The sequence below is a fragment of the Ruminococcus sp. FC2018 genome (assembly GCF_000621805.1).
In the GTDB taxonomy this organism is placed as follows: domain Bacteria; phylum Bacillota; class Clostridia; order Oscillospirales; family Ruminococcaceae; genus Hominimerdicola.
In genome coordinates, this window is the sequence record NZ_JHXH01000004.1 from 1 (window position 1) to 56694 (window position 56694).

Here is a 56694-nt window from a genome sequence, read left to right on the forward strand (position 1 = left end):
AGAAAATGCTCAAAGATAAAGGCATAAGACAGAGTATGTCACGAAAAGGCAACTGTCTTGATAATGCCTGTGCAGAAAACTTCTTCGGATTACTCAAGACAGAATTGCTGTATTTACAAGAATTCACATCAATAGAACACTTCATATCCGAGCTTCACGCTTACATAGAGTGGTACAACACAAAGCGCATCAAGCTTAAGCTTGATGGTATGTCACCTGTTGAATACAGGCTCAATGCCGCATAACAAAAGCGACCAAGATCTCTCTTAGTCGCTTTGCATATTTTTTCTTTAAAAAGTTTGTCTAACTTTTTGGGGTCAGTTCAATGCCCCGGCGGTCTTTTTTGCTGTTTATCTGCTTTCACGGTCTAACTTTTCCATAGTGTCGGCAAGTATCTCGTTTCTTATCTCGGTAAGCTTCGGAGAAAACTCCACTGCATCAAATGCGTATGTCTTGTTAAGTTCAAATTCGTTTTCCGACCAGGTCTCAAGGGGGGATTCATTGTGCTGTATCAGAGCCTCAAGCTTATCAAGTGCTTTGTACAGCTTTGATTCTGCTGTCTGCTGCATCTGCATCTCGTCAAAAAGCGACGAGAGATCGTCCGATACCTCACCCGGCAGCGAGGCTGTCCACACAGCCAGAATATCATCCTCTTTTGCCCTGTCTCTTTCAGTTTTCTCAAAAGTGGGAATATCTCCTGTAAAGCACTCCCCCAGGTCATGAACGATACACATTGAGATCACCCTGTCCATATCCAGCTGTGCAAACTCATGTCTCAGCAGAAGTGCCATAAGAGACACACGCCAGCTATGTTCGGCAACGCTCTCTGTGCGTCCGCTGCTTGTAGTGCAGTGCCTTTTTGTATCCTTCAGCCTCTCAGCCACATGGAGTATATCCAGAAATTCTCTTGCTTCCACCGTTTTATCCCCTTTCCGGACAAAATCTCATATATGAGAGTATACATCACAAACATTGCATTGTCAATCATTGAGCAGATACAAAAAAGCCCTGTACGAGCTTTCCAAAGAATGCGCCTGACAGATCTTGAACCTGCACGTTGTTGACAATAGAACCTAATGGCAGCTCAACGAAATTAGTTATTTTCCTCGCAGATACGGCCGTTTTCGTGGTCTTAATATAACTCACAAGAGCTGAAATGTCAAGTGATTTTATTTTTTAGTATTCTTGAAAATCAACTTGTGCAATTTTTGCAACTTGATCTTTCAGACCCTTTGCAGGAGCTTGTCAAGGCGGTCGCTGATTTCAGATCCCTGCCCGATATGACTATGCCGGAAAAAACAAACGTGTAAATGTTCATCACTGCTATGTACAAGGACTTGAGCGTATTTTTAGATATTTCGTTGACTTTTTTCGCTTTTTGTGTTAAAATAATTATGAGAAACTATATATTCTGACAGCATTGTACATCTATTGTCGATTTGACAATAATGCAGCTTGTTATTTATTGGAATATTATGTAAGGGGGATCCCACATGCAGGAACTGTTGGAACGAAAGAAAGGTCTTCGCAGAAGCATATTGATCGTTGATGATGACTATATCGCAAGAGAGATACTCGGAAAGATGCTGAAAGATCAGTACGAAGTCAGCTATGCCGAAAACGGTGTGGTAGCTCTGGACATCATAAAGCGGGACAAGCTGAAGCTCTCACTTGTGATACTTGATCTGCACATGCCGGAACTTGATGGTTACAGTCTGCTGAAACTGCTTCGCAGCGACAATGAACTTAGGCGTATCCCTGTTATCGTGCTGACCTCTGAAAAGGGTGCAGAGGTTGAGAGTCTGAAGATCGGGGCAGCGGATTTTATCACAAAGCCCTTTGATATGCCGCAGGTCATTTGTGCAAGAGTCGGTCGCTCTATTGAGCTTGCCGAGGACAGCGTTATTATCCATGAGACAGAGCGTGACGAACTAACGGGACTATTCCATAAGGAATTTTTCTTTCAATACGGCAAAAGGCTTGACGAACTGAATAACAATATGCCGATGGATGCAGTGGTAATCGATATAAATCGTTTTCATGTGGTGAATGAGCTGTATGGAAGAAGCTACGGCAATCTTGTATTGAAAAAAATCGGCGAAAGCCTTCATGAGCTTGTCAGCGAAACAGGCGGACTTGCCTGCCGCCGTGACAACGATCAGTTTTGTGTCTATCTTCCCCATAGTGACGAGCTTAAACTCAAGCTGCCGCAGTATATCGCTGTGATAGACAAGCGCATAAACGACAGTAATATCAGTCTGCGGTTTGGCGTATATTCCGACGATGGCAGTGAACAGTGTATGGAACATCGCTTTGATTATGCCAGACTTGCCTGCCAGAAGCTCAGAAACAGCTATGTATCATGCTTTGACTTCTATAACGATGAGCAGCACAGCAAAGAGCTGTACGCCGAAAGGCTCATCAATGATATGGACAAGGCACTGTCCGAAAAGCAGTTCAAGGTCTATTATCAGCCGAAATATTCAATAAGGGGTGACAGACCGCAGCTTTTCAGCGCTGAAGCACTTATCAGATGGTTTCACCCTGAATTTGGTATGATAAGCCCCGGACAGTTCATCTCGCTATTTGAGGAAAACGGTCTGATACAAAAGCTTGACCAATTCGTGTGGAATGAAGCAGCGGTGCAGATAAAGCTGTGGAAAGACATATATGGGATACACATTCCCGTGTCGGTCAATGTGTCGAGAGTCGATATGTTCAATGCACATCTTGCGGATATCTTAGAGAACATTGCAAAACAAAACGGCTTGGATAATACCATGTTGCTGTTGGAGATCACAGAAACTGCCTATACCGATGACTCCGACCAGATCATCGAAGCAGTGAAAAAACTTCGCAAGTGCGGTTTCAGGATAGAAATGGACGATTTCGGCAGCGGATATTCCTCACTGAATATGCTGACCTCTCTGCCGATAGACGCTTTGAAGCTGGATATGAAGTTTATCAGAGGAATATGCGAAAGTGAAAAAAACGAACGTCTTGTCGGTATCATGATCGACATAGCAAGACTTCTTGAAGTCCCTGTTATTGCAGAGGGCGTAGAAACAAAGGAACAAATGGAACTGCTGAAAAAGCTGGGATGTGACATTATACAGGGCTACTATTTCTCAAAGCCGCTTCCGCCCGAGGAGTTCGGAGCTTTGGTAGAAAAAGAACTGAAGGAGACAAATTATGCTTACAATTGATAAACTGAGAGAATATGGTGCTGATGTGGACGAGGGTCTTGCAAGGTGCATGAATATGGAAGATTTTTATATTGGACTTGTAAAAAAGGCACTTGCTGACAACAGGCTTCCTCTGCTTGAACAGCAGATCGGCGAAGGCGATCTCGATGCGGCGTTTGAGACAGTTCATGCGCTGAAAGGTATGTATGCAAATCTGTCGCTTTCACCGCTGACAAAACCGCTCAGCGAAATAACGGAACTGCTTCGCAGCAGAACGGTAACCGATTATTCGTCTCTTTTAGTTGAAGCAAAAGAGCAGTTTGAAACATTGTGCAGTTTATAAATTTATCTCACAAGAGAAAGATTGATATGAAAAAGATAAAGAATAAAACAGGATTGTATGCAGCCGTTATAGGCAGCCTTATGATAGCAGCTATACTCATACTTGGCACATACTGGTCGGGACAGAAAGCACAGTAGGATACCGAAAAGGCAGTAAGTTCTGTAAGTAAGCTTTATCTTGACGAACTTGCCGGCAGGCGTGAACAGGTGGTTGCTTCTGCATTGAAACGAAATATCGGGAATATGCAGACTGCGGTCAGCCTGCTGACAAAGGACGATCTCAGCGATACAGCACATTTGCAGGCGTATCAGCGGCGTATGAGACAGCTCTATACCCTTGAAAAATTCGCCTTTGTGGACACAAACGGGCTTATCTATACCGCAGACGGCACTATGAATGATATAGAGAAGTACAGCTTTGACTACGATCATATCAACAAGCCTGAAATATCTGTAAGGGACAATGGAAGCGGCGGCAAGAGCGTTATTATCGCTGTACCGGTGGACAGGCTGCCCCTTGACGGGAAAACGCTGACTGTGTGCCCGCCTCAATTATCGCACGGGACTCACGCTGCCTGTAATAGCTTTGGATCCTATCCTTTGCAGATTCAATGGTTATGTTTCCCTCAATGTGCTCTTTTGCAGTCTCAAGCAGATAATCGGAGGTCTTCAGCCCGTCTACATCCTGCAAGCCGATAGCAGTTTTCCAGGCATAGCTTTTCATCGCCTTTTCAGGCTCACCCTGCCTGATATATTCATCAAGATCATACTGCCATTTCTTATTATCAGACATAGCCCAGCCTCCTTTTCAAGTAGTATTTGATAAATATATTATACCATATTTTACGGAGGAATGCAACTGTATTACCATGACTACAGTAGTGATCCAAAATTCCTACGCTGATATTGCTCCAAGCTATTTTTTAAATTCTTTCGTATCTGCATTTTTTGTCGGGTACTACACGGATTTAAAATTTCAATAAAAAACCAAGTGTTCCTTTGAGCATACAGCGCTCCTTCTACTTTAAATATATCACCTTATAATTCTATTTACCCACTCAATCAAGTCGTCTGATTCATATACCACAAGCTCCTGCCAGATGCCATTATAGTAAATGCCATCGCCTTTTGCGGAGTTTTTCTTTTTGCCATAGATATGCTCAGGTTTAAGAAACTCATATTCGTTCCATAGTCCCCTGCTTTTGCCTTCCATTGTCAAAACACGGTCTTTTCTGAAATCAAGCACCCCGTACCCTTTTCTTGACGAATCAAAGCCTTTTCTTGAGAGTATTACTTTCATTTGCAGCACCCACAATTTGATTTAAAAGGATCGTTCGGTCCATTATCCTGCCGGCAACATAATTTGAGACCAATGATAATGTGATAAAGAGGATTACGAATACTGCGAACTTTACGATTATTTTCTTGTTTGTGCTTTTCATAGTGATTGCTCCTTTGCGTTTTATTTTGTGTTTGTTTTTCGGATATTTTGAAAGATTCTTTTCACTCTCCATAAAAAAGCAAGTCCCCGCACCTTTCGGGTGCGAGGGCTGTCCTCTGAGTAATCACAAACACTATATTCAATTGATGTTAGCTGTGCTTCATATTCGGCGTTAGTTACGCTTTCTGTAATGCGCAGGCAAAGCCTTCCTTCATGTATCCCCACTCATGAGAGTTCTTCGATTTTGTGCCGAGTGTTCCGACCTCTACGAATCCATCGCCAATCTCTTTCCAAGGATCATATCCTGCGTCCATAAACTGTATCTTAGTTTCGGTTGCGCCAAGCTCGTCAATGTTGATCCCCTTGTACCAGGCTCTTTCGTATTCCTGTCCCCAGAATGTTGAGCTGCTCTTGCCCCATGCTTTTTCTGTGATCAGGTTTGCGTTTTCAGGGATATAGCTTTGTCAAAGCCGTTTGCATTGAGCAGCTTACGGACCGTCATTCCCTTGTCTGCTGCATACTTTGCAAGTCTCTTTACTGTCTCGCCGGTGAACATCTTATACTCGCAAAGCCTGATGCCTGTTATAAATTCTGTAACTGTTGATTACAACGGCAGGACAGATCTGTTCGACACATTTATAGAATCGCTGCTAACTGATTTTCTAAACGAAAGCGGCGCAGAGAATTACGATGCCGCAGCAGAAACAGAGCTTGCCATATCGGCATAGGCTTATGCGTTTCTTAAAAATGAAAGAATGAAAAAACTTGAAAACATGGTTATATTACAGGCTGTCTCGTGATGAGGACAGTGAAATGAACAGCCTGCAAAATCAAAGGCAGATACTTGTTGACTACGCACAGCAGAAAGGTCTGGAAATAGTGGGTGAGAGCTTTGATGACAACGTATCGGGAATGTCATTCAACCGAAAAGGTCTTGAGGAGCTTGAAGCTGCTGTTGACAAAGGGATAGTCGAGCTGGTGCTCGTCAAGGATCTGAGCAGACTTGGCAGGCACAGAACGCAGACTGCCCTGTTCATCGATCACCTGCGGCAGAACAATGTCAAGGTGTATTCCGTCACCGAGGGCATAGATACCAGCGATGAGGACGACGATCTGCTGATAGGATTCAAGCAGATATACAATGACTTCTACGCCAAGGACATCGGCAGAAAAATAAGAACGGGCATCAACCAGAAACAAAAGCAAGGGCTGATAGTCAATCTCCCGATGGGTTACTACAAGGACAAGCTCACGGGCGAGGTCAGAGTCGATGAGATCGCCGCCGACATCGTCAGAGAGATATACCACTCCTATCTCGAAGGTCGAGGACTGTCATCTATCGCAAGAGAGCTGAACAGACGGGGCGTCAAATCTCCCGAGTTCTACTCCCATAGAAAGATAGGCGCACAGCGGACACAGATGTGCAAGAAGTTCCTGTGGGCACAGACGACTATTAAAAGGCTTTTGACCAACGAGATATACACAGGCACCCTTGTCAATCACAAGACGGTCACCAGCAAGATATACAAGACCAAGAAAGTTGTTCCCGAGGAGGAACGATTCCGCCACGAAGATTTTGTCCCTGCGATAATCGACAAGGTGACCTTCAACAAGGTGCAGGCTGTCATAGAGAGCAGAACGGCAAACACCTGCCGCACAAAGATAGGAGGTACGCTGCACCGATACTCAGGAATGATAAAGTGTGCTGACTGCGGTGCGATACTTGTTGCTAAGTGGCGGGGGAAAGGCGATGACAGGTATGTTGAGTACACCTGCAACAGCCACCACAGGTACGGCAAGCAGTACTGCACTCCCCACCGCATACACGAAAGTCAGCTGGACAAATGCGTGACTGATGAGCTGTACCGCCTGCGTGACAGGCTCAAGGAAGAAAGCAAAAAGTACGAAAAGATAGTCAGGGAGTGGCAGAAGAACAAGCCGAGGTTCGAGCAGCGGATACAGCAGTACACCCAGCGGATAAACCTGCTTCAGGAGCAGATTCAAGGAATACTTATGGAACGCATAACCGACAAGGCTCACGCTGATATGTACGATGATATGATAAAAAAGCGAGAAGCCGAGATCAAGGACCTCAAAAACAGGATAAGCGAATGTCAAAGGCTTGACGAGGTAAGTTCCCAAAAGAGCAGCCAGCTGCGCTCAACTGCCGAACTGCTTGACGAGATACTCTCCCAGCCGAAGATATCGGATTCCGATCTGCGAATGCTGGTGCAAAAGGTGCTTGTGCATCAAAACGATGACAAGAGCCTTGATGTGCAGTTTATATTCAACGGTGCATTCGAGCAGAGCGTGACAAAGTATGATGACGAACAGGTATAAAAAGAAAGGCTGGTGCAGATCAAACTGCATCAGCCTCACTTTTTTTGTGGGTGCAGCCGTTATGTGAACGCCCGTGACTTAGACCTGCAAGCCTCCTGGGAGCAGCAGCAAATGGCAGCATAACGGCATACTGTCATTGTGCCCGGCTTCAAGGGCGGTGCGGCTATGATGCAGCAGATTCAGGATCAGTAATATAAGAAAAGGGCAATGTCCTCCCTGCGTGGAAGAGATCGCCCTTTATCATATCCAATTACTTCAAATATCAACACTCTCCAAATAGAACCTGCTGATCTTCTCGTGAGTGATCGCAGCTCTGGACCAGGTCCGGATCCAAAGCAGTATTAAAACATAAAAGGCTATTGCACATAATGATAACTGTGCAACAGCCTTTATTTTATATGCTTTCCAAAACATTATAGATATCCCCGCCTATGCTTCAGCACAAAGGTGTCACCGGCACTAAAGAACGGACATTTGCCGGGCTTCGGGTCTGAAGGTACTGCTCCTGCAATTCGGGGAATACTTTGGTATCCGAAACTGTTATTTTGAATTCGTACTGCATGATATTCCTCCGTTTTATTTCAACTCGACCGCCAGCTCTGCCACCGAAACAAGCACGGCTTCGCCGCTGATCGCTATTCTGCCGCTGCCGAGCAGCTCACATTTCAGATGACCGCCACGCTTTGAAGCCTGATAAGCATTGATGACAGACTTTCCAAGAATCTCAGACCAATAGTCTGCTATTTGGCAGTGCGCCGAGCCGCACACAGGATCTTCGGCTATTCCGAATTTTGGGCAAAAGCTGCGTGATACACAGTCTGTTTGCGTACCTCTTGCCGTTGCATTCTGGATGCGCCCCTCGACCTTTTTGAGCATTTCCTGATCAGGGTCCATAGTGCGTACCTGTTCTTCATTTTCAAAAACACAGATCAGATCCAGTCCGAGGACAGCCTTGACAGGTCTTACACCGAAAGCCTTTTCCATATCGTCCGTGACAGGTATCTCCCGAAGCGGATATGTGGGGAAATCCATTTTGTAAAACGAACCGTCCCGTGTAACGGTAAGCATTCCACTCATTGTTTCAAACCGAACGGAATCGGCATCAGGCTCATAGTAATTCATTATCACAAAAGCAGAAGCCAGCGTAGCATGACCGCAAAGCTCTACCTCTGTTACAGGCGTGAACCACCGCAGATGATAATATTTTCCCTCCTTGACGATAAATGCCGTTTCCGAGAGATTATTCTCCATCGCCAATTTCATCATAGCATCTTCCGATACCCATTTATCCATAACACACACCGCCGCCGGATTGCCCGAAAAAGGCTTGTTTGTGAATGCGTCAACAATGTATTGCTTCATGTTTATACCTCATTACTTTAGAACTCTGCTCCCATCAGTATGACCTCGGTTTCCTTTTTGAAGCCGTATTTAGTGTAAAACTCGGGCAGGACGCCCTCTGCGGCGGTTATAAGGTGAACGCCCGCCATACCCTGTGCCTTAATATCTGCAAGGCACTTTTCAAGCAGTTCCTTTGCGATACCTCTGCGCTGATATTCGGGATCAACCGCAAGGTCATTGATCTCAAATGTCCTGCCGTAATGGAACAGCATTGATGTTCCCAGGATAAAGCCGACGACCTTGCCGTCGAGGACATATTCAAGACCGTAGGATTGCTTTGACTCCAACAGCTCCCGAACGTGAATGACCGCATCTTCCGGTTTCCACGGATCATTCCACGGCTCACCCGAAAAGGCTCTTGCGTATATGTCACCATAGCGCTTGATATGCTCCATAGTGATAGGCTGAATGCTATCTTTAATCATGATCGTCCTCCGTTATTTCTATCCTGCTGATAGCCTGAATGTTTATCCTGGACTTGTCCATGAAAACAAGCTCCTGTGAATAGCTGTCAAATATCCGCACCACACCTTGCTTATTCGGAGCGAATACCGCTGCCATATCGGTTGGACGGATATTGCCCGACATTTCCGCCGAACGTGACATAGTGTTCCTGATCGTATTCGCAAGCGGTAGCTGCTGTGCCTTTGTGATGATCGGTGACAGCGTGGATCTTTCTGCATAGAACCAAGTACACATGGGGTTCACTCCTTTCTTATTTGCTATGCTAAATCAGAATTTGCCGTTATTTGTTTCCTATGCCCAGATTGCCATCGCCAAAGTGCCGAAAACGATCAGAATCAACCCGGCAAGCGCCTTTCTGCTCAACTTTTCTTTGAATACGAAATAGGAAAAAGCGACGGAAACGATAATGCTGAGCTTATCGATCGGTACGACAACGCTGACGACGCCGTTCTGTATGGAGTAATAGTAACAGAGCCATGATGCGCCTGTGGCAATCCCGGACAGAGCTATGAATACAAGTTCTTTGGAATCAGTATTTTTCAGTTCAGCACCTTTGCCTTTAACGAAAACGATCAGCCAAGCCATAACAAGAACAATACCTGTACGGATCGCCGTCCCGAGATTTGATTCTACATCCGTTATGCCGATCTTTCCCAGAATAGAGGTCAGGGCAGCAAAAACAGCGGAACCGATCGCGTAGGGCAGCCACGTGCGCTTTGTGTCCTTTGCTTCAGTTTTCTTCTTTTCGATCATCAGAAACACGCCTGCCGCAAGAAGTGCAGTACCGATCAGCTTGACCGCCAGATGTTCTGTCTCACTGAAAAGGATGATTGCGATAAGCACTGTCAGAATCGTGCTGGATTTATCGACGGGAACGACCTTGTTCACATCGCCGACGGACAGGGCTTTAAAATAGCAGATCCACGAGACTCCTGTCGCAAGGCCGGACAGAATTAAGAAGATGATAGATTTTGCCGATATTTCCGTGATCGTTCCAGCAGAGCCAACGATAAACACCATGATCCAGGCAAAAAGGAGTACAACGACCGTCCGCAGAGCAGTCGCCACGTCTGAATCAGTCTTTTTGATCCCGCATTTCGCAAGTATCGCCGTAAGTCCGGCAAAGAGCGCGGACAAAGCCGCCATGATCAGCCACATATCTTCCCCTTATTCATTGTCATATATTCTGGTAATTCTCGTCCATCAATTATCTCTAAGATAAATTCCGATTTGTGCGAGCATTCTCGCACATTGATTATATTACCTATTATACCATAATCAGCCCCGATTTTCAATCCACAATACGAAAAAAACGGGAGCAACCCTGAGCGAGTTGTTCCCGGGGAAGAAAGATTCCGACACAAAAACTTTGTCCCTGCGATCATCGACAAGGTGACATTCAACAAGATGCAGGCTATCATAGAGCGCAAAACGTGACATAGTATGGTGACGAAAAGGTATAAGAAAGGCTGGTGCGTATCAGATCGCATCAGCCTCACTTTTTATGTGGGTGCAGCCGTTATGTGAACGCCCGTGACTTGGACCTGCTCTCCTATCGAAAGGGGTGATTTCAGGCATGAAGAGATGTAATATCGACTTCTCTTCAAGTTTGCATAAGAAAAACTTATCTAATTTACCCGAAATCCAGATTGATTTATTTGAAAACTATGATAAACTATAATTACCAAATAAATCACGGAGGTAACACTTATGGCTAACATTCTTATCGTTTACTATTCACGCAAGGGCGAAAACTACTGGAACGGCGGTCTTAAAACCATCGCAAAGGGCAACACCGAGCGTGTGGCTGAGTTCATTCAGAATGCAGTGGGCGGTGATCTTTTTAAAGTAGATACCGTAAAGCCCTATTCCGAGAGCTATATGACCTGCATCGAGGAGGCAAAGCAGGAGCTTCGTGCAAAGGCTCGTCCTGAGATAAAGGCTTATCCCGACAATTTTGAAGACTACGACACTATCTTTGTGGGCTTCCCTAACTGGTGGGGAACGATGCCGATGTGTATGTTCACACTGCTTGAAAAGTATGATCTGGCAGGCAAGACGATCATTCCTTTCTGCACCAATGAGGGCAGCGGTATGGGTTCAAGCGAGCGTGATCTTAAAAATCTCTGTAAGGGCGCAGTTGTCAAGGCCGGGCTTTCTGTTCACGGAGCAGAATCGGCAGAGAGTGAAAGCAAGGTCGCTGCGTGGGCAAAGAAATCTGTCTAAGGAGGAACTATTATGAATTACATTACTTTGAATGACGGCAACAAGATCCCAGCGGTAGGTTTCGGCGTGTTCATGATCCCTGCCGACGGCTCGACATACAAGGCAGTGCTTGAAGCGCTGAAGGTCGGCTACCGCCACATTGACACGGCTGCCGCATATTTCAACGAAGCGGAAGTCGGCAAGGCTGTCCGTGACAGCGGAATTACCCGTGAGGAGATCTTCGTCACGAGCAAGCTGTGGCTTCAGGACTACGGCTATGAAGCTGCTAAGAAAGGCATTGATGCGTCGCTTTCCAAGCTGGGTCTTGACTATATCGACCTCTATCTGCTCCACCAGCCTTATGGCGATGTGGCAGGTGCGTGGAAGGCTCTTGAAGAAGCAAAAGCACAGGGTAAGATACGTTCTATCGGTGTCAGCAATATGACACCAAAGCTCTACACCGAACTGACTGCTGATTTTGCAACAAAGCCTGCGGTAAATCAGGTTGAATGCAATCCGCTTTTCCAGCAGAAGGCTCTGCGAGAGGTGCTTGCAAAAGACGATGTAAAGCTAGAAGCGTGGTATCCCCTCGGTCACGGTGACAAGTCACTGCTTAAAAACCCGGCGATCACAGCACTTGCTGAAAAGTACGGTAAGAACGCAGGACAGATCATTCTGCGATTTGAGGTGCAGGAGGGCTTTATCGTTCTGCCGAAGTCCACAAATCCCGAGCGTATCAAGGGCAACATCGACATTTTTGACTTTGAACTGACCGCTGAGGAAATGGATACTATCCGTGCGCTCGATACAGGCAAGGGTTCCCACGATCCCGAAGCTCCGGGTGTTGGCGAAATGCTGCTGAACAATTACAAAATTCATGACTGATGGTGATACTATGACCGACAAGGAACAGATCATACAGCTCTACAAAGAGATGTACACTGCAATGGTGAACAAGGACAGAGCAGAACTTGAACGTGTCCATGATGACAGCTTTGTGCTTGTCCACATGACAGGTATGCGCCAGCCGAAAGAGGTCTACATAAGCTCGATCATGGACGGTACGCTGAATTATTATTCTGCCGAACATGAACATATGCAGGCGGAGATCAATGGTGATACTGCTGTGCTTATCGGAAAAAGCAAAGTCACGGCTGCGGTATTCGGAGGCGGAAAGCATACCTGGCGGTTACAGCTTAGGTTTCAGCTTGTGAAGAAAAACAGCGAGTGGCGCTTTGCACTTGCGAGCGCCTCGACCAATTGAGGTGATATGATGCTAAAACAGATACGCTATTTTCAGTCGGTGGTGCAGCTTGGCAGCTTCACAGCTGCCGCAGAGGAGCATTTTATTTCGCAGTCTGCGATCTCACAGCAAATAAAGGCTCTTGAAAAGATCGCAGGTCCCAACAGCAACGCTTCGGTAATTCCGGCGGCTAAGGGTCCGAAGATCACTCCGCCTATCAAGGACGACAAATAAGCCTTGATACATAATAACGGATACACAGGCTTCTCTGTTTTCACGGAGAAGCTTTTTATTTATATTACGATAGTTAAAACAATAGATTTATTATTTTTGTTTTTAATATTAAATAGTTGACTTTTAGAAACAAAAGTGTTATAATGATGTCGGGCGAATACTCTCTAAAAAATGCCGATGTTGTAAAAATATGGGCGTTAATAACAGAATCAGGAGGAGAAAAAGATGACGATCAAAAAAAGGCTGGTCGCAGTGGCAGCGGCTACGATGCTTGCAGTTTCAGTCTTTCCGCTTTCCGCTTTTGCCGACAAGGAAGCGAAATACGAAAAAAGGGAAGTTACTGCTTACAAGTACAGCATGGATAAGAGCGAAAAAATGCAATGCCTGTTCTTGAATGATCTGCCGGACGTTCCGTATGTAGATGTTGAGGCTTACCTTGACAGTATATACACAAAGGATTTTACTACCTCGGCAGACGGTGATGTTTACACCGTAAGCGGAAACGGCATGACCATTGTTGCGGATACAGCTAAGGAAACGCTCACTATCAACGGATTTGATTCAAACTTCCAGTTGAATATACTTGAGCTTGAAAAAAAGGAAGATAATCCTGAATACGTCACTGAGCCGGAGGCATCCATAGACGGTACAGAAAAGCCGGTTTCCATTGATTATTCAAAGTACAAGATCGACCTTATAGGTGACGACGGAAAGCTGTATTTACCATTGACATCAATTTCAAATATTTTTGACTGCGTATACCGTCTGGCTGAATATATAAACGGCAATCTGTACTTTACATCGGTTATGTCACGGTCAGGTACGGGAAGCGGATACTATGACCGTTCACCGATCTATTTGAAAAAAGAGCGTTCACAGGCAATGATAGATTATACCTACAATGAGCTGTGCGTGTATATGGATTATTTCTTCGGCAAACCGTCCAAGGCTATAATCTCAAAGGCTATTGCGGAAAAAGGGTTCGATAAGGCACTTGATGATGATTATCCTGAGATAAAGCAGCTGCTTTTGTCAAAGAGCCGTGCTGATTTCCATCTTGGTACGCTTTTGCTGGACGATGCAACCGATGACGGCGGACATACGGCAATGTATTATGGCATATTCGGAGATTTGCAGATATTCCCTGAAGACCAGAAGGATAATCTGATCGGGGAGTATATTGTTCGGATACAGGAATCGTTAAAGGCGCAGGAGCAGATCGCAAAAATGCAGACGCCTGACAACACTCGGGATAGGGTCCAGGCTGCAAGAGAAGAAAAGCTGAAAAATGCCACAAAGGTAAAGGAATGGCCTGAGGACGGAGTAGCTCTTTACGTTAACGGTAAAACGGCACTGTTCCAATTTGCCGGCTTTATACATCCTGTTGTTGATGATTTCGTATGGTCGCTGGATTACGCTTCTAAAAACGGCGTAAAGAATTTTGTTATAGATGTAGCTGCTAACGGAGGCGGAGAAGAAACGATCGCACACTTTATTAATGCTATGATGGCTAACAAGCAGAAAAACAACAATGCGGTCGTTACAAAAATGCATAGTGCGCCAACCGGCAACACCATCAACACTAAATATGTATTGGACCTTGACCACAACGGTACGATAGACGATAAGGACAAGAGCGTATACTATGATTTCAACTATGCTATACTTACGTCTAAATCATCTTTCTCAAGCGCAAATATGCTGCCATGTCTGGCAAAGGATAATGGCATACTGATCCTGGGCGAAACATCAGGCGGAGGAACTTGTATGGGAAGTCAGCATCGTTACGCTGACAGTGTTTACTTTGCAGCTGCGGGACTTTACACTATGAATCGCAAGGATGGCACGGATCTGGACGCCGGCGCAGCGGTTGATTTTGACCTCACGGCAAAGAATGCAGACGGAACCACAAGCTACCTGGGATTTTATGATTTTGCAAAGCTGGAGGAGTGCATCGACAAGTTCTACGGCGTTACACAGGAAGCTGCTCCCGAGGAAACTCCTCAGCAGGCAAAGGTAGAGCCTGCAAAGGCAGTTGTTGACAAGGATGCTGCTCCGCCGACAGGTCATGTTGGTGACACTATAACAGCTGCGGTACTTCTGATAGCTGTTGGTTCACTGGCTGTCAAGAGAAAAGACATGGATTAAATCTATACCGGAAAAACTTATTGACAACGGTAACAAGCCCTGCCCGGACCTATTTTGAAATGCTCCCCTTTTGTTAGACAATGTGGTATAATAGAAATATACCAATTATGAATCTAACGAAAGGGGGCATTTTTATGCCCTTTTCAAAATCCCCCATAACGATTTCACGATAAGAAAAGCTTTATGGCGCACTAAGGTTCATGTGCGCTGCTAATGTATTTACCCGTACTTTTAAGTGAAATATACCGAGTAAATATTAAAATTCCGTAAATACTGAATTCAATTCAGTTTTGAGATAGACTGTTCTCAAGATAAAATATCAGGGGGTGGGAACACTGGAGAAAAAAGTTAAGATCAGGCAGGTAAGAGCAGCTGAAACTCGAAAAAAATAGTTTCGGCAGCAAAAAAACTTATCACGGAAAACGGCTTTGAGAACGTATCCATCGAGGATATTGCCAAACAAGCCGAGGTATCGACAGGCTCGTTTTATACCTATTTCAAAAAGAAAGAGGATATTATCGAGGAGCTGAATCAGTCGAACTTCTATCGCCTTGCGGAGATAACCAATGAGATGACAGAAAAGGATCTTGATGAACGGCTGAAATACTACTGCCGTGAATTTCTGGGGGAAATAGAGCGTGTCGGGATAGAGATCTGCAGGTAGTGGATACGCAACAATATTGCTCCCGTCAGGATAGTTATCTCGGACAAGGAGACCACGAAGTATGACCACGATCACCTTGCGATGAGGTCACTGATAGAGGAAGGTGTGAGCAGAGGCGAGCTTACAGAGAATGTTCCCGCTGACGAACTTGCACTTTTTATCAACACACAGCTTTACGGACTTATGGTTGCTTGGTGCATGAGCGATGCTTCGGTAGTCGGCTCTGCCAAGACCGATGCATTTTTCGATAGTATCATCAAACCGGCACTTATGCCGTACAAATTATGATTTAACAGGAGGTACGGTATGAAAGATTTTGTATTCAGCAACACAACAAAGGTTTATTTCGGCAAGGATCAGCTCCATCATCTGAGTGAGGAGATCGCTAAGTTCGGCAAGAAAGTCCTGCTGGTTTACGGCGGCGGCTCTATCAAAAGGATCGGCTTGTACGATAAGGTGATGGCTGAACTGAAAAAGGCTGATATGACGGTGTTTGAGCTTGGCGGCGTTGAGCCTAATCCGCACCACACCACCGTCAACAAGGGTGCTGCGCTTTGCAAAAAGGAAGGCATTGATGTACTTCTCGCAGTCGGCGGCGGCTCGACGATCGACGCAACAAAGGCTATGGCTGCAACTGCAAAATACGAGGGTGACGATTGCTGGGACATCATCACAGGCAAGGCTTTCGTGCCCGACAATCTGCCAATCGTATCGGTGCTTACCCTTTCGGCAACGGGTTCCGAAATGGACATCGGCGGTGTTATCAGCAATGTTGAGCTTAATGAAAAGCAGCCAATTTTCGGACCGACATTAAGACCGAACGTTTCATTCCTCGATCCTACAAATACATTCAGCGTCAACGCATACCAGACCGCAAGCGGAAGTGCGGACATTATGGCGCACGTTTTTGATGTGGCATATTTCACCGATCAGGAAGAAATGGATATGCTCACCCGTATGCAGGAGGAGGTGCTGAAAACCGTAGTCAAGTACGCACCTGTCGCTATCGAAAAGCCCGATGATTACGAAGCACGTTCCAATCTGATGTGGGCATCGAGCTGGGCGCTCAATGGTTTCTTGTTCAGCGGCATTTCTCAGGACGCTATCGCTCACATGATCGAGCATGAGCTTTCCGCTTTCTACAACATCACCCACGGTCACGGACTTGCTATTGTTATTCCGAGATGGCTGACCTATATTCTCAGCGAAAAGACAGCACCGAAGATCAAGCGTTTCGGTGTGAATGTCCTCGGTGTAGATGCGTCACTTTCCGATATGGACGGCGCAAAGGCTGCGATCAAGGCTCTGGAGAAATTCTACTTTGAGACACTCGGACTTCAGAGCCGACTGAGCGACCTGGGCATTGACGATAAGAATTTCGCACTCATGGCAAAGAAAGCCTGCAGTGCAAAGGGCAAGCTGGTCGGATTTACAACGCTCACCCCTGCCGATGTTGAGGAGATATTCAAGATGTGCCTGTAATTTCTTAAAAAAACGAGGTGAGTTTGAAATGATCTGTGAAGAGGAAATGGTAGATCTGCGGATCGCTGATCCGAAAAGCATTGAAGAAGGCAAAAGACTGGCGCAGCTTGCTTTGATACAGTAGGCGGAACGCTTGTATTTCAAGCCGAAGATATCGGATTCCGACCTGCGAATGCTGGTGCAAAAGGTGCTTGTGCATCAAAACGAGGACAAGAGCCTTGATGTACAGTTTATATTCAACGGTGCATTCGAGCAGAGCGTGACAAAGTATGATGACGAACAGGCATAAAAAGAAAGGCTGGTGCAGATCAAACTGCATCAGCCTCACTTTTTTGTCTTCTATTGTTTTCAGTACCGATATCGGTCGATAAAAGGAAAGAATAGCTGCGGTCGATTCCTAGAGCGCCAAGCGGAGCTGTGATCAGAATCGCAAGCACCGCAACTGATAACACTATCTTTCCGCATGGCAGACCAAGCGACAGCGGTACCGAGCCTATAGCTGCCTGCACCGTTGCTTTCGGAAGATAGGCTATCACACAGAAGAAACGTTCTTTTGTGTTAAGCTCCGTGCCAACCAGACATAAGACTACACCCACAGACCTGAAAGCGAGAGCTATGAATATCATCAGAACCGCCATACCGCCTGCCGTAAGTGTGTAGCGAACATCAACAGCAGCACCTACAAGCACGAACAGCATTATTTCGGCGGCTATCCACAGCTTGCCGAACTTTTCAGACAGTCTTGCACAAACGCTCTTGTTGGCTTTCAGCTTCACCACGCAAGCCATAGCTACAACAGCAAGCAATCCCGACATGGCAACATAGGGCTTCACAAGATATTCAACACTCATCAGAAAAAAGGATGTTCCGAGCAGGATAATGACCTTTGTGCTGTTTCTGATTTTGAGCTTGTTCTGGTATGATTTTTCAAAGAGAAAATAAATCAGAAGTCCGACTGCCGCACCGAGCAGAACGCCGAGAACTATGGATATGGGGATATTCAAAAAGTCAGTGACTTTTGCCGAGCCGCCCTGCGCCATCGTCACAAATGTGGAGAACAGCACGATAACGAAGATATCATCACAGGACGCTCCTGCAAGAATCATCTGCGGAATGCTTTTCTGTGTTCCACATTTTTCTTCTATCAGTTTCACCATTCTCGGCACGACGACTGCAGGAGAGACAGCACTCAGTACCGCACCCATGACAGCTGATTCAATACGGTTCACACCGAGCAGAAGCGGAGCGAACAGAATATATCCGACTATCTCACAGCATGCAGGAACAAATGACATCATCACAGCAGATCTGCCAACCTTCTTCAAGTCTGAAAGGTTAAGCGACAATCCAGCTTTTATCAGTATAATGATAAGTGCTATCTGCCGAAGCTCTGAGGATATGCCGAGTATTTTCGAGTCGAGCAGGTCAAGAACATATGGACTTACCACGATTCCTACGCCAAGCATACCAATTATACGAGGCAATCCTATTTTCTCAAATATTGCAGCGGCAGACAAACCGACAAGAAAAATGACCGCAAGTGATAAAATCATAATAATACCTCCAAACAGAATAAAAAAGAGCCGATAACTATTGCGTAAAACGCAGAAGTCATCAGCTTGAATAAGCGGTTTAGGTTTCCCAGGGGAGAACATCATTCCCATATCAAATTGTCTGCATTCATTATATCACGGCAGAACAAACAAGTCAATAGGCAAATAAAATAATACAAGGCTGGTGCGTATCAGATCACATCAGCCTTAATTGTTCTTCAATAATTGGCATCGCCCCGTCATCATAAGACATATTCCATTTGTACATCAAACGGCTCGTTTTCAGCAATTTCACGGTTTATCTCTTCTGCGTCAACACAACCCAGTTTGCGGTATGCCGCCTGACTTTCCTTCGACGAATGTGCTGAAATATACAGTTTCTCAGCTCCTAAAAGTCTTGCTTCACGACAGATCACTCTGAAAAGACCGGTGCCTATGCCCATTCTGCGAAACGGCTGTGAAACATGAAAAAGCACAAGCTCCAGGTACTGAGCATTGCTTCCAAACAGCTTATTTGAGATCACTATGTATCCTACAATTTTTTCGCCCAGAAATGCACCGTATGCCGTCCATTCCAAACCAAGTAGTTTGCAGATGGAAGCGGCGATCTCTCTGCGTTTTTTCAGATCCCAGTCCTCAATATACTCATTGGTGACTAATTTCCATTCCTCACCTACAAACCGCCAGCATTCTTTTACTTTCTGATATCTTATAAAGTTATCAAGAGAATATTCGTTGAAGTTCTTATCTGTTAGCTTTTCAATGACAATATTGTTCATAAATACCTTCTTTCGTGTACAAAAAAAGTGTTCCCGAAAAATCGAAAACACTTGGATTTCTTATTCACAAAAGGATGTTAAACAAGCAAATGTGAATGATAGAAGTTTCCGATTTTTCTGTTACGAATATTCATATCATTCACCTGCCTTTCTGAAATTTGGTGCGGGTGACAGGACTTGAACCTGCACTCCTCTCGGAAGCAGCACCTAAAACTGCCGTGTATGCCAATTTCACCACACCCGCATATTATTCCAATTATTGATTTTCAGCCTATTGGAATAGTCTGGAAAAATACCACTGTTGTAACGCTACCTAAAACTGCCGTGTATGCCAATTTCACCACACCCGCATATATTTTGCCGTGTATGCCCTGCTTGCGTCAGCAAGCATGTTCACACACACCCGCATATTAACTTAACGTGTCAGCCTCGTCTTTGCATACAAAATCACCAACACAGCAATGTGATTATACCACAAATCCCATGGACTGTCAAGGGAAACATACCATTGACCGGCTGTATATTGCGACACAGCCTATATTGTCACTTACGCCAATATTATCACACGAAAAGAAAAGAGACCGGTTTTTACACGGTCTCTGATTTTTTATCAGCCCCAGTACTGTCTCCAGATGTTTACGTAGTTGCCCCAAGGGGTTCTGAAGGAGTAGCCGAGTTTCGGACTTGAAACTGCATGTGATGTGCTGTTCCAGTAGTAAATGTTGTAGTCATTGGCGATGTTGTTGTAGTATGTGATGCCATAAGCTGCGCCCCATACTGCTCTCTTTACTCTGTCTGTAACTCTTGCATAAGTAGCTCCTCGAGCCGCAAGTGTTGCATCGGAAGCAAATCCGCCGCTGGTATAGATTATGCTCTCAACATTTGAGTATCTTCTGTAATATGATGCCCAGTTGCCCTGGTATGTGTACTTTGCACATACATACTGGTTTGTTACACAGTCTGCAACATAAACGATAGGCTTATCCCAGAAGGAACCTGCTGCACCGCCCACCTCATGGTAAACGATACGGCACATTGCCTGCCAGCCTGCTGCGGAATAATCCATTCTGGCTGTCTTGATGTTTATTGATTTGCAAAGCTCCGATGCCTTTCCTGAAGCGTCAACAGACTTAACTGCAAACGCATACATTGTATCTCTCTTAAGACCTGATACTGTGTAATCGGCAGAGGCAACAGTTGCAACGTTTGTCCAGCCTGTATACTGACCGCCCTTAACAAAGAGCATATACTTTGATGCACCTGCAACCGGATTCCAGTGAACGTGTATCTTATTTGTCTGCGCATTGTACGGATGAGTATAATCCGTATCGTAGGTCTTTTCAGCGATCATAAGTGCTGCGCCCTTATTGTTTCCAACCAGCGGAACAACTGTGGTCGTTACAGGGGCAGGAGCTGCTGTGGTAGCCTTTGTTGTGGTCGCAACAGTTTTTTTAGCTGTGGTCACAGGAGCTGCCTTTGTGGTTACAGCCGACTTAGCAGCTGTTGCAGCCTTTGCAGTGGTTGCCGCAGTGGCAGCCGCTTTCTTAGCAGCGGTAGTTGTCGCACTCTTTTCACTTGCTTTGGTTGCTGTTGTTGAAACAGCTGTTTTCAGCTCAGTCTGTGCTGCGCTGAATATTGAACTGGTAGAAGCATTCTGAGAAGCTTGGAAGGTCGACATACTCAATGTGACCGTACTGTCTGTGATATCGCCTGTATTGCCCACGGGAGTTGCCTGTGCAGCTTCTGAAGCATCAGCGGCTTTCACAGCATCCGATGAGTTTGAAGTATCAGCGGCACAGCTCATTGTGATTATAAGTGCCATTGCTGCAACAACACATCTGGATACAAGTTTCCTTGATCTGTTTTCCTTAACCATAATTTTTCGACAACTCAAATTGATATGCGCCGTAAGCTGCCGAAGATTCACACCCTTTCTTCTTTGAAAAGCTACTATATGTATATCTCCGCTTTTCATTAAATATTACTGTGTTATTTTCTGATTTGTAAAATCTGAACCCGTATGATTACAAATTGATTACAAACAGTGTAGTAATTGTAACACATCATTTCTATTTTGTCAACTCTTGCCTTGTGAAAAAGTGTTAACATTCAATTTCAGACTATCAAGAATAAAAAACCAAAAATCAGCATAAAATTAAATATACGAAGAAAAAGGCGTATTTACGCAGTTTTTGCAATAGCAAACAATTTTACATAAAATGTCAGCTTGTTAACAAAAAGTTTACATTTAAAACGTTAAAAAAATCACTTTTTAGTGGGAAAAGAGGCTATTTTATGAGGAATTATCTACCCGAAGGACGGCTTTTAAACACCCCTCAGAACAGGTATTATCTTCGGGATGCAGCCACATTTGAGGAGGCAAAAAAGCAGGATCTGATACTGGAAAGTCATGCTCTGATGTGTGACCCAAAGCACGATCTTATAGTTGAGCTGCCATTCGGAAAGGGGATAATTCCCCGAAGTGAGGGTGCTATCGGAATTGAGGACGGCTCTGTACGGGATATTGCGCTTCTTTCACGAGTCAACAAGACAGTCTGCTTTAAGATCATGGAAATAACCCACAGTGACGGCGAAACTATATGTATACTTTCCCGGCGCAAAGCTCAGGAGGAGTGCCGCAGACAGTACACAGATACTCTTAAACGGGGAGATATAATACCTGCCAGAGTGACGCATCTGGAGCCTTTCGGATGTTTTGTGGACATCGGCTGCGGTATCATTTCCCTTATTCCCATAGACTCCATATCCGTTTCAAGGATAGCACATCCCTGCGATCGTTTCTTCAACGGGCAGGACATTTTTGCCGTTGTCAAGGACATTTCTCAGGACAGGATAACCCTTTCCCACAAGGAGCTTCTGGGAACTTGGGAACAGAACGCTGCCCTTTTTCACACCGGCGACACGGTAGGTGGGATAATACGCTCGGTTGAGGATTACGGCGTATTTGTGGAGCTTACGCCTAACCTTGCAGGGCTTGCAGAACCGCAGGGAGGGATACGTGTGGGACAGTCGGCAAGCGTATACATAAAGGCGATAATACCCGATAAAATGAAGGTGAAGCTGATAATCATAGATGTATTTGATAACTGCGCCTTCCCGGCAAAATACGATTACTTCATTAACTCAGGTCACATAGACAGCTGGGTCTATTCCACATCAAACGCCAATAAGCACATATCTACGGAGTTTTGACACAAAAAGCCGCATCGGAGATAAACTCTGATGCGGCTCACACTATATATAGTATAGGAAAGCATTTTGAACCTATACATTTATTACAAATTGTTACCGCTTGCAACATCTTTTCTGTGCAATTTTATTACAAAGCTGTAACTATTGAAGAAACCAGGGAACAAAGACTACTTTTTTATCTTCTCCCAATAAGCCTTTGACATCTTCTCGGTCTTATTGTCACCGTACTCATAATACTTCCTGCCGGCAAGGTTATCGGGAAGATACTGCTGCTGCACCCAATGGTTGGGAAAATCGTGAGGATAGAGATAGTGCTGTCCCTTTTCAGAAGCCTCATCGCCATCAAAGTGCTTATTCTGAAGTGCTCGGGGAAAGCCCGTAGCTTCGCCATTTCTCACGTCTGAAAGTGCCATATCCACCGCCATTATTGCGCTGTTTGACTTAGGTGCTGTGGCAAGCAGTATGGCAGCTTCGGCAAGGGGTATCCTTGCCTCCGGCAGTCCAAGCTGCATTGCGCTGTCAACGCAGGCTTTGACTATGGGCACAGCCATTGGATATGCAAGCCCTATGTCCTCACTGGCGATGACCAGCAGACGCCTGCTCAGAGAGATTATATCCCCTGCCTCGCAGAGTCTTGCGGCATAATGCACTGCTGCATCGGGATCGGAGCCTCTGATGGACTTTTGCAGGGCAGAAAGAGTATCGTAATGCTCATCTCCGTCACGGTCATAGCGCATATTGCTGCGCTGGGTAAGAGCATTTGCCGTGTCCATGGTGACTTTAAGCACGCTGCCGTCATCGTCGGCACTCAAAAGGCAAAGCTCCACGGTATTCATTGCCTTTCTCACGTCACCGCCGCAGCCTTGTGAGATATGCTCCACCACCCCGTTTGACAGCTGAAGCTTTCTTCCAAGCTCATCAGCCATAAACTGGAACGCTCTTCTAACCGCCAACTGTATTTCGTCCGGGATAACAGGTTTGAACTCGAACATGGTGCAGCGGCTTATTATGGCGTTATAGACATAAAAATACGGGTTTTCGGTGGTTGAAGCGATAAGTGTTATGCTTCCGTCTTCAATATATTCCAAAAGCGACTGCTGCTGTTTCTTGTTAAGGTACTGTATCTCATCAAGGTACAGAAGTATCCCGTTAATTCCGCTGAAAGTCCGTGTCTGGGCGATTATCTCTTTTATATCGGAGATAGACGCAGAGGTGCCGTTGAGCTTATGAAGCTCCATATCCGTACGCTTTGCAATTATCCTGGCGATAGTTGTCTTGCCCACCCCTGACGGACCGTAAAATATCATATTGGGTATCCTGCCGCTTTCAATTATCCTGCGCAGCGGCTTGCCCTCACCTACCAGATGTGTCTGTCCCACTACATCATCAAGGACTGTGGGTCTTATTCTTTCTGCAAGTGGTGTTCCCATGTTTTATTCCTGCCTGTCATTCGTCAAGTACATTTTTTATCATGCTGAAATTCATTTTATAAGCACGGCTGTTGATCTTCAAGAGCAGATACTCCCTTGCCACGAGCACAGCCTCCTGCGCTTTGGTGTTCTCGGCACCAACAAAGTTCTTATAGATTATCAGCTGTGAAGAGCTGACTTTCATAAGGACGTGATTCAGACACTCAAAAGTGCCTCGGCAGACATGGCGTGAGCTTACAAAGTTAAAAAGATCCTCATAGGTTGCATCGGTTACTTCCTGCTCCAAAAACTCATCAAGAACTGCATTCATGGCTAAAAGACCTCCTTTTTATCCTCCACACCATTATACCACACTTGTCTCCCCTTTTCAAGAATTTTAGCAAAGCACTTGAAGAAAATTATCATTTGTGGTATAATGAGTCTGAAAACAAAGTGCCTTTTTAAGCCAAGGGGGTCATGACATGAAAAGAAAAATCCTGAGCATATTTCTTATCTGCGCATTTGTATTTACGTCGTCCTTTACCGCCTTTGCAGATGACAGCTCCCAATCGGCAAGCCTGACTCAGACCGACGCACCCGGCAAAATAGTTTTCCTTGGTGACTCTATTGCGGCAGGTTACGGGCTTGCGGGCTACACCGGTTCCACAACAGCAAGTCCAAAGGACAGCTATGCAAGCATACTTGGTGAGAAATACAAGGGTGAACTTTCAGACATCACACAGGCTCAGATGGTCAACCTTGCGGTTTCGGGGTACACATCAACACAGGTGCTTAAAAGTCTTGAGAACCAGCAGACACTGGAGCAGCTCACAGGCAGCGACGTTGTGGTCATATCCGCAGGCGGAAACGACGTTATGGGACCGCTGCTTGCATTTGTTTATGTGGGACTGGGGGTAAAGTCACAGGAGGACATGAACAAGCTTGACCCGAAGGTTTTTTCAGACCCTAAGACTGAGCTTAAAATGAAGCCCACTCTGGCGCTTATCACCATGAACATTAAAGCTTTCACCGAAAACATCAGAAAGATATCCGAGATGATCCATAGCAAAACAAATGCCCGGATCATTGTCCAGACGGTATACAACCCCCTTGACTCGGAACCCAGATACGCAGACCTTTCAAAGATCGTCGATGAAAAGCTTGGAGAACTGAACAAGGCGATAAACGATTGCTCCGACGCAGGAAAGAACTACACGGTATGCGATATATCCAAGGCTTTTGCAGGAAAATCGTCACAGCTCACAAACATAGATAAACTGGATATTCACCCATCTGCGGCTGGTCACAAGGTGATCGCAGATGAGCTTGACAAGATAATAAAGACAGAAAAATACAGCGTCCAGGTCAAGCCTGCGGTGACAAACTCATCACCGACTGAAAGCAGCGCACCGGAGTCTGTTTCCCCAGCGCAGGACAGCAGCTCTGCGGCATCACAGGAAACGTCATCACAGCAGGACAAGGACAGCTCCGTAGAGAGCACATCGGAATCTTTCACCGATGATGACAGCAAAGGCAGCGATAAAAAAATAGATAAAAGCACCCTTTATGTTACTCTGGGGCTGTTCTTCGGCGGATTTATTGCGGTGTTTGCCATTGTTATGATAAAGTTCAAAAAAAGCAGATAGAGATCAGACTGAAAGGTAGGAAACAATGAAGATATATCTTGTTGATTTTGAGAACGTTAAATCAAAAGGTCTTGAGGGAGTTGACAAACTCAGCGAGACAGACAGCGTTATCATTTTTTTCAGCGAAAACTCCGACACACTCAGCTTTGAGATGCACCAGAAGGTGCTGTCGTCAAAGGCTGATATAGAATATTTCAAGGTTAGCGTGGGCGGCAAGAATGCCCTTGATTTTCAACTGTCCACCCTGCTGGGTTACATGGTAGCAAAGGAAACTTACTCCCATATCTTTGTTATAAGCAACGACAAGGGATTTGATTTTCTCCACGCCTTTTGGGGCGGTAACTATATCGACACGCCAAAGACCCATGTTTACAGGACAAAAACCATAAGTGGAGCTATCGAGTACACAATAAACGAAGCTTCAAATCAGAAGGTCAGAGCAGAGGCTGAAACAGAGTCTGAGGATACGGACGATGCACAGCAGGAAGCTGTGACCCGGCAGGCAGTACAGGAGAAAGCTGCTGAGGAAAAAAGCGAACCTTCTGCAAAGCGCAGGTCTTCGGCAAGAAAGGTTCAGGACTTTGACACCACCTTCAAGGGGCTCTTAAAGGACGCCTGCGATGAAAACAGCTACGGCATCGTAAAAGAGCTTTTCATTAAGTCGCAGACAAAAGAGGAATTCCACAACTCACTTGCAAAGGAATACAAGCAGGACGGCACGGAAATATACAAGGCTGTGAAATCAAGGTACATAAAGCTCAAAGAAAAGCTGGAAAAAGAGCTTGCAAAGGCACCTGCACCACAGCAGGAGCAGCCCGCCGACAAGCTTGACGAGATACTTGCACAAAGCTGTTCGGCAGAAAACATCCAGCGCATTCGCAGATGTATCGAGAACACCGCCAGCAAAAAGGAGCTTTACATAAGCATGGTCAAGGAGTTCCAGAAGAAAAAGGGCTGCGAATATTACAACATCATCAAGCCGCATTACAGCGAGATAACACAGAAAGTTAGTGAAAGCTGATGAAACTCTTTATTGCCTCGGATATCCACGGCTCGGCGCACTGGTGCAGGAAGATGCTGGACGCTTTTGAGAACAGCGGTGCTGAAAAGCTTGTTCTTCTTGGAGATATCCTTTACCACGGTCCGAGAAACCAACTGCCCGACGGATACGACCCAAAGCAGGTCATTGCCATGCTCAACCCATTGAGGGACAAGATCCTTTGCGTGCGTGGCAACTGCGACACGGAGGTTGACCAGATGGTACTGGACTTCCCTGTGCTTGCGGATTACTGCTGGATATACGCAGACGGCTGCAAGCTGTTTCTGACCCACGGACACCACTTTAACCCGGAGGAGCTGCCGCCTCTTTCAAAGGGCGACTTTCTCCTTAACGGGCACACCCACATTCCTATGATAAAGGACATGGGCGACTACACATATGTAAACTGCGGGTCTGTTGCCATACCAAAGGAAAACTCGTCTCACAGCTACATTATCTTTGAAAACGGACAATTCTGTCTGATGTCACTTGAATAGCAAAACAAAAACCACCCTTTTCGGGTGGCTTTTTTAATCATACCGGTTCGGCTATCTTATTTTCTTCAATGGCAGTTTCAAGTCCGTTCACAGACATTTTATCGTCCAGCTCGATAACAAGACACTTTTTACCGCCTACCGTCTGGGTGCGGACCTTGTCCATTCCCTCCTTGGAGATGTTTACCGTTACGCCGGGGACAGACAGCACGGTCTTTTTGTCCACAAGGTTTGCACAGGTAAGCTCCTTTTCACCCAAGGCAGTTTCGTACACCTTTGGCAGGTGTTCCAGTTTCTGCTGGCTTATGCCCGATTCCCACAGGATAGAGGATATATCCCTGCTGTTTACCGTTGGTATCTCGGTGTCATGGGCACTTCGGTCGATTATATCCTGTATCTTGTTATTGACTGTATTGATTACCTTCAGGTCAAGCTCCTCACCGCAGACATTGTTCATTATGGCGTGGAACGTTACTTTCTCGCTGACTCCGCTCATGGAATACTCACAGCCCAGAAGCTCATCTACAATGGACGAATTGGGCTTTTTTGCATTCTTGGTATAATACAGCACCCCGTTGATGTCAGACTGTCTGTCGGAAAACAGGGGGAACAAAAAGCCGTCTGTTGGCGGGTCAACTATCCTGTCGGCGGTATCCTTTTTAGCGATAGAGTTGCTTTCCTCGTCATAGATAAGCCCGTCGATACGCAGATTTACAGGGCATATCGCAGTTATGATAAAGTTATAGTTATTATCGCTCTCCATATCGCTTTCAAGATTTTTGTTCTTGCTTATGACCGCATATGTACAATGGGCAACAAAAATAGTATAGGTGGATATATACTCCATTTTCTCGATAATACGCTGGATATACTTATTGACAAGCTCCTCATCGGTAAGCTTGCTGCGCAGCACCTGGTTCATAAAAAGCTGTGCTCCCCCTTCAAGGTAAGCGTCCTTAGGAAAATGGTACTCCAGCAGATTCTTTCCGATAGAGCCTGAAAGTATCTTTTTGAGGTACGCCACGATAAGCTCGCTTTCATCCTCCGGGATAAGATTATTCATACGGTTGGTCATGCACTTGACCTTCTTTTCCGCATCAACACAGGCTGTGACCACATGGTTTATGGTGAAAAAGCCGCTATCCTTATCAAGATTTCTTTTTATCTCGTTTATCTCTTTTTTATTCATTTTTGCCATTCCTCCGTTTTAGTAGCTGATTACCAGTATACCACATTTCAGGCATTTTTGCAACAAAAAACAGCCGACAGTTTACGCCGCCGGCTGACATTTTTTTATACAGGATGAACTTTGCTGTCGGCATCGGAATGTTTGGAATCGACACCGTACTTTTTATCTCTTCTTGCCTTGAAGAAGTTTGGAGCGACCTTGGGGAACATAGCGTATGTGAGAATGTCCTCCTCCTGCTCTGTCCACTCGGCAGATTCTTTCTTCATAGTCTCAAACTCAGGTTCAAGCAGGTCTGCAGGACGGCAGGTTATCGGCTTTTCGTCCTTGAGTATCTGTTTTTGGAACTCGGGGTCGATATCCACGGGAGTCTTTCCGTACTCGCCCTTGACAAGTCCCCTGAACTCCTTGGTAACGGTCTTGTATCTCTCCCCTGTAATAACATTGAACACAGCCTGTGTACCGACTATCTGTGAGGTCGGCGTAACAAGCGGCGGGAATCCGGAATCCTTACGAACTCTGGGCACCTCCTTGAGCACCTCTTCAAGCTGGTCTGCCTTGCCTGCCTGCTTGAGCTGTGAAAGCAGGTTGGAGAGCATACCGCCCGGCACCTGATAAAGCAGTGCCTTTGTATTTGAAGCCAGCATTGACGGGTCAAGCAGACCGCTGTCTATGTATTTCTTTCTCAGACCCATAAAGTATTCTCTTATCTCGTTGAGCTTTACAAGGTCAAGACCTGTGTCATACTCGGTTCCCTGGAAAGCAGCCACCACAGACTCGGTAGGAGCGTGGGAAGTACCGTTTGCCAGAGGTGACATAGCGGTATCAACGCCGTCAACGCCTGCCTCGGCAGCCTTCATGATACACATTGAAGCAAGACCGGAGGTATAGTGTGTATGCAGCTGGACAGGTATCTTTACTGCTGCTTTAAGGTCCTTAACAAGGGTGGAAGCCTCATAAGGTGTAAGCAGCGCAGCCATGTCCTTGATACACAGGGACTTTGCCCCCGCAGCCTCTATTCGCTTTGCGTAGTCAACATAATACTCATGGGTGAAAACTTCACCTGTGGTATAGCTGATCGCTACCTGAGCGTGACCGCCCTCTTTGTTAGCCGCCTTGATAGCGGTTTCAAGGTTTCTTATATCGTTAAGTGCGTCAAATATCCTGATGATGTCGATACCGTTTGCGATAGACTTCTGAACGAAATATTCAACCAGGTCATCGGCATAGTGACGGTAGCCAAGCATATTCTGTCCTCTGAACAGCATCTGCAGCTTGGTATTGGGCATTTCCCTTCTGATTATCCTGAGTCTTTCCCAGGGGTCCTCGTTAAGGAATCTGATGCAGGAGTCAAAAGTTGCTCCGCCCCAGACCTCTGCGGAATAAAAGCCGACCTTATCAAGCTCGGGAAGAATGTCTATCATGTCGTTTATGGACATTCTTGTTGCAAGCAGGGACTGGTGTGCGTCACGAAGCACGGTTTCGGTTATATTAAGCTTTGCCATTATCCTTTATGTCCTTTCGTTAATATGTAGTGAGAAATTATCCGATAACAGCAAGAACTGCGCCTGTTTCAACAGCCGAGCCCTTGGTGGTGTTGATGCTGAGCACCTTGCCTGCGCACGGAGCATTCACATCGTTCTCCATTTTCATAGCCTCAAGCACGCAAACTGCCTGTCCTGCAGCGACCGTATCCCCCACTGCGACCTTGATGTCAAGGATAGTTCCCGGCATTGGAGCGGTCACCTTTGTGCCCTCTGCAACAGGTGCTGCTGCCGCAGGTGCGGGAGCTGCGGGTGCTGCCGGTGCTGCAACAGGTGCTGCTGCAGCAGGTGCGGAAGCTGAGCCTGCATCCACCTCTTCAACTGCTACGTCATAAGCCTTACCGTTTACTGTAATATTATATCTTTTCATTTATAAAACCACCAATCTGTATAATATACTTTTATTAGAGCTGGATGTTGCTGTGCTTCTTGGGGAGATTTGTAACTCTCTTGCCAGCCATTATCTCTATGGAATCCAAAAGTGTTTTGCGGATATCTCCGGCAGCTATAACGCTGTCCACGCATCCGTTTGCAGCTGCAAGGACTGCGCTTGCATTTTCCTTGATATACTGCTGTGCAAGCTCATTTCTCTTAGCTGTCAGATCGCTTGCGCCTTTGAGCTGGTCATGCTGCATAAATTCCACAGCGGTCAGCGGGTCAAGTGCGCTTATAGCGGCGTTTTCAGTAGCATACACAAGGTCTGCATTTGCTCCTCTGCCTGCAAGTGCCACAAACGCAGGACCGTAAGCTTTTCCTGTGACCACAGAAAGCTTGATCGTTGTAGCTTCCGCATATGCGCTGGCAAGCTTGGTCATATCCTTGACTGCACCCTGCATCTCAGTAGTGTCGTTAGCCTCAAATCCCTGAGTATCCACAAATGTCACAACGGGAACAGCAAAGGCATCGCAAAGCCTTACAAATCTTGCTATCTTCGAGCAGTCCCCAGAGGAAAGCTTATCCTCTGTTTTATTTGTAGCCACAACACCCACGGTTGCGCCGCCGAGAGTTGCAAGAGCTGTATAGGAAGCCTTGCCGTAGTCGGCATAAAGCTCGGTTGCGCTGTTTGCATCAAAAACGCTCTTTACTGAGCTTTGTGCATCATCTGCTCCTTCAAAGGCAGGTTCTTCAAACTCATACATAGGCACAGGCGAGAGATTGTTCTGGGGAAGCTTTGCGATAAGCTCCTTAGCAAGCTCGCAGGCTTCTTTATCGCTTTCACATACAGCACAAGCGGTGCCGTTTTTTACAGCATTTTCAGCCAAATCCTTTATATCTGCATTGGGAGCCACATAAAGCTCTCCCTGCTTTGCAATGACCGTAAGGTCTGCGGACTCAGCGAGCATAGCCGCACAGCCTGCACAGGTACCTGCCACAACGGCGATCTGGGGAACCACGCCTGAAAGGTTAGACACCTTGGAAAGAAGGTAGCCGTAGGCGGTAAGCGCCGAGGACGGATCTGTAACATCGGCACCGAATGAATCATAGATACCCACAACGGGAACACCTGTTTTAGCCGCAAGGCTGTATACCTTTGAAATTTTCTTGGCATGAGCTTCCGTCATTGCGCCCTTCTTTACGGAAATATCCTGGGAAAAAGCATAGACGGGATTCTGCTCCACATAGCCGAAAGCTGTAATAACACCTGAAAGGTCCTCACCGCTCATGGCATAGGGGTCAAGCTCGGTGAATTTTCCTTCATCAAACAAATATGTAAGCCTGTTTCTTGCTTCGCTGTCACGGCTTGCCGCTGCACTGAGCTCCGCAAGAGTTTTCATCTTGTCAGACATACAGATATCCTCCAATCAAAGTATATTAAAAGCATAATTATCACACATAATCATTATACTATTTTTTTGCATTTTTTACAAGCAGTTTTACAGAGTTCACTTTAATTTTACAATTAGCCCTGTTTTTTAGTGACCGCATTTCTAAGTGCTCTCAGCTCGTCAGGTTTAAGCTCTCTGTAAGTGCCGGGTTTTAACATTCCCAGTTTCACCGGGCCCACGGCAGTTCGCTTCAGCCTTGCAACCTCAAGTCCCACGGCTTCGCACATTTTTCTTATCTGTCTGTTCCTGCCCTCAAAGATAGTCATCTGCAGTACCACTCTTCCGGGCTGTTTATCCAACACCACCACATTACACTCGGCAGTCTTTCTGCCGTCTATTTCCACACCTGCGGCAAGCTGCACCAGCTGCTGTTCGGAAATATCCGGTCTGACTGTGACACGGTACGTCTTTGAGATATGCCGTGAGGGGTGCATCATATCGTTGGCAAAGCCACCGTCGTTGGTGAAAAGTAAAAGTCCCTCAGAATCCTTATCGAGCCGTCCTATGGGGTAGACTCTTTCGGGGATATTTTCCAGCAGCTCGGTCACGCATCTTCTGCCAAGCTCGTCGCTGGTGGTCGTCACATATCCACGGGGCTTATGCAGCATTATGTAATACAGCTTTCTGCGATTATCCACCGTTATATTCTCTCCGCCCACGGAAATAATATCCTTGCCGGGCAGAGCCTTATCTCCAAGCTTACAGGGGTGACCGTTCACCTTGACCTGTCCTTTTTCGATAAGCTCCTCCGCTTTTCTTCGGGAGCAAAGTCCGCTGTCAGCAATTATTTTCTGTATCCTGACTTTTTCCATTTTATCTCCTTATGTACCCCTTGCAGTTACTCCCTGCAAAGGTATTATTTTTTATGAAAACCATGAGACCAGCCTCTGTTTCATTTTTCCCCAGAAGCCTTTATCCTGTCCCTGCGCCACCTGACAATCCTCGTCGGCAAAGATAACGCTCTGGGCTATAAGCTCGCCTTTATACCAGAAATCCACTCTGCCCACGGCATCCCCTTTTTTCACCGGGGAATACACAAACATTGGAAGATGCACCACAGGCTTGACACTTTCACTGCTGTCCTTTGAGATGCAGGCATAGGCAGGCTGAAATGTACATCTTATTTTATCGCACTCGCCGCCTGCTACGTTAAGCACAAAACCTTTTCTGCCGCAGGACAGCTCCTGCCTTGCAACCAGGGGAAAACAGCTGTCATAAAGCCTGCTGTGATCCTGCCAGTCATTTCTGTCGCCTAGGGTAACGCAGATAAGCTCCGCACCGCCTCTTGAGCAGCAGGACACAAGGCATCTGCCTGCCTTATCGGTAAAGCCTGTTTTAACGCCGATAACTCCGTGACAGGTCTTCAAAAGCTTGTTTGTGTTGGTCAGCCACCTGTCATAAGGCGGGTCACCAAAGCTGAGCTTGACACTTCCGGCAGAGCATATCTTTCTGAACTCGTTATTTTTCATGGCATAGCGTGTGAGCTTTGCCATATCGAGGGCTGTGGAATAGTGCTCCTCGGTGTAGTCATCAAGTCCCGACGGAGTGACAAAGTGGGTGTTTTCAAGACCCAGCTGTTTCGCCTTGTCGTTCATCAGCTTTACAAAGTTCTCAACGCTGCCTCCCACTCTTACGGCGGTACAGTTTGCCGCATCGTTTCCGCTGGGGAGCATCATACCGTAGCACAGGTCTCGCAGAGTCACCTTGTCGTTTTCCTTCAAGCCCATAGATGAGCCTTCCACCCTTACCGCCACAGGGTCAACGGTAAACCTGCTATCCAGGTCGCCGTGCTCAATGGCAAGTATGGTGGTCATTATTTTAGTTGTGCTTGCCATAGGAAGCCTTTTCTCTACAAAATGGCTGTAAAGCACTTCCCCTGTGGAAGCGTTCATGACTATGGCACCCTTTGCGCTCACAGACGGCATATTTTCCGCAGTTGCAGCGGGACAAGTACAAAAAATTGTACATAAAGCCGCAAAAACGCAAAGAGCCTTTCCAAGCAGTTTTCTCATTATGTTCACGTCCTTACACAGATTATCAATAGATATTCTGTGCACAAACGTCTTATAAATTCAGCTTATTCAGCGGAATCATTTCCCTCTTTCTTTTTGCCGAGAAAATCCGTGATCTTGTCGATGACCTCAGGGACCATATTAACGATAGCGTTGCCCTTATCCGCATTTGCAGTCATCTGAAGCAGCTTGACCTCACCGCCGGAGATAACGATGAAAGCCATTGGCTGAATGGAAACTCCGCCGCCGGAGCCGCCGCCGAAGGTATCCTTTGCCTTTGTGGGCAGGTCGCTTCCGCCGGATGCAAATCCGAAGGAGACCTTTGAGATAGGAATGATCGTTGTTCCGTCAGCGGTAACAACTTCCTTTCCCACAATAGTCTGACAGTCTGCGATCTCACGCAGCTTTGACATGGCGGTGTTTACCAGAGCTTCGATCTTTGAGTTTGAATTCATATCTATCAACCTTTCTGTATATTAGTCTTTGTTATCCTGATTTATGCAGCCTTTTTCTGCTGCTTTTTTTTAAGCTGTTCACGTTTTTTTCGTGCGGTTTCGGCTTTGAGCTTCTGCTCTTTTTTCTGCCTTATAAAAATACACAGTGCCTTGATAGCCATACAAAAGGCTATGTGTATCATTGTACTTGGTCTGACCTTGACTTTGAGATAGATCTCGCCGTCCATTATCTTCTCGTTGAACTCACAATGGACATCCAGCCTTTTGAGCTTCACTGTGAAAATGCAGCCCAGCCAACCTATTGTTGAGAACAAGAAGCCTTGTACCTTGCCGTACCACAGTGCTGCTTCGTAGGCATCTTCCTTACCCACGGTAACGTCTGCCTGCACATTGGTAATGCGTATCTTTTTCAGTATTTTCCTGAAATACTTCCAACCCATGGGGATATAGGGCTTGACCATATTGAACTTGTCCTTGAGCTGGGCAAGCTTGCCTTTTTCCTTTTTCCCCTCCTGCGGTTCAATATCAGGCTCATGCTGTTTTTTCCGTTTTTCCTTTTCAGCCTTCTTTGCTTGCTTCTTATCCGTCTTTTTCTCGGCGGCAGCCTTCTCACGGGGCAAAATCTCCGGCTCATCAGGCTGTGAGGATCGTTCCTGTTCTTGCTGTGTCTGCTCAGCCTGTTTAATAAACTCCTCAAGAGCTTCCTCGGAAAGATTGGGCTGCTCAACCACAGGCTGCTCATCAGCCGTTTCAGGCTCGCCTTTTTTCTTTTTGGGCTTTTTAGGCTTCTTCGGTTTTCTCGGATACAACGTGAAGAAAAGCCATTTGACCTTTATTTCCACACCCTGCTTGCTTGCCTTTATCGTGGCTCGCACAGAAAAATGGAGCAATATGACAATAAAAGCTATAATGCCAAGCAGTATATACAGAACTATTATAGTCATCAGCTCCTTTCAAATTGTCACATATATAAATCATTGTTCCCCGTCTTGTTCGCTGCGGGAATTCTCCAGTATCTCGTCAATAGTAACCTGTTCGCTTGGCTCGGGCAGAGGCGGCAGGTCTTTAAGACTTGAAAGCTTAAAGGCTCTCAGAAAATTATCGGTGGTTTTATATGCGATAGGTCTGCCCGGCAGGTCAAGTCTGCCTGCTTCGGCAAGCAGGTCCTTTTCCACCAGAGAATTTACAACTCCCGAGGAGTCAACGCCTCTGACGTTTTCAACAAAGCCCTTTGTTACAGGCTGGTTGTAAGCTATTATTGTCAGTGTTTCAAGTGCCGCAGGGGAAAGCTGTGAGTTCTTCTTTATCTCCAGCGCAGACTTTATGTATGCGGCAAACTCTTGTTTTGTTGCCAGTTGGTAGGAATCGTTCAGCCGCAGCAGCTCGATACCGCTGCCCGGGTCTTTATATCTGTCCTCAAGGGCACATATCACCTGCTCGAGCTCCTGTTTTACAAGCCCTGTTATCTCGCACAGTCTTGATGCCTCAACAGGCTCTCCCCCTGCAAACAGCACTGCCTCCACAACAGGCAGCATATCTTCAAATTCCATATCTATCCTCTCAAATCCTTATGATTTTCCATATCTCCAGTAATTTCCCGCAGCGTCGTCGCCTACCGAAACATTACCCCAGTACCGGCGCAGTCTGTTCCAGTAATTGGGCTTGAATCTACAGCCCTGGGCGTTATCCGGCAAAGCCTGCTCACTTTCGCTGTTCACAGGCGCAGTATCCTGCTCAGGCACAGGCTCATTTTCCCGGGGCACTATCTGCTCTTGGGCAAGCTTCTGGGCAACGATCCTTTCCACTGCCACAGGCTTATAAATCAGTGCACTGCTTTCACGCACACGCTCCGCAGCAGGTCTGTTCTCGCCTTTGGGCATGTTCGTTTTAACAGCTTCCGACGGGGTATACACCACGTCGTCTGGCACAAAGACAGGGATATCCTCCACGGGTGATTCGGTTTCACACATTTTGTCCTGCACAGGCTTCTGAGAAGCTTGCTCGATTTCTTCGGTTTCGTCCGTATCATCTATCTGTACAGGTAATTCAGCCTGCAGAGCTTCAGTTTGCTCTTGTACGGCAGCAAGTTCCTCTGCCGGTTCAGTAATCACGCTGTTTTCCTCGGCCTGTCCGTCAGCTTCATCACAGTCAAGCTCGCTGTCCCGAGGCATCTGCTGTGCCTGAATTTGCTCTGTCTCAGAGTCTTCCGCACTTTCCTGCTGCAGCGGTATTTCCTCTGCGATATCCTCAGCAGGCAGCACGTCAGCCGAGCTGGTATCCTCCGGGTTATCAAGGTGCTTTTTGCGCTTTCTGCTCTTTTCGCTGAAAAATATCTGCGTATTGTCGTCGTTAAGGCATATCCTTCCGGATTTTGTAAGTTCCAGAATAGCCAGAAAAGTAGCCACTCTCTCGCTTTTTGTTTCCATTCCGTCGTAGATATGGGAAAGATCGCACACCCCTACGGTATACAGCTTTTTAAGCACATAAACTATCTTTGAGCCCACCGACACCACTTTGTATGATACAATGGGCTGGAATATCTTTGCATTTATAGGCTTCTCGTTCCTTGCCTTTTCCGAAAGCCCGAAATAGGCTTCAAGGAGCACCTGTGGGTCATGCTCACGGGTATAGGTCTTGTCAACGGGTATCACCACAGGCTTGCGCACAAAAATGTCGCCCCCTGCGTACACCCTGCCAAGCTCCTTTGCCAGCAGCTTGCACTGGGAATACTCGATAAGTCTTCCCTCAAGCTCCTTTTTAAGCTCCACCGCTTCCTCGTCCTGAGGCAGCAGGGATACTGTCTTTATATATATCAGCCTTGCTGCCATTTCAAGGAAATCCGCAGCATCCTCCAGATCCTCATGGTCAAGCTGATGCATATATTCCAGATATTGCTCCAGCAGCAGCGATATCTCGATATCGTGTATATTCAGTTTGTGCTTTGATATAAGGTGGAGCAGCAGGTCCAGCGGTCCCTCGAACATATCAAGCTTGAACTGTGCTGAAGACATTTGGTTCTATCCTTTCGATTTCATTTATGGTTGTATCACTACAGACCGAATATTGACCTCATAATTGGATCTACCCAGAAGGTAAGCTTATCTATGATCCAGAACAGTGCATCATTTACTGCGCCCAAAGGTCTGTCAAGCAGCCCGGAGAACACCAGCAGAACAAAGCCTATCATAATGTATAAGCTGTACTGCTCGATTTTTCTGTCTATTTTATAGCTGGTAAAATAGCTCAGTATCTTTGAGCCGTCAAGAGGCGGAATAGGAATAAGGTTGAATATTGCCAGTCCCAGATTTATCTGGGTAAAAAATCTGAAAAGCAGCGTCATCCAAAAAAGTACATCTGACGGGTTGGCATAATAGGCGTAATACATCACCTTGTAGATAATAACTCCCACAACTGCGGCGATAACATTGGCGATAGGTCCTGCCGCTGCGCTCAGAGCCATGCCCTTTCTGGGCTTTTTGAAATAATTTGGGTTTACCTGGACAGGTCTGCCCCAGCCAAACCCTGACACAAGTATCATAAGTCCGCCTATGGGGTCTATATGGTTAAAAGGGTTAAGGTTCAGTCTGTTCTGAAGTCTTGGAGTGGGGTCACCCATTTTGTGCGCCGACCAGGCATGAGCAAACTCGTGCAGGGGAATGATCATAAAAACGATCATTATTCTTGCACCGTATTTTAAAATTGTTTCCACCGTAAAAGTCAAGATCTCGTCGCCTCCCAAACGTACATTCTCCAAAGAACATACCACGTTTTATTATACACTATTTTAAAAAAGATTTCAAGTATTATTGTGCTCTTTTGCCACAAATATATTAACTTTTTATGATTTTTGAAAAAAACGCAAAAAAACACTTGCATTTTCCTGTCGGGTGTGCTATAATAACTTACGTTGCGAATTTAGTTATTAAGTTAAAGGAGGTGCAAACTAATGGCAAAGTGTGATATTTGCGGAAAGGGTGTAACTTTCGGTATCAAGGTCTCCCACTCTCACAGAAGATCCAACAGAACATGGAAGCCAAACGTTAAGAGAGTAAAGGCTATTGTAAACGGTACTCCTTGTCATGTTTACGCTTGCTCAAGATGCTTGCGTTCCGGAAAGGTAGAGAGAGCGTAAGCTTCTTTCTCTTGCCCTTTATATGTTAAAACGTAAAAACAGGCTGACCTTTAGGGGGTCAGTCTTTTTTTGTCCCGAATTTCCCGCAAGCACAAAAAGACTGCGCTGAGAGCATATGTCTCAGGCAGTCTGTTATTATTTATATGACTTACACAGCGTACAGATATCTGTCCTTGCGTATGGAAGGCGGAGAGAACAGAGTTTCACTGTCGCCTGAATCAGACGACTTGGGGGCACTCTGCTTGCCCTTTCCTGCGAAGCCCTCCTCTGTCTTGTTTATCATATCAAAATAGATTATGGCATTGGAGATATCTATTCTCTCGTCGGCGTAGTCGCAGTATTTCTTGATGTACTGCTGGTCAACCCTTTCGTCGTTTCTGCGTTTTTGCAGCGTTTCTTCGTTATATTCGGCATCAGCTGCCGCCTTGTAACTACCCTTTATCTTATCGTTGTAAAGGGGCGAGGGGTCTTCCTTGAATATTTGGTTGCAGGAGGCGAACTTTGCCACATTCCTGTAACCCTCAAGGTCGAAGTAAGCATCTTTCTGGCTGTCATAATAGACCTTATCGGTGATATAGTTACCATTTGGGAAAATAACCACATTATCCTCCTTCTCGTCAATGGAGAATATGTCGTGTCCCAGGGCGTACTTGTTTTCAAAGCCCATCATATTTCCCACGGTAGGCTGTACGTCGTACATACCCATCACCTTGTCTATCTCCTTGGGTTCATATCCCCCGTCCTTACTCCAGATTATAAGGGGCACTTTACGGTTTATATTATAGCAGAACGGGTCAACGGGGATATATCCGGGGTCGCTTGATGAAAGCACCTTGTCATTGAACGGGTCGTAGTTATAATAATACTCGAACTCCTCTTCCTTTATCTTTGCATCGTGGTCACCATACAGCACCACAACGGCATTATCCAGCATTCCCTCCTTGTCCATATCATCAAGGAACTGCTTTATTGCCTCATCGGCATAATGGACGGACTTGAAATACGAGCCAAGCTTTCTGCCCTCAAGGAAAGGTGCGCTGACCTCGTCGTAAAGACCTGTCTTTTCGTTATATTTCTTATACTTGAAGTCCACCTTGTAGTCGCTTACTCTTTCGATATCGGTGAAAGGGGTATGGTTGGTGAGCATAAGTATCTCGCCCATCCAGTTTTTATTCTTCTGGGCTATCTCCTTTATGATCGGGATAGCCTGCCTGAACATGGACTTATCGGACAGTCCCAGACCTATGGTCTCATCCACCTTAAAATCGGTGGTGGAATTATAGAACTTATCGTAGCCATATGACTTATGCACATTGAGTCTGTTCCAGTAGGAACCGTTGTTTCCGTGCATACTGAACACATAGTAACCCATTGACTTGAGCAGCTTCTGGGTAGTGGTATAATCCCTATCCCAGTAATTTATTGCCACAGTGCCGCTTGATGCAGGCATAAGGGATGTTGAGAGGGTAAACTCCGTATCGGATGTGGTTCCTACGCTTTCCTGGGCGTAGAAGTTAGTGAAATATATACCCTCCTTGGCGAGCTTGTTTATAGTCGGAGTAAGGGGCTCACCGTTTATGTATGTATCAAGGGTAAAACCCTGTATACTTTCTGCGTGGATAAAGATAAGGTTCTTGCCTGCAAACATATTTGAATACTTATTTTTCTTCACCTGTGCACTTACGTCCTCAACAGCCTTGTTGTCGTAGAACTTATTGAAAAGCTCCTCACTGTCGGAGTAGCCGAACATCATATTGAGCTGGGCATTTGCACAGGAAACTGCATCACTTACATGATACGTGTAAACGCCGAATGTGGCAAGGACATACTCTCTGTTCCACTGTTTCTGGAGTCGTGAATAATCGGTGCCGGTCATAAGGCTGGCTGCGATACCAAGAAAACAAAGCGAAAGCACGAATGTGGCAAGTCCTGCAAGCCTGCGGTGCTTTTTCTCCTTATTCTGGGTGGTATAACCCTTGGTTTTTTTCTTTATGAGGATATAGCTTACGATAAGCGCAGGGATAGACCACAAAAACGTCAGATCTTTTATCTCCATGATGTTCTTGGTCACCGCATCCATTACTCCGCCCAGCTGTGAGGCTGTAGATAGCATGGATACGGACATGAAGGATCTGAAGTTGGTATAATATATGGAGTTGCCCGCACAGATAACATCCAGAATTATTGTCAGCACCAAAAGAAGTATGAACTGTCTTTTCGGCTTTTTGATTAAAACAGCCAGCGAACCGATTAACAGACACATACCTATATCCGCCAGCAGAGGTTTTATCTGGTTATACTCAAACTTTACCGTGAAAGCCCTGAGGATAAAGCCGTTTATTACTGCCGACAGAACAAATATCAAAGGCAGCATATTGTCACGGGCATAGTCGTGGACCATTATACCCACTTTCTTGCATTTTTCTTTCATTGTCCGATCTTTCTCCTTAAAATCCGGTTTGTTCCGACACTATATATAAAACTATATGCTTTCCTGCTGAAATACACCATTATTATAATATCAGATGCGTTGAAAGTCAAGATTTAGCCCTTCTTTTTATAACTTTGACTAAAAAAAGAAGCCAAAGAACGCACCATTTATAAAATAATTGCATCAATCACAATGGCAATTTTCTCCGGCTCTTGCCTTTTGTCAATAAAGCTCAATAAAATCACCGAGGTTTAATTAAAAATATGTAAGTCTACAAACTTTCAAAACCTTGTCGAAAATCATTGCCAAAGGTTGGTTTTTATATTATAATCTAAGCAGAAAAACCAAAGCGGAGGATACTTATGATAAAGATAATCGCCACAGATATGGACGGTACACTTCTTGATGACAACAAGCAGCTCCCGGAAAACTTTGAGGACGTTATCCACAAGCTGATAAAAAAGAATATTCGCTTTGTTATATCAAGCGGAAGAAGCTTTGGTGCGCTTAAAATGCAGTTCGTCAAGTACCTTGACAGCCTCACTTTTATCTGCGACAACGGCGCATATATAGTTGACCGTGGCAGCGTTATCAGCGTTTCGGTAATGGACAGATCCACTGTTGACAGCATTATCGACTACTGTGAACAGCAGGGATACTCGGTGCTTCTTTGCGGGAAACAGGGGGCATGGTACAGTACGAGCAGCAGCAGCTATGCTGATGAGATAGCAAAGTACTATGTTGACTGTCACTTTATCGAAGATCTGCACAGCTGCAGCGACGAGATCTTCAAGATCGCTGTTTTCAATGAAAAAGGATTTTCCGAGTTTCAGTATGACGTAATGGGAGAAGCTTTTTCCAAAAACACAGTCCAGCTGTCAGGCAAGTACTGGATAGATATTATGAACAGCGGCATAAACAAGGGTGCTGCTCTTTCAAAGATATGCAACCGCCTTGGGGTGGGATACAACGAGATAATGGCATTCGGCGATTATCTTAATGATGTGGATATGCTTGGCTGCGCATACTACAGCTTCGCCATGTCAAACGCTCACAATTCGGTAAAGCGTGCTGCCAACTTCATCACCGGCTCCAACAACGACAATAGCGTGATGAAAGAGGTCAAAAAGTACTGCCTGCAATAAAAATATGACAATGCACTGTGCTGCTATTTATGGCGGCACAGTTTTTTTATATCTCCTTGCAGAATTCTGTAAGCTCGCTAGTCCTTGGGATCACCGCTTCCCTGTTTTCAATGCTGCAAAGCCCGATGTGTCCGCAGCACTCTATTTCAAGGTGTCCGTAAAAGTGCTCGATAGTCTGAATAAGCCGTTCACACTCTTTCATATTCGGACCTGTACGCAGGACCACTGCATACCCTTTTTTGCCTTTTGAAAGACGTGCGTGGGGCTCATGGGTGTTGCTGTAAGGAGTGCAGCGGTCGATGAAAACCTTGAACTGCCCGGGTACGTCCGCCCAGTAGGAAGGCGAAGCACAAATGATAACATCAGCGGCTTCAAATTCCGCCATCAGCTGCTGTACACCATCGGTCATAACGCATTTTGCTGTGTTGTGGCAGCTTCGGCAGCCTTTGCAAAAGGCGATGTCGTAATCGTCAATACAGACCTGTTTAGTTTCATATTTTTGTGACAGCTCATCTGAGATAATGCTTGTTATCTCTGCGGTCGCTCCGTCCCTGACAGGTGAACAATTGATGATAAGTGCCTTCATTCCCATTACCTCCCGTAAATAATAAGTATATAACAAATTCCTCTCCGCAAAATGCAGAAAGGAATTTTGGTTTTAAAGCCTTTGTTTAAAATCGTTATATCCGAACTCACGCACAAGCTCAAGCTTGCCGTCAAGCTTTTCAAGATATATCGCAGGCAGAGGCATTCCGTTGAATGTGTTATTCTTCACAGTTGTATAGATAGCCATATCGGTGAAAACAAGCCTGTCCCCCTCTTTCAGCGGCGAATCGAACGAGTAATCACCAATCACATCCCCTGCAAGGCAGGTCGGTCCGCCAAGTCGGTAGGTGTAAGCCTTCTCCCCAGCCTCACCTGAGCCTATTATCATTGGTCGGTAAGGCATTTCAAGCACATCCGGCATATGGCAGGCAGCCGAGGTATCTACTATAGCCAGATCCATGCCGTTTTTAAGAGTATCAAGAACGGTCGTAACAAGCCAGCCTGCATTAAGGGCAACAGCCTCACCCGGTTCAAGATACACCTGCACGCCATACTTGTCATGCAGATAATTCACGCATTTTTCCAGCTTTGCAAGATCATAGCCCTCTTTGGTTATGTGGTGTCCGCCCCCAAGATTGAGCCATTTCATCTTTCCAAGATACTTGCCGAACTCTTCCTCAATATGCACAATCGTGCGCTCCAGAACATCTGCACCCTGCTCGCACATGGTATGAAAGTGCAGTCCGTCGATACCGTCAAGCTGGTTTTCGTCAAAGTTTTCAAGTGTGATGCCAAGCCGTGAGTTGGTAAAACAGGGGTTATAAATATCCGTCTCTATCTCCGAATACTCCGGGTTGCAGCGCAGTCCGCAGGATATATTGCGCCCACAGTTTTTCACCTTTTCACGGTGCTTTTTCCACTGTGAGATGCTGTTGAACACAATATGGTCTGCTATTTTCACAAGCTCGTCCATATCCCGGTCTGTATACGCCGGGCTGTAAACGTGCACCTCGCCGCCGAACTCCTCCTTGCCCAGCCTTGCCTCATACAGTCCACTGGCAGTAGTTCCGCAAAGCACCTTTGAAAGCTGCGGATAAGTGCAGAAGTTTGAAAACGCCTTTTGCGCCAGCAGTATCTTACAGCCTGTGTGCTCCATAACTGTGCCCAGTATATCAAGATTATGCGCCAGTGCCTTTTCACTTATAACGTAACAAGGCGTTTTGACCTTTTTTATATCAAACATCTTTTCACCCTAATACGTTGTATTCTCAAATTTAACGGAAAGCTTTTCGTTGGTGCTTTTGGCATTCATAAATGCGGCAAGCACCTCCTCAGCGAAGGGTCTCATTTCATCAGATATCTCGTCTGTGTCATAGAATGTGACCTCTGCCTCGTTCTCAAAGCCGCAAAGCACATCAAATAGCTTTGACACGGAATTTATTTTCCCTTCACCGCAGCCGAGTGCCTTGCTGATATAGTCAAAGAACCTTTCCCTGCTTTCAAACTGTACGTCGTCAATCATTATCAGCATTTTCATCACCGCTTTCTCTTTCTTTTCTGCGCCGTTTCAGATGTGTGCCGTAGCGTATATCCAGTACCAGAAGCGTGACTGCCACGCCCATAAAGAACGACGGCAGCGTCAGCGCAAATATCTTGGGCAGCATGGAGATCTTCATATAAGACATTATTACTCCCACAGCCAGATACCATGCAAAAAGCAGCACAACAACAAGCATTATCAGCAGTCTGCGTCTGCCATTTTTACGTCTTATCCTTGCCATAGTTCACCTGTCAGTCTACCAGCACGGGGTCAAAGTTCTCTTTCCAAGGAAGTCCCCACTTATTCAGTGCGTCCATGAACGGGTCCGGGTCAAACTCCTCGATATTGTGTACACCCGGCTTTTTCCACTTGCCTGTCATGACCATCATTGCGCCTATCATTGCAGGAACACCTGTGGTGTAGCTGATAGCCTGGGAGCCTACCTCCTTGTAGCACTGCTGGTGGTCGCAGACGTTGTAAACGTAGTATTTAACGTCTTTGCCGTCCTTTTTGCCCCGGCAGATACAGCCGATATTTGTTTTGCCCTTTGTTCTGGGACCAAGGCTTGCAGGATCGGGAAGAACAGCCTTTAAGAATTGCAGCGGAACGATCTTCTTACCCTCAAAGTCTATCGGCTCGATAGATGTCATACCCACATTTTCAAGGCATTTGAGATGTGTCAGGTAGCTCTGTCCGAAGGTCATGAAGAATCTGATACGCTTGATCCCCTTGATATTCAGAGCCAGGGATTCCAGCTCCTCGTGGTGCAAAAGGTACATATCCTTTTCGCCCACTTCATCAAAGTTATACACTCTCTTTATCTCCATAGGCTCGGTCTCGACCCACTTGCCGTCCTGAATGTAGGAGCCTTTAGCCGAAACCTCACGGATATTTATCTCGGGATTGAAGTTGGTTGCAAAGGGGTAGCCGTGGTCGCCGCCGTTGCAGTCCAGAATGTCGATATAGTTTATCTCGTCAAAATAGTGCTTCTGAGCGTAAGCGCAGAAAACGCCCGTAACTCCCGGGTCAAAGCCGCTGCCCAGCAAAGCTGTGATGCCTGCTTTTTCAAATCTTTCACGGTAAGCCCACTGCCAGGAATACTCAAACTTTGCCGTATCCTCAGGCTCATAGTTTGCTGTGTCAACATAGTCCACCTTGCATTCAAGGCAGGCGTCCATTATGTGCAAATCCTGATACGGCAAGGCAACATTTATACATATATCGGGCTTATACTCTTCCATAAGCGCAACAAGCTGCGGCACGTTGTCAGCGTCCACCTGCGCAGTAGTTATCTTAGTCTTTGTCTTTCCCTCAAGCTCTGATTTGAACTTGTCGCACTTTGATTTTGTGCGGCTTGCAATGCATATCTCCTCAAAAACCTCGCTGTTCTGGCAGCACTTGTGGATAACCACGCCTGCAACTCCACCGGCACCTATTATCAATGCTCTTCCCATTCAGATCAACCTCCGTTATCTATTATTAGTTTGATATTATTTATATTTTCAGTATCTCACCGCCAAAGCTCGTCAGAAGCAATTTGCGTTTTTCTCCTTACAAGATAGCAAGCAGTATCTCTCGCAGCAGCTTGCAGGCAAGGGCTGTGCTTCTGCCCGAGGGGTCATAAACGGGCGAAAGCTCGTTCATATCAAGTCCCACGATGTTGAGCTTTGAAAGCGTCATTACCGCCTTGTGCAGCTCCCTGAAGCTGACTCCTCCGGCTTCAGGTGTGCCTGTTCCCGGGAACTCCGACGGGTCGAGAACGTCAAGGTCAAGTGTGAAATACACCGGCTTTCCTTTGAGTTTTTCCACCACCTCGTCAAGGGTTTCAAGGTCAAAGCGGTGCAGATAGGTGTGAGTTTTTGCGAACTCAAATTCGTCCCTGTCGCCGCTTCTTATGCCGAACTGATTTATCCTTCCGTCGCCGACAATGTCGTGACATCTGCGCAGAACACAGGCGTGTGAAAGCTTTACGCCCAGGTAATCATCTCTCAGGTCGCAATGCGCATCAAAGTGGATTATGTGCACATCAGGATATTTCTGCGCAACGGCTCTGAATTCGCCCAGCGTAACGAGGTGCTCGCCGCCGATCATAAAGGGTATCTTGCCGTCGTCAAGTATCTGTCTTGTCCTGCTTTCAATGTCTGAAAGTGCCTGCTCGGGACTTCCGAACGGCAGCTCCAGATCTCCGCTGTCAAACACCTTATAGTCCAGCAGGTCCTTGTCCTGGTATGGCGAAAAAGTCTCAATGCCAAAGCTTTCGCTTCGTATCGCACTTGATGCAAAGCGGGTTCCCGGGCGGAAAGATGTGGTGCTGTCAAAGGGTGCTCCGAAAATTACTATCTTTGCGTCATCATACTCACAATCGCAGCCGATAAAGGTAAATACGTTCTTATTCATCGGCAAGTATCTCCTTTACATAATTGGGCAGGGCAAAACAGCCCTTGTGCAGCTCGGTATTGTAGTATTTTGTAGCTATGCCGAAATTCTCCCACTCCTGCGCTTTGAGATCATATACGGGGTGAAGATTTTTCGAGGCAAAGCCGAAAAGCCAATGTCCCGAAGGATATGTGGGGATATGCGCCTGATACACCATTGACACGGGGAATGCGCTGCTGATGCGCTTGTGTGTGCGCTTTACCATATCCACATAGGAATCGTAGTAGGTGCTTTCGTGTTGGTTTATAAGTATTCCCTTGTCACTCAGTGCCTTTGAACAGTTGCCGTAAAACTCCTTTGTGAAAAGCCCCTCACCGGGACCAAACGGGTCTGTTGAATCCACGATTATAAGGTCGTACTCATTCTCCTTGCGGCGGACATATTTAAGCCCGTCCTCAAAGAAAAGGTTGACCCTTGGGTCATCGAATTTGCAGGCTGTCCGGGGCAGGAACTCCCTGCAAACCTTGACCACCTGCTCGTCTATCTCCACCATATCTATCTTCTCTACCGTTTCATATCTTGTAAGCTCACGGATAGTTCCGCCGTCGCCTGCGCCGATAACGAGCACGTTCTTTATGTCCGGGTTGACCGCCATAGGCACGGCAGTAACCATTTCGTGATAGATATACTCGTCCTTTTCTGTGAGCATTATAAAGCCGTCCAGCACCAGCACTCTGCCGAACTCGTAGGTGTCAAAAACATCTATCTGCTGGTAGTAGCTTTTTCCGCTGTACAGCTGCTGTTTAACTTTTATAGTGAAATTCACATCATCGGTGTGCTTTTCGGTAAACCATAAGTCCATGGTAGGTTCTCCTTTCGCTTATAACTATATATGCCTTATTTTTTCAGTAATGAGTCATTATCCGAATCAACATATCGCCACATATTGTCCATTATTTCCTTTTGCATCTTCGGGTCATCAGGGAATCCGTATTTTTTCAAAGAGGCACTGCTTCCATTGCTTTTGAACATTCTTAAACCATCTTCGATAGTCTGCTTTTCATCAGGATGTGACTTCAAATAATCGCTGTAATAATTGCACATAAATTCTTCACTTGAAAGCAAATGCTGCCCAGCATACGTTATAAGCTTACCGTCAGCCTCGGACAGCTGATACATCTTTGTGAAATCCTCTCCGCCTGACGAATAGATGATATTACCGCGAACAAGATATGCCCTGAACTGTTCCTCATCAGCTATTACCTCAACATCATCATTTGAATAAGACTCTTTTGAACGTATAAGATAATCGCTTTTGCCCTTTTGTCTGAGTTCGCAGAAATTATCGCCTTGCAGAAAGCATTCTTCCGTTACATAATAGTTATCAAAAGTATCTCCAAGCTCGGTCGTAAAGCTGCCCGTGTACTCTTCCTCATCAGACGAGCCTGATGTCAATAGAAACATCAATCCCACATATATCATAAATGGGATACACAAAAAGATGATAAGCGCTACTATCCAGCCCTTAGGCTCTTTTCTCGCCTGTGCCTGCTGTTGCTGCACTACGTAAGACTCAAACTCGTTCATATGCTCATCTCCAAAGTTTTCTACTCGTCAATGACATTGATATAGTTTATCTCCAAGTCCTCTGTGCCTGTCATAAGGCAGCCCTTTTCTTTGCAGTATGTTATATATTCGATTATCTCTTTTGTTATCATTTCGCCCGGCGCAAGTATAGGTATTCCCGGAGGATAGCACATTACGAACTCAGCACACACTTTGCCGCAGCTCTCCTTTACGGGAACAGCTTTTTTATCACTGTAAAAGGCTTTCTGGGGTGTGACCTTTACTATGGGGTTGATATACTCGTGGTCAAAAAGCCCTGCGGGGTCTTTGGAATACAGCCTTTTTATCTCGCTGAGTGCCGAGATAAATCGCTCGATCTCCAGCTCTCTGTCCCCTGCGGAAACTATGGCAAGGATATTTCCTATATCGCCGAACTCGATCTGTATATCATACTCGTCACGCAGCAGGTCGTAGACCTCAACTCCTGCCAGCCCCACTGCCCTTGTGTGCACCGACAGCTTTGTATCGTCAAAGGCAAAGATGTCCCTGCCGTTCACAAGGTCCTGCCCGAATGCGTAATATCCGCCGATCTTGTTTATCTCGCCCCTTGCATAGCTCACGTAGTCGCACGCCTTTGCAAAAAGCTCCTTACCATTCAGCGCAAGATTTCTCCTTGCCATATCCAGCGATACCATGAGCAGATACGAACCGCTGGTGGTCTGGGTAAGGTTGATTATCTGTCTTACATAGCCCTCGGATACGTTCTTTCCGCAAAGCAGAAGTGATGACTGGGTAAGGCTTCCTCCTGTTTTGTGAATGGACACCGCAGCCATATCCGCACCTGCCTGCATAGCATTTACAGGCAGGTTATCTCCAAAATAAAAATGAGTGCCGTGAGCTTCGTCGGCAAGCACCAGCATTCCGTGCTTGTGGGCGATGTCCACGATCCTCCTGATATCCGAGCATATGCCGTAATAGGTGGGGTTATTCACCAGAACGGCTTTGGCATCGGGGTTTTCGATTATTGCTTTTTCAACGTCCTCCACCGACATACCAAGTGGTATCCCAAGCTTTTTGTTTGTCCCGGGGTTTACGTAAACAGGTACAGCTCCGCAGACCACAAGGGCATTTATCGCACTTCTGTGGACGTTTCTGGGCATGATTATCTTCTCCCCCGCCTTGCAGGCTGTAAAGACCATTGTCTGCACAGCGGCGGTGGTTCCGTTGACTATAAAAAAGGCATTATGCGCATTGAAAGCCTCTGCCGCAAGCCCCTCAGCCTGCTTTATGACCCCGGTAGGGTGACAGAGGTTATCAAGATTTTTCATTGAGTTCACATCGCACCGCAGGCACTGCTCCCCCAGAAAATCACGAAGGGGCTTGTTCATCCTGCCCCCCTTATGACCCGGAACATCAAGCCTTACCACACGGTTTTTCATGTGCTTTGTCAGCGCCTCATACACGGGCGCATTTTCCTGCTTTAGTTTCAATTCATAATTCCTCTTACTTAATAAATATTCATTCCACTGTATATCTCTATCATTTCACGCCTGAGGGCATCGGTTATATCCAGCCTTTGCTTTGGCGTAAGCTCCAGGGCATCGGTCTTGAAAAGATAGTTCTGAAGCTCGATATCCTTTATAAGGAGCTTTGTATGGAAGATATTGGACTGGTACATATTAACGTCTATCGCATCGTATCTTGTAAGGGTATCGTTGTCGATATAATCCTGTATTGATGTGATATTATGGTCGATAAAAAACTTTTTGCCCAGAACGTCCCTTGTGAAACCTCTGACACGGTAGTCAATTGTGATAATATCCGAATCAAAGCTGCTGATAAGATAATTCAGGGCGTTCAGAGGGGATATCATACCGCAGGTGGAAACGTCAATATCCACTCTGAAGGTGGAAATGGCATTATCGGGGTGATACTCGGGGAAGGTATGCACCGTAACGTGGCTCTTATCAAGGTGCGCAGCCACTGTTCTGGGCTTTGCCTCGGGAAGTATACCCTGGTTGCAGGACGGGTCAATGGAGTCCTCGTCCAGAGCCTTTTCGGCAATAAGAACGTTGACCGATGCACCCTGGGGTTCATAGTCCTGCTTTGATATATTCAGCACTCTTGCGCCGATCATTTCCGTAACGTCACACAGTATCTTTGTAAGACGCTCGGAATTATACTGTTCGTCGATATAGGCTATATAGCCCTTTTGTTCTCTTTCTGTTTTTGCATAGCATACATCATAGATATTAAAGCTAAGAGTTTTCGTAAGATTATTGAATCCGTACAGTGAAAGCTTCTGCTCCAACCCTATCATCCCGTCCTCTCCGGATAAAATACAGCACAACGTCCACAGGGCACATATATGCAGTATGATTATATCACACTTCTTCGCAAAAGTACATAGTTTTACAAACTTTTTTTATTATTTTCATATTTTATTTTTTCCTGTCTTTATGCTATTAACCGCCCTGCTTTCAGGTCAAACTTAAAACGTCCCCGGTTCAATCGTTCCGAGGACGCTTATATGCTATTTATAAAGAATACTTCATTGCAGTTTCCGAGGCAGCAATACTGCCCTTTTTAAGCTTATAATCCATAAGTATATCGCTGTTTTCCACAACAACGAACACCGCACGCTTTATGTCACCCTCAGGGGTCGTCACAGCCAGCTTATCCCCTGTTTCCACATTGTCACCGATTTTTGCTGTCAGCTTTATCTCCTCACGGGAAAATGCGCTGAAGCTGACAAGCACTTTCAGTCCGTCGGCGGTTTTCAGAACAACTGCATCAGGCTTTGTGGAAACATCTATTACCCTTGCGCTTACCGGGCTTACAACCTCTGCCGAGCCGCTTTCAAAATCGGGATATATTCCATACCCCACTCCCAGTATTCCCGAGGACATTATGTCATCACCTGTATCTTCAAGGGCACAAAGCTCACCGTTACAGCAGGCGTTCAGCTCTCCCTTACCCTTTTCCTCAGACTGTTTTTCTCCGAAAAGCTTCAAAACTACCCCTCCTTCCGGATACTTTAGAAAATAACACTTGTTTGATATTATTTTAACAAATTGTTACCCAAATTACAACCTCATTTGAACAGAATTAACGTTTTTCTGTTGTTTTTCGTATATCTGCACAATTATTGAGTAATGCCTCTCTACAAGTTTATGCATATTTACGATAACTTTAATCAAGCGTTCTTCTCTCAAACTCTGCCTATTGAAAAAGGCGGCGGCATAAGTTATAATAGTAATAACACAAACGCACAAGCGGGAGAATTATCATGATAGTAAGCATAGAAAGCATAAATAAATACTTTAACGGCGAGGTCTTGCTGAAAGACATCTCACTGACCATTGAGGAAAAGGAAACGGTGGGTCTTATCGGCTCAAACGGCTGCGGAAAGACCACCCTTCTGAACATTATAACCGGATGTGAGGAATTTGACAAGGCACCTGACGGGTCGGGAAGCATATCTGTTGACCCCAGGGCTGTGGTGGGGTATCTGCGGCAGAACAGCGGGCTTGAATCGCACAGGACCATTGAGGAGGAGATGCGAAGTGCCTTTGAGCAGCTTATAAGCACAAAGGAAAGAATGGATATTCTTTCATCGCAGATGCAGACTGCACAGGGGGAGGAGCTTGAAAAGATAAGCCATGAGTATTCCCGGCTCAACACATATTTTGAGGCTCGTGACGGGTACCGCATGGACGTTAGGATAAAGCAGGTGCTTGGCGGCATGGGATTTGGCGAAACGGACACCTCACAGGTGGTGGACACTCTTTCGGGAGGTGAAAAGACAAGACTTGCCCTTGCCAAACTGCTTTTAGAGCAGCCCGATCTCCTTATCCTTGACGAGCCCACAAATCACCTTGACCTTAACACGCTTATGTGGCTGGAGGAGCATCTTAAAAGCTACAAAGGCTCTGTGCTGGTGGTTTCCCACGACAGATACTTTATCGACCGTGTCTGCACACGGATCTGTGAGATAGAGCAGGGGCATATATACAGCTACAAAGGCGATTACAGCGCATATCTGGTCCAGAGAAAAATGCGTGACGAGCGGATGATGAAGGAATTTGAAGCCCAGCAAAAAGAGATAGCAAAGCTTGAGGACTACATTGCCCGCAACAAGGTACGGGCTTCTACGGCTAAAATGGCAAAGTCACGTCAGCATATGCTGGACAGGATAGACAGGCTGGACAAGCCGTCAAGCTATACCAAGCCGCCGAAAATAGACCTTTGCTATGACATTGAGCCGACCAAGGACATAGTAAAGGTGTCACAGTGTCCCCTTGAAGTGGGCGAGGGAGAACAGAAAAGGGTGCTTATCAAAGACCTCAGCTTTAATGTCCGCCGTGGAGAGCACGTTGGAATAATCGGTCCCAACGGCATTGGAAAGTCCTCCATATTAAAGCTTATACAGGGTCTTATCCCTCACGACGGGGGCAGCATAAGCTGGGGAAACAATGTAAAGATATCGTATTTTGACCAGGAGCACAAGGAGCTTGACAGGCACAACACGGTCATCGGTGAGGTACAGCGGAAAAATCCACGGCTTTCAGACGGTGACGCAAGAAACGTTCTGGGCTCGGTGCTTATCCGTGGGGAGAATGTTTTTAAGCCTGTTTCGGTCATTTCAGGCGGTGAGCGGGCAAAGCTTTACTTTGCTATAATGGCTCTGAACCGTGGAAACGTACTTGTTCTTGATGAGCCTACAAACCACCTTGACATGATGACCAAGGAGGTGCTTGAAGATGCACTTGCTGCCTTTGAAGGCACTATTATTCTTGTTTCTCATGATAGATATCTGCTGAACAAGGTGGCTGACAGGATACTTGAGGTGACAGCTGAGGGTGTGAACTCCTACGAGGGCAATTTTGATGCATATTACCGTGAGTACACCACTCAGCAGCAGGCTTTGCAGGCTCAGGCAGAGCAGCAGAAGAAAGCCTCAGAGCTTGCGGCATACGAACAAAAAAAGCAGCAGAGCCACAAAAGCAAGCAGCAGCGTGCTCTTGACGCAAAGAGGCGTGAGCAGATACGGCAGCTGGAAAAGGAGATCGAGCAGACCGAGGAGCTTATAGCTAAGCTGGAGGGCGAGATATCCGATCCGGCGGTAGCGGCGGATTACTCGGCGATAAACGAAAAATGCTCACAGCTGGACCGGGCACGTCAGAAACTTGAGGAAGATATGGAGCTGTGGGCGGAGCTTGCAGACAAGGTATAACGGCGATAAAAAAGAGCGTGGATCCTTCCACGCTCTGTTTGTTTATCTCAAAGACGAAATAGCTTTTTTCATATCGGAGCTGTTAAAGATGTACGACCCGGAAACAAGGGCATCTGCGCCTGCTTTGCGGCATATCTCCCCTGTTTCGCCGTTGATCCCTCCGTCTACCTCAACGTAGATATTTCTGCCTGTCTCGTCAACCATCTTTCGCACCTGTGTGATCTTATCCACTGTATCATAAATAAATCCCTGACCGCCGAAGCCCGGCTCAACCGTCATGACCAGCACCATATCCACCAGCGGAACAATGTCCTTTATTGCCTCCGCAGGGGTTCCCGGCTTTATGGAAACGCCTGCTTTAACACCACAGCTGTGTATTTTATCGATCACGCTTACAGGGTCATCGGCAGCTTCCACATGAAAGGTTATATAGCTTGAGCCAAAGCTTGCATAATCCTCGATATAGCGAATAGGGTTTGTGATCATCAAGTGAGTATCTATCGGCTTTGATGCGGCTTTTGCCAGAGCTTTAAGCACCGGCTGACCAAAGGAGATATTCGGCACGAACACCCCATCCATAACATCAAAATGCAGCCAGTCCGCACCGGCAGCTTCCACTCTTTTTACCTCAGCTGCAAGGTCTCCCAGGTCACAGCCAAGCAGCGAGGGAGAAACAATAATATCATTCATTTTAAACATCCTTTCAGGCTTGCTCATCAAGTGTCAGCTCATATGCAGGGATAAATTCTTCCAGGAACACATTTGCCTCCGGCAGGTTCATTTTCTCCACCGCTTCCCTTGTGGCTTTTTCGGCAGATGCAAAATCCGCATTGCCCATTTTCCGCTCTTCAAGGCATTTTATCAACGCCGACAGCTTATCAGCTGCCTTTACCAGCTGCCACAGTTCCGCCTCGGCTTCGGTCTTACAGAAAAGCGGCTCATAATCCTCTTTCAGATCTTCGGGCAGATAGCTTAAAAGCTGATCTTTAGCCTTTTGCTCTATCTCGTCATAGGCACCCTTGATCTGCTTGTTATAATACTTTATAGGCGTGGGCAGGTCCCCTGTGATTATCTCGGTGGTATCGTGGAACATGGCAAGCAGGGCGCATCTTTCCGCAGATACGCTGCCGCCAAAACGCTTGTTGCGTATAAGTGCCAGGGCATGGGCAATAAACGCCACATCAAGGGAATGCTGGCTTATATCTTCTTTTATTGTGTTTCTCATAAGTGCCCAGCGGTCGATATATTTCATTCTTGAGATCACCGCAAAAAACTTATAGCTATCCATTTTTCTCCTCCGGAAAAAATATCGCACCCGAAAAGAGTGCGATATTACCAATTTTCTTGAATCAGTGAGCAACTATGCTCAAAAGCACACCGGCTGCAACCGCAGAACCGATAACGCCGGCAACGTTTGGACCCATAGCGTGCATGAGCAGGTAGTTTGTGGGCACTTCTTCCTGTCCCACCTTCTGGGATACTCTGGCTGCCATAGGAACGGCGGAAACTCCCGCAGAGCCAATAAGGGGATTGACCTTACCATGCGTAAGAACGCACATAAGCTTACCGAGCAGTATTCCGCAGGCAGTTCCGATAGAAAATGCGATAACTCCCAGGATTATGACCTTTGCAAAGGAAAGGGTCATAATAGTTTTTGCGGTTGTTGTTGCACCAACGGTAACTCCGAGGAATATTGTGATTATGTTCATAAGCTCATTCTGAGCAGTTTTAGCGATTCGGTCACACACGCCGCTTTCTTTCAGCAGATTGCCCATCATAAGCATACCTACCAGCGGAGCAGCTGACGGGATCATCAGAGCGATAACAACTGTAACCAGTATAGGGAAAATAAGCTTTTCTGTCTTGGAAACAGGTCTGAGCTGTCCCATAACGATAGAACGTTCCTTCTTGGTGGTGAGCGCCCTCATTATAGGCGGCTGAATAATAGGCACAAGTGCCATATACGTATACGCCGCAAGGGCTATGGTACCCACTCCGATAGAGTCCGAATTTGAAAGAAGTTTAGACGAAACATAGATAGATGTAGGACCGTCTGCACCGCCGATGATCGCAATAGAACCGCACTCCGCAGCGCTCATTCCCAGGACTGCAGCACCCAGGAAGGTGAAGAAAATACCGCCCTGTGCAGCAGCTCCCAGCAGGAAGCTCTTGGGGTTTGCGATAAGAGGTCCGAAGTCGGTCATGGCGCCTATGCCAAGGAATATCAAAGGCGGATAGATCTGTAGCTTTACGCCCATATACAAAATATCCAGCAGTCCGCCGTGCTGCAATATATTTCCGTAGTCTATGTAGTGGTCATTGTCCCCCACCGTCTGATAAACCCAGAATTCCGAGTGGTACATATCCGCACCGGGAAGGTTGGTAAGCAGCATACCAAAGGAGATAGGAAGCAGCAGAAGCGGCTCAAAGCCCTTCGCGATGGCAAGGTACATAAACAAAAAGGATATCAATATCATCACTATATTTTTCCAGCCGCCGTCAACGAAAAATCCGGCGACGCCCGAAGCTTTTGCAAGATCGGCAATAGTGCTCAAAAACTGATCTAACATTTCTCAAACTGTCCTTTCATTGAATTGGGTGTGGATCAAAACGGTCTTGTATTGTCTGCAAGTCCTGCAGCAGCCCATGGATCACGCTGGGCAACAGACCTTCTGACACTTTTGATGACAGGCTTTTTGCCGTTTTTAGCACATATAGCTGTCACCGCAGCGGCAATAACTGCCACGATCTCATCATCGATCCCGTCCTCAATTACCGGTCCGCTTTGCTTTGATTCAGCCTTCTGGGCAGGGGCAGCAGCCTGCTGTTGAGCCTTAGCCGCAGCCTTTTCCGCTTCCAGTTTTGCTTTTTTCTTCTCGTTTTTGCGTTTGAAAGCTGTTCCGTAAATGGAAACGAACAGCACCAAAAGTATAAGTCCGATAAACACAACGCTCATGCCTGTGATGACCACCGAGGCAATATCCGTGCCTGAATAGTCATGACCGCTGAGCTTGCTTGCCAGCATCTGCACTGCTATATCCTGCATGACACTTCTCCTTTTATATAAATTATGTAATTTTAAAAATCACTTTAGCTTATACACCAGTTAAAACAATTATACACCAGTTTCTCAGATTTTACAAGTGTTTTTTCATCAATTTTTGCACAAAATTGTTAAGAAACTCACAATTATTTTCCCTTATATACAAAATAGCTGCCATAAGGGCGTTTGCTATTGAAAACAAGGAAAAAATATGCTATACTGTATGCTGAAAAGACGCAAACATATAGTTATCCTTGTATGCAGATGAGCAGTAAAAGGTTACAGCTACGATACGGAAGTGATATTATGCAGAAATTTTTTGACAGATTTGTGGACTATCTTCCCCACATTGTTGCGGCGTTGATAATCTACA

The 56694-nt window shown here is 46.1% G+C and carries 63 protein-coding genes, 1 tRNA gene and 1 riboswitch (1 of these 65 only partly in view); of the genes, 21 read left to right on the forward strand and 43 right to left on the reverse strand.

The window, feature by feature from the left end:
• Positions 1-245: IS3 family transposase (locus T494_RS0103445; RefSeq protein ID WP_028505094.1), on the forward strand; the 245-nt coding region annotated here is incomplete at its 5' end.
• Positions 246-350: 105 nt separating this feature from the next.
• On the opposite strand, the gene T494_RS0103450 is transcribed toward T494_RS0103445, so the two are convergent.
• Positions 351-917: an HD domain-containing protein gene (locus T494_RS0103450; protein WP_028505095.1), complete on the reverse strand. Its 567-nt coding sequence runs from the start codon at positions 915-917 to the stop codon at positions 351-353.
• A 576-nt stretch (positions 918-1493) separates the two neighbouring features.
• On the opposite strand from T494_RS0103450, the gene T494_RS0103455 reads away from it, so the two are divergent.
• Entirely contained in the window at positions 1494-3206 is a 1713-nt protein-coding gene (locus T494_RS0103455) for an EAL domain-containing response regulator (protein ID WP_028505096.1), read from the forward strand.
• Positions 3193-3528, forward strand: a complete 336-nt coding sequence (locus T494_RS13320; protein ID WP_051540015.1) for an Hpt domain-containing protein — start codon at positions 3193-3195, stop codon at positions 3526-3528. The genes T494_RS0103455 and T494_RS13320 overlap by 14 nt, the downstream gene beginning before the upstream one ends.
• Before the next feature lie 486 nt (positions 3529-4014).
• Here the strand turns inward: T494_RS13320 and T494_RS0103470 are convergent, their stop codons facing one another.
• The 4 genes from T494_RS0103470 to T494_RS14265 all read right to left on the reverse strand — a co-directional run bounded on the left by T494_RS0103470 (position 4015) and on the right by T494_RS14265 (position 5524).
• Complete coding sequence (locus T494_RS0103470) at positions 4015-4320, reverse strand: antitoxin VbhA family protein (RefSeq protein ID WP_028505097.1); 306 nt, start codon at positions 4318-4320, stop codon at positions 4015-4017.
• A 240-nt stretch (positions 4321-4560) separates the two neighbouring features.
• Positions 4561-4827: a hypothetical protein gene (locus T494_RS0103475; protein ID WP_028505098.1), complete on the reverse strand. Its 267-nt coding sequence runs from the start codon at positions 4825-4827 to the stop codon at positions 4561-4563.
• Positions 4796-5041, reverse strand: coding sequence for a hypothetical protein (locus T494_RS13990; protein WP_028505099.1), 246 nt, complete (start codon positions 5039-5041; stop codon positions 4796-4798). The genes T494_RS0103475 and T494_RS13990 overlap by 32 nt, the downstream gene beginning before the upstream one ends.
• Before the next feature lie 360 nt (positions 5042-5401).
• Positions 5402-5524 (reverse strand): hypothetical protein, encoded by a 123-nt coding sequence (locus tag T494_RS14265; RefSeq protein WP_278244647.1) that lies wholly within the window; start codon positions 5522-5524, stop codon positions 5402-5404.
• A 19-nt stretch (positions 5525-5543) separates the two neighbouring features.
• On the opposite strand from T494_RS14265, the gene T494_RS13770 reads away from it, so the two are divergent.
• Together T494_RS13770 and T494_RS13325 are read left to right on the forward strand one after the other, a co-directional pair.
• Positions 5544-5696: a hypothetical protein gene (locus T494_RS13770; protein ID WP_155984025.1), complete on the forward strand. Its 153-nt coding sequence runs from the start codon at positions 5544-5546 to the stop codon at positions 5694-5696.
• A 37-nt stretch (positions 5697-5733) separates the two neighbouring features.
• The gene (locus T494_RS13325; protein WP_155984026.1) at positions 5734-7308 is read left to right on the forward strand and encodes a recombinase family protein; all 1575 of its coding nucleotides are present in this window, start codon (positions 5734-5736) and stop codon (positions 7306-7308) included.
• A gap of 436 nt (positions 7309-7744) precedes the next feature.
• Here the strand turns inward: T494_RS13325 and T494_RS14270 are convergent, their stop codons facing one another.
• Genes T494_RS14270 through T494_RS0103530 form a run of 5 tightly spaced genes read right to left on the reverse strand, consistent with a single transcriptional unit; the run spans position 7745 to position 10332 of the window.
• Positions 7745-7870 (reverse strand): hypothetical protein, encoded by a 126-nt coding sequence (locus tag T494_RS14270; RefSeq protein ID WP_278244648.1) that lies wholly within the window; start codon positions 7868-7870, stop codon positions 7745-7747.
• 14 nt (positions 7871-7884) lie between these two features.
• Positions 7885-8670, reverse strand: coding sequence for a PhzF family phenazine biosynthesis protein (locus tag T494_RS0103515; protein ID WP_028505101.1), 786 nt, complete (start codon positions 8668-8670; stop codon positions 7885-7887).
• Between the two features lie 17 nt (positions 8671-8687).
• Entirely contained in the window at positions 8688-9134 is a 447-nt protein-coding gene (locus T494_RS0103520; RefSeq protein WP_028505102.1) for a GNAT family N-acetyltransferase, read from the reverse strand.
• Entirely contained in the window at positions 9127-9408 is a 282-nt protein-coding gene (locus T494_RS0103525; protein WP_028505103.1) for a hypothetical protein, read from the reverse strand. Before T494_RS0103525 ends, T494_RS0103520 begins: the two co-directional genes overlap by 8 nt.
• Before the next feature lie 57 nt (positions 9409-9465).
• Complete coding sequence (locus tag T494_RS0103530) at positions 9466-10332, reverse strand: EamA family transporter (RefSeq protein WP_028505104.1); 867 nt, start codon at positions 10330-10332, stop codon at positions 9466-9468.
• Between the two features lie 552 nt (positions 10333-10884).
• Here T494_RS0103530 and T494_RS0103535 point away from each other — a divergent pair.
• The 8 genes from T494_RS0103535 (at position 10885) to T494_RS13775 (ending at position 17439) form a co-directional block, all read left to right on the forward strand.
• Positions 10885-11400 carry a flavodoxin gene (locus T494_RS0103535; RefSeq protein ID WP_028505105.1) on the forward strand — a complete coding sequence of 172 codons (516 nt, stop codon included), beginning with the start codon at positions 10885-10887 and terminating at the stop codon, positions 11398-11400.
• 12 nt (positions 11401-11412) lie between these two features.
• On the forward strand, positions 11413-12264 hold the full coding sequence (locus T494_RS0103540; protein ID WP_028505106.1) for an aldo/keto reductase: 852 nt from the start codon (positions 11413-11415) through the stop codon (positions 12262-12264).
• On the forward strand, positions 12257-12643 hold the full coding sequence (locus tag T494_RS0103545) for a nuclear transport factor 2 family protein (protein WP_081777204.1): 387 nt from the start codon (positions 12257-12259) through the stop codon (positions 12641-12643). Before T494_RS0103540 ends, T494_RS0103545 begins: the two co-directional genes overlap by 8 nt.
• Before the next feature lie 6 nt (positions 12644-12649).
• Positions 12650-12856, forward strand: a complete 207-nt coding sequence (locus tag T494_RS14325; RefSeq protein ID WP_347490856.1) for a LysR family transcriptional regulator — start codon at positions 12650-12652, stop codon at positions 12854-12856.
• 225 nt (positions 12857-13081) lie between these two features.
• Complete coding sequence (locus tag T494_RS0103555) at positions 13082-15004, forward strand: S41 family peptidase (RefSeq protein ID WP_028505109.1); 1923 nt, start codon at positions 13082-13084, stop codon at positions 15002-15004.
• A 745-nt stretch (positions 15005-15749) separates the two neighbouring features.
• Positions 15750-15956, forward strand: coding sequence for a hypothetical protein (locus T494_RS0103565; RefSeq protein ID WP_028505111.1), 207 nt, complete (start codon positions 15750-15752; stop codon positions 15954-15956).
• An 18-nt stretch (positions 15957-15974) separates the two neighbouring features.
• On the forward strand, positions 15975-17150 hold the full coding sequence (locus T494_RS0103570) for an iron-containing alcohol dehydrogenase (protein WP_028505112.1): 1176 nt from the start codon (positions 15975-15977) through the stop codon (positions 17148-17150).
• 133 nt (positions 17151-17283) lie between these two features.
• Complete coding sequence (locus tag T494_RS13775; RefSeq protein WP_155984027.1) at positions 17284-17439, forward strand: hypothetical protein; 156 nt, start codon at positions 17284-17286, stop codon at positions 17437-17439.
• Positions 17440-17458: 19 nt separating this feature from the next.
• Here T494_RS13775 and T494_RS0103585 read toward each other — a convergent pair whose 3' ends face one another.
• From T494_RS0103585 to T494_RS13330, 4 genes are all read right to left on the reverse strand, one after another.
• Positions 17459-18703, reverse strand: a complete 1245-nt coding sequence (locus T494_RS0103585) for a cation:proton antiporter (protein ID WP_028505113.1) — start codon at positions 18701-18703, stop codon at positions 17459-17461.
• A 45-nt stretch (positions 18704-18748) separates the two neighbouring features.
• A riboswitch (Fluoride riboswitch) is annotated at positions 18749-18821 on the reverse strand.
• A 124-nt stretch (positions 18822-18945) separates the two neighbouring features.
• The gene (locus tag T494_RS0103590) at positions 18946-19482 is read right to left on the reverse strand and encodes a GNAT family N-acetyltransferase (RefSeq protein ID WP_028505114.1); all 537 of its coding nucleotides are present in this window, start codon (positions 19480-19482) and stop codon (positions 18946-18948) included.
• 159 nt (positions 19483-19641) lie between these two features.
• A tRNA-Leu gene (locus tag T494_RS0103595) sits at positions 19642-19726 on the reverse strand.
• Between the two features lie 366 nt (positions 19727-20092).
• Positions 20093-21358 carry a fibronectin type III domain-containing protein gene (locus tag T494_RS13330; protein WP_051540017.1) on the reverse strand — a complete coding sequence of 422 codons (1266 nt, stop codon included), beginning with the start codon at positions 21356-21358 and terminating at the stop codon, positions 20093-20095.
• A 419-nt stretch (positions 21359-21777) separates the two neighbouring features.
• Between T494_RS13330 and T494_RS0103605 the strand changes: the two genes are divergently transcribed.
• A complete protein-coding gene (locus T494_RS0103605; RefSeq protein ID WP_028505115.1) occupies positions 21778-22695 on the forward strand; it encodes a S1 RNA-binding domain-containing protein in 918 nt (305 codons plus the stop codon).
• A gap of 167 nt (positions 22696-22862) precedes the next feature.
• Here T494_RS0103605 and T494_RS0103610 read toward each other — a convergent pair whose 3' ends face one another.
• Positions 22863-24125: a replication-associated recombination protein A gene (locus T494_RS0103610; RefSeq protein ID WP_028505116.1), complete on the reverse strand. Its 1263-nt coding sequence runs from the start codon at positions 24123-24125 to the stop codon at positions 22863-22865.
• A gap of 16 nt (positions 24126-24141) precedes the next feature.
• The gene (locus tag T494_RS0103615; protein ID WP_028505117.1) at positions 24142-24435 is read right to left on the reverse strand and encodes a hypothetical protein; all 294 of its coding nucleotides are present in this window, start codon (positions 24433-24435) and stop codon (positions 24142-24144) included.
• A gap of 151 nt (positions 24436-24586) precedes the next feature.
• Between T494_RS0103615 and T494_RS0103620 the strand changes: the two genes are divergently transcribed.
• From T494_RS0103620 to yfcE, 3 genes are read left to right on the forward strand one after another with little or no spacing between them, the layout of a single operon-like run.
• Positions 24587-25750, forward strand: a complete 1164-nt coding sequence (locus T494_RS0103620) for an SGNH/GDSL hydrolase family protein (protein WP_028505118.1) — start codon at positions 24587-24589, stop codon at positions 25748-25750.
• A gap of 25 nt (positions 25751-25775) precedes the next feature.
• Positions 25776-26771 (forward strand): PIN domain-containing protein, encoded by a 996-nt coding sequence (locus T494_RS0103625; protein ID WP_028505119.1) that lies wholly within the window; start codon positions 25776-25778, stop codon positions 26769-26771.
• Positions 26771-27286: a phosphodiesterase gene (yfcE, locus tag T494_RS0103630; protein ID WP_028505120.1), complete on the forward strand. Its 516-nt coding sequence runs from the start codon at positions 26771-26773 to the stop codon at positions 27284-27286. Before T494_RS0103625 ends, yfcE begins: the two co-directional genes overlap by 1 nt.
• Before the next feature lie 37 nt (positions 27287-27323).
• On the opposite strand, the gene T494_RS12180 is transcribed toward yfcE, so the two are convergent.
• From T494_RS12180 to T494_RS0103685, 11 genes are all read right to left on the reverse strand, one after another.
• Entirely contained in the window at positions 27324-28472 is a 1149-nt protein-coding gene (locus tag T494_RS12180) for a DUF4317 domain-containing protein (RefSeq protein WP_051540019.1), read from the reverse strand.
• Positions 28473-28576: 104 nt separating this feature from the next.
• A complete protein-coding gene (locus T494_RS0103640; protein WP_028505121.1) occupies positions 28577-29974 on the reverse strand; it encodes an oxaloacetate decarboxylase subunit alpha in 1398 nt (465 codons plus the stop codon).
• A 37-nt stretch (positions 29975-30011) separates the two neighbouring features.
• Positions 30012-30383 (reverse strand): biotin/lipoyl-containing protein, encoded by a 372-nt coding sequence (locus T494_RS0103645; RefSeq protein WP_028505122.1) that lies wholly within the window; start codon positions 30381-30383, stop codon positions 30012-30014.
• A gap of 34 nt (positions 30384-30417) precedes the next feature.
• The gene (locus T494_RS0103650; protein ID WP_028505123.1) at positions 30418-31800 is read right to left on the reverse strand and encodes a carboxyl transferase domain-containing protein; all 1383 of its coding nucleotides are present in this window, start codon (positions 31798-31800) and stop codon (positions 30418-30420) included.
• A 113-nt stretch (positions 31801-31913) separates the two neighbouring features.
• Positions 31914-32651 (reverse strand): pseudouridine synthase, encoded by a 738-nt coding sequence (locus T494_RS0103655; RefSeq protein ID WP_028505124.1) that lies wholly within the window; start codon positions 32649-32651, stop codon positions 31914-31916.
• A 51-nt stretch (positions 32652-32702) separates the two neighbouring features.
• Positions 32703-33851: a D-alanyl-D-alanine carboxypeptidase family protein gene (locus tag T494_RS0103660; protein ID WP_028505125.1), complete on the reverse strand. Its 1149-nt coding sequence runs from the start codon at positions 33849-33851 to the stop codon at positions 32703-32705.
• Between the two features lie 65 nt (positions 33852-33916).
• Positions 33917-34306 carry a GerW family sporulation protein gene (gene ytfJ / locus T494_RS0103665; RefSeq protein ID WP_028505126.1) on the reverse strand — a complete coding sequence of 130 codons (390 nt, stop codon included), beginning with the start codon at positions 34304-34306 and terminating at the stop codon, positions 33917-33919.
• Between the two features lie 41 nt (positions 34307-34347).
• A complete protein-coding gene (locus tag T494_RS12185; protein ID WP_051540021.1) occupies positions 34348-35250 on the reverse strand; it encodes a hypothetical protein in 903 nt (300 codons plus the stop codon).
• A 30-nt stretch (positions 35251-35280) separates the two neighbouring features.
• Positions 35281-35856, reverse strand: coding sequence for an SMC-Scp complex subunit ScpB (gene scpB / locus T494_RS0103675; protein ID WP_028505127.1), 576 nt, complete (start codon positions 35854-35856; stop codon positions 35281-35283).
• 18 nt (positions 35857-35874) lie between these two features.
• The gene (locus tag T494_RS13600; RefSeq protein ID WP_081777205.1) at positions 35875-37317 is read right to left on the reverse strand and encodes a segregation/condensation protein A; all 1443 of its coding nucleotides are present in this window, start codon (positions 37315-37317) and stop codon (positions 35875-35877) included.
• A 38-nt stretch (positions 37318-37355) separates the two neighbouring features.
• Entirely contained in the window at positions 37356-38045 is a 690-nt protein-coding gene (locus T494_RS0103685) for a site-2 protease family protein (protein WP_028505128.1), read from the reverse strand.
• 207 nt (positions 38046-38252) lie between these two features.
• Here T494_RS0103685 and rpmB point away from each other — a divergent pair, with 207 nt between their 5' ends.
• Complete coding sequence (gene rpmB, locus T494_RS0103690) at positions 38253-38438, forward strand: 50S ribosomal protein L28 (protein ID WP_028505129.1); 186 nt, start codon at positions 38253-38255, stop codon at positions 38436-38438.
• 148 nt (positions 38439-38586) lie between these two features.
• On the opposite strand, the gene T494_RS12195 is transcribed toward rpmB, so the two are convergent.
• Positions 38587-40869 (reverse strand): LTA synthase family protein, encoded by a 2283-nt coding sequence (locus T494_RS12195; protein WP_051540030.1) that lies wholly within the window; start codon positions 40867-40869, stop codon positions 38587-38589.
• Between the two features lie 362 nt (positions 40870-41231).
• On the opposite strand from T494_RS12195, the gene T494_RS0103700 reads away from it, so the two are divergent.
• Positions 41232-42014 carry an HAD family hydrolase gene (locus tag T494_RS0103700; protein ID WP_028505130.1) on the forward strand — a complete coding sequence of 261 codons (783 nt, stop codon included), beginning with the start codon at positions 41232-41234 and terminating at the stop codon, positions 42012-42014.
• Between the two features lie 46 nt (positions 42015-42060).
• Here T494_RS0103700 and T494_RS0103705 read toward each other — a convergent pair whose 3' ends face one another.
• The 11 genes from T494_RS0103705 to T494_RS0103755 all read right to left on the reverse strand — a co-directional run bounded on the left by T494_RS0103705 (position 42061) and on the right by T494_RS0103755 (position 51056).
• Complete coding sequence (locus T494_RS0103705; protein WP_028505131.1) at positions 42061-42600, reverse strand: flavodoxin family protein; 540 nt, start codon at positions 42598-42600, stop codon at positions 42061-42063.
• A 72-nt stretch (positions 42601-42672) separates the two neighbouring features.
• Positions 42673-43803 carry a carboxynorspermidine decarboxylase gene (nspC, locus tag T494_RS0103710; RefSeq protein ID WP_028505132.1) on the reverse strand — a complete coding sequence of 377 codons (1131 nt, stop codon included), beginning with the start codon at positions 43801-43803 and terminating at the stop codon, positions 42673-42675.
• A gap of 9 nt (positions 43804-43812) precedes the next feature.
• A complete protein-coding gene (locus T494_RS0103715) occupies positions 43813-44091 on the reverse strand; it encodes a hypothetical protein (RefSeq protein ID WP_155984028.1) in 279 nt (92 codons plus the stop codon).
• Positions 44075-44341 (reverse strand): hypothetical protein, encoded by a 267-nt coding sequence (locus T494_RS0103720; RefSeq protein ID WP_028505134.1) that lies wholly within the window; start codon positions 44339-44341, stop codon positions 44075-44077. The genes T494_RS0103715 and T494_RS0103720 overlap by 17 nt, the downstream gene beginning before the upstream one ends.
• 10 nt (positions 44342-44351) lie before the next feature.
• Positions 44352-45554, reverse strand: coding sequence for a saccharopine dehydrogenase family protein (locus T494_RS0103725; RefSeq protein WP_028505135.1), 1203 nt, complete (start codon positions 45552-45554; stop codon positions 44352-44354).
• Between the two features lie 97 nt (positions 45555-45651).
• The gene (gene speB / locus T494_RS0103730; protein WP_028505136.1) at positions 45652-46497 is read right to left on the reverse strand and encodes an agmatinase; all 846 of its coding nucleotides are present in this window, start codon (positions 46495-46497) and stop codon (positions 45652-45654) included.
• Positions 46490-47338 (reverse strand): polyamine aminopropyltransferase, encoded by an 849-nt coding sequence (speE, locus tag T494_RS0103735; protein ID WP_028505137.1) that lies wholly within the window; start codon positions 47336-47338, stop codon positions 46490-46492. The genes speB and speE overlap by 8 nt, the downstream gene beginning before the upstream one ends.
• 35 nt (positions 47339-47373) lie before the next feature.
• Entirely contained in the window at positions 47374-48063 is a 690-nt protein-coding gene (locus tag T494_RS0103740) for a hypothetical protein (RefSeq protein WP_028505138.1), read from the reverse strand.
• Positions 48064-48083: 20 nt separating this feature from the next.
• Positions 48084-49532 carry an aminotransferase class I/II-fold pyridoxal phosphate-dependent enzyme gene (locus T494_RS0103745; protein ID WP_028505139.1) on the reverse strand — a complete coding sequence of 483 codons (1449 nt, stop codon included), beginning with the start codon at positions 49530-49532 and terminating at the stop codon, positions 48084-48086.
• Positions 49533-49549: 17 nt separating this feature from the next.
• A complete protein-coding gene (gene speD / locus T494_RS0103750; protein WP_028505140.1) occupies positions 49550-50362 on the reverse strand; it encodes an adenosylmethionine decarboxylase in 813 nt (270 codons plus the stop codon).
• A gap of 217 nt (positions 50363-50579) precedes the next feature.
• Positions 50580-51056, reverse strand: a complete 477-nt coding sequence (locus T494_RS0103755; RefSeq protein ID WP_028505141.1) for a PTS glucose transporter subunit IIA — start codon at positions 51054-51056, stop codon at positions 50580-50582.
• A gap of 275 nt (positions 51057-51331) precedes the next feature.
• Here T494_RS0103755 and abc-f point away from each other — a divergent pair, with 275 nt between their 5' ends.
• Positions 51332-53278 (forward strand): ribosomal protection-like ABC-F family protein, encoded by a 1947-nt coding sequence (gene abc-f / locus T494_RS0103760; protein ID WP_028505142.1) that lies wholly within the window; start codon positions 51332-51334, stop codon positions 53276-53278.
• A gap of 42 nt (positions 53279-53320) precedes the next feature.
• Here the strand turns inward: abc-f and rpe are convergent, their stop codons facing one another.
• The 4 genes from rpe to T494_RS0103780 all read right to left on the reverse strand — a co-directional run bounded on the left by rpe (position 53321) and on the right by T494_RS0103780 (position 56324).
• Positions 53321-53968 (reverse strand): ribulose-phosphate 3-epimerase, encoded by a 648-nt coding sequence (rpe, locus tag T494_RS0103765; RefSeq protein WP_028505143.1) that lies wholly within the window; start codon positions 53966-53968, stop codon positions 53321-53323.
• A gap of 13 nt (positions 53969-53981) precedes the next feature.
• Positions 53982-54566, reverse strand: a complete 585-nt coding sequence (gene yfbR / locus T494_RS0103770) for a 5'-deoxynucleotidase (protein WP_028505144.1) — start codon at positions 54564-54566, stop codon at positions 53982-53984.
• Positions 54567-54627: 61 nt separating this feature from the next.
• Positions 54628-55848 carry a sodium ion-translocating decarboxylase subunit beta gene (locus tag T494_RS0103775; protein WP_028505145.1) on the reverse strand — a complete coding sequence of 407 codons (1221 nt, stop codon included), beginning with the start codon at positions 55846-55848 and terminating at the stop codon, positions 54628-54630.
• A gap of 35 nt (positions 55849-55883) precedes the next feature.
• Entirely contained in the window at positions 55884-56324 is a 441-nt protein-coding gene (locus T494_RS0103780; protein ID WP_051540031.1) for an OadG family protein, read from the reverse strand.
• Between the two features lie 303 nt (positions 56325-56627).
• Here T494_RS0103780 and T494_RS0103785 point away from each other — a divergent pair, with 303 nt between their 5' ends.
• Positions 56628-56694: the 5' end (the start) of a mechanosensitive ion channel family protein gene (locus T494_RS0103785; RefSeq protein ID WP_242836376.1), read on the forward strand. The gene runs 731 nt beyond the window's last position; only the first 67 of its 798 coding nucleotides appear in the window; the start codon lies at positions 56628-56630; its stop codon lies beyond the right edge, outside the window.

Excerpts from the sequence above, each read along its gene's own strand:
- T494_RS0103455 (WP_028505096.1), top strand. The coding sequence starts at position 1,494 with ATGCAGGAACTGTTGGAACGAAAGAAAGGTCTTCGCAGAAGCATATTG.
- T494_RS13320 (WP_051540015.1), top strand. The coding sequence starts at position 3,193 with ATGCTTACAATTGATAAACTGAGAGAATATGGTGCTGATGTGGACGAG.
- T494_RS0103470 (WP_028505097.1), bottom strand. The coding sequence starts at position 4,320 with ATGTCTGATAATAAGAAATGGCAGTATGATCTTGATGAATATATCAGG.
- T494_RS0103475 (WP_028505098.1), bottom strand. The coding sequence starts at position 4,827 with ATGAAAGTAATACTCTCAAGAAAAGGCTTTGATTCGTCAAGAAAAGGG.
- T494_RS13990 (WP_028505099.1), bottom strand. The coding sequence starts at position 5,041 with ATGGAGAGTGAAAAGAATCTTTCAAAATATCCGAAAAACAAACACAAA.
- T494_RS14265 (WP_278244647.1), bottom strand. The coding sequence starts at position 5,524 with ATGTTCACCGGCGAGACAGTAAAGAGACTTGCAAAGTATGCAGCAGAC.
- T494_RS13770 (WP_155984025.1), top strand. The coding sequence starts at position 5,544 with ATGCCTGTTATAAATTCTGTAACTGTTGATTACAACGGCAGGACAGAT.
- T494_RS14270 (WP_278244648.1), bottom strand. The coding sequence starts at position 7,870 with ATGCAGTACGAATTCAAAATAACAGTTTCGGATACCAAAGTATTCCCC.
- T494_RS0103515 (WP_028505101.1), bottom strand. The coding sequence starts at position 8,670 with ATGAAGCAATACATTGTTGACGCATTCACAAACAAGCCTTTTTCGGGC.
- T494_RS0103520 (WP_028505102.1), bottom strand. The coding sequence starts at position 9,134 with ATGATTAAAGATAGCATTCAGCCTATCACTATGGAGCATATCAAGCGC.
- T494_RS0103525 (WP_028505103.1), bottom strand. The coding sequence starts at position 9,408 with ATGTGTACTTGGTTCTATGCAGAAAGATCCACGCTGTCACCGATCATC.
- T494_RS0103530 (WP_028505104.1), bottom strand. The coding sequence starts at position 10,332 with ATGTGGCTGATCATGGCGGCTTTGTCCGCGCTCTTTGCCGGACTTACG.
- T494_RS0103535 (WP_028505105.1), top strand. The coding sequence starts at position 10,885 with ATGGCTAACATTCTTATCGTTTACTATTCACGCAAGGGCGAAAACTAC.
- T494_RS0103540 (WP_028505106.1), top strand. The coding sequence starts at position 11,413 with ATGAATTACATTACTTTGAATGACGGCAACAAGATCCCAGCGGTAGGT.
- T494_RS0103545 (WP_081777204.1), top strand. The coding sequence starts at position 12,257 with ATGACTGATGGTGATACTATGACCGACAAGGAACAGATCATACAGCTC.
- T494_RS14325 (WP_347490856.1), top strand. The coding sequence starts at position 12,650 with ATGATGCTAAAACAGATACGCTATTTTCAGTCGGTGGTGCAGCTTGGC.
- T494_RS0103555 (WP_028505109.1), top strand. The coding sequence starts at position 13,082 with ATGACGATCAAAAAAAGGCTGGTCGCAGTGGCAGCGGCTACGATGCTT.
- T494_RS0103565 (WP_028505111.1), top strand. The coding sequence starts at position 15,750 with ATGAGGTCACTGATAGAGGAAGGTGTGAGCAGAGGCGAGCTTACAGAG.
- T494_RS0103570 (WP_028505112.1), top strand. The coding sequence starts at position 15,975 with ATGAAAGATTTTGTATTCAGCAACACAACAAAGGTTTATTTCGGCAAG.
- T494_RS0103585 (WP_028505113.1), bottom strand. The coding sequence starts at position 18,703 with ATGATTTTATCACTTGCGGTCATTTTTCTTGTCGGTTTGTCTGCCGCT.
- T494_RS0103590 (WP_028505114.1), bottom strand. The coding sequence starts at position 19,482 with ATGAACAATATTGTCATTGAAAAGCTAACAGATAAGAACTTCAACGAA.
- T494_RS13330 (WP_051540017.1), bottom strand. The coding sequence starts at position 21,358 with ATGGTTAAGGAAAACAGATCAAGGAAACTTGTATCCAGATGTGTTGTT.
- T494_RS0103605 (WP_028505115.1), top strand. The coding sequence starts at position 21,778 with ATGAGGAATTATCTACCCGAAGGACGGCTTTTAAACACCCCTCAGAAC.
- T494_RS0103610 (WP_028505116.1), bottom strand. The coding sequence starts at position 24,125 with ATGGGAACACCACTTGCAGAAAGAATAAGACCCACAGTCCTTGATGAT.
- T494_RS0103615 (WP_028505117.1), bottom strand. The coding sequence starts at position 24,435 with ATGAATGCAGTTCTTGATGAGTTTTTGGAGCAGGAAGTAACCGATGCA.
- T494_RS0103620 (WP_028505118.1), top strand. The coding sequence starts at position 24,587 with ATGAAAAGAAAAATCCTGAGCATATTTCTTATCTGCGCATTTGTATTT.
- T494_RS0103625 (WP_028505119.1), top strand. The coding sequence starts at position 25,776 with ATGAAGATATATCTTGTTGATTTTGAGAACGTTAAATCAAAAGGTCTT.
- yfcE (WP_028505120.1), top strand. The coding sequence starts at position 26,771 with ATGAAACTCTTTATTGCCTCGGATATCCACGGCTCGGCGCACTGGTGC.
- T494_RS12180 (WP_051540019.1), bottom strand. The coding sequence starts at position 28,472 with ATGAATAAAAAAGAGATAAACGAGATAAAAAGAAATCTTGATAAGGAT.
- T494_RS0103640 (WP_028505121.1), bottom strand. The coding sequence starts at position 29,974 with ATGGCAAAGCTTAATATAACCGAAACCGTGCTTCGTGACGCACACCAG.
- T494_RS0103645 (WP_028505122.1), bottom strand. The coding sequence starts at position 30,383 with ATGAAAAGATATAATATTACAGTAAACGGTAAGGCTTATGACGTAGCA.
- T494_RS0103650 (WP_028505123.1), bottom strand. The coding sequence starts at position 31,800 with ATGTCTGACAAGATGAAAACTCTTGCGGAGCTCAGTGCAGCGGCAAGC.
- T494_RS0103655 (WP_028505124.1), bottom strand. The coding sequence starts at position 32,651 with ATGGAAAAAGTCAGGATACAGAAAATAATTGCTGACAGCGGACTTTGC.
- T494_RS0103660 (WP_028505125.1), bottom strand. The coding sequence starts at position 33,851 with ATGAGAAAACTGCTTGGAAAGGCTCTTTGCGTTTTTGCGGCTTTATGT.
- ytfJ (WP_028505126.1), bottom strand. The coding sequence starts at position 34,306 with ATGAATTCAAACTCAAAGATCGAAGCTCTGGTAAACACCGCCATGTCA.
- T494_RS12185 (WP_051540021.1), bottom strand. The coding sequence starts at position 35,250 with ATGACTATAATAGTTCTGTATATACTGCTTGGCATTATAGCTTTTATT.
- scpB (WP_028505127.1), bottom strand. The coding sequence starts at position 35,856 with ATGGAATTTGAAGATATGCTGCCTGTTGTGGAGGCAGTGCTGTTTGCA.
- T494_RS13600 (WP_081777205.1), bottom strand. The coding sequence starts at position 37,317 with ATGTCTTCAGCACAGTTCAAGCTTGATATGTTCGAGGGACCGCTGGAC.
- rpmB (WP_028505129.1), top strand. The coding sequence starts at position 38,253 with ATGGCAAAGTGTGATATTTGCGGAAAGGGTGTAACTTTCGGTATCAAG.
- T494_RS12195 (WP_051540030.1), bottom strand. The coding sequence starts at position 40,869 with ATGAAAGAAAAATGCAAGAAAGTGGGTATAATGGTCCACGACTATGCC.
- T494_RS0103700 (WP_028505130.1), top strand. The coding sequence starts at position 41,232 with ATGATAAAGATAATCGCCACAGATATGGACGGTACACTTCTTGATGAC.
- T494_RS0103705 (WP_028505131.1), bottom strand. The coding sequence starts at position 42,600 with ATGAAGGCACTTATCATCAATTGTTCACCTGTCAGGGACGGAGCGACC.
- nspC (WP_028505132.1), bottom strand. The coding sequence starts at position 43,803 with ATGTTTGATATAAAAAAGGTCAAAACGCCTTGTTACGTTATAAGTGAA.
- T494_RS0103715 (WP_155984028.1), bottom strand. The coding sequence starts at position 44,091 with ATGCTGATAATGATTGACGACGTACAGTTTGAAAGCAGGGAAAGGTTC.
- T494_RS0103720 (WP_028505134.1), bottom strand. The coding sequence starts at position 44,341 with ATGGCAAGGATAAGACGTAAAAATGGCAGACGCAGACTGCTGATAATG.
- T494_RS0103725 (WP_028505135.1), bottom strand. The coding sequence starts at position 45,554 with ATGGGAAGAGCATTGATAATAGGTGCCGGTGGAGTTGCAGGCGTGGTT.
- speB (WP_028505136.1), bottom strand. The coding sequence starts at position 46,497 with ATGAATAAGAACGTATTTACCTTTATCGGCTGCGATTGTGAGTATGAT.
- speE (WP_028505137.1), bottom strand. The coding sequence starts at position 47,338 with ATGGACTTATGGTTTACCGAAAAGCACACCGATGATGTGAATTTCACT.
- T494_RS0103740 (WP_028505138.1), bottom strand. The coding sequence starts at position 48,063 with ATGAACGAGTTTGAGTCTTACGTAGTGCAGCAACAGCAGGCACAGGCG.
- speD (WP_028505140.1), bottom strand. The coding sequence starts at position 50,362 with ATGATAGGGTTGGAGCAGAAGCTTTCACTGTACGGATTCAATAATCTT.
- abc-f (WP_028505142.1), top strand. The coding sequence starts at position 51,332 with ATGATAGTAAGCATAGAAAGCATAAATAAATACTTTAACGGCGAGGTC.
- rpe (WP_028505143.1), bottom strand. The coding sequence starts at position 53,968 with ATGAATGATATTATTGTTTCTCCCTCGCTGCTTGGCTGTGACCTGGGA.
- yfbR (WP_028505144.1), bottom strand. The coding sequence starts at position 54,566 with ATGGATAGCTATAAGTTTTTTGCGGTGATCTCAAGAATGAAATATATC.
- T494_RS0103775 (WP_028505145.1), bottom strand. The coding sequence starts at position 55,848 with ATGTTAGATCAGTTTTTGAGCACTATTGCCGATCTTGCAAAAGCTTCG.
- T494_RS0103780 (WP_051540031.1), bottom strand. The coding sequence starts at position 56,324 with ATGCAGGATATAGCAGTGCAGATGCTGGCAAGCAAGCTCAGCGGTCAT.